The sequence below is a fragment of the Acidovorax sp. BoFeN1 genome (assembly GCF_003345135.1).
GTDB lineage: Bacteria > Pseudomonadota > Gammaproteobacteria > Burkholderiales > Burkholderiaceae_C > Acidovorax > Acidovorax defluvii.
On record NZ_QOZT01000012.1, the window covers coordinates 1 to 55,130 of the forward strand.

The following is a 55,130-nucleotide window of genomic DNA, read 5'->3' on the forward strand; positions in this document are numbered from 1 at the left end:
CGCCCATTGCCGGTGAATACATCCACCGCACGGCGTTTGACATTGGCGAGAAGTACGGCAAGGACACCTTCCTGCTCATCAACCACTTTGGCACGGCCCGCGTGCCTGCGGCCTTTGCACTCAAGAGCCGGTTCGATGGGTTCTTTGAACGCCTGGGGATGCGCGGCTTTGTGGACCACGCCATCCAGGCCGTAACGCGCCTGCTGCCCAGCCACCTGCCCCGGCGCGTGCGCCAGTGGCGCGACCTGTACGAGCACCACCTGCTGGTGCGCGTATCGAACGACCAGGTGGAAGCCACACGCACCTTTCTGGCCGAGCACTTTGCCCCGGCACACACCGCTGGCGGCTGGTTTGAGTGCGATGCCGACGAGGGTCGCAAGGCCTTCCTGCACCGATTTGCCATCGCCGGCGCGGCCATCCGCTACCGCGAGGTGCACCGCAGCGAGGTCGAAGACATCGTGGCCCTGGACATCGCCCTGCGCCGCAACGACCGCGAATGGGTGGAGCAACTGCCGCAGGACGTGGAGCGCGATGTGGTGCACAAGCTCTACTACGGCCACTTCTTCTGCCATGTGTTCCACCAGGACTACATCGTGAAGAAGGGCGTGGACCCGCTGGCCATGGAGCACCGCATGTGGGAGCTGCTGGACGCGCGCCGCGCCGAATACCCCGCCGAGCACAACGTGGGCCACTTGTACGTAGCCAAGCCTGCGCTGGCGGGCTTCTACCAGTCGCTGGACCCGACCAACACCTTCAACCCCGGCATCGGCCACACCCCGCGCGGGCGCAACTGGCAGGAGTGCAACCACGCCAGCGGCGGCTGGCCCAAGGGGTACTCCGAAAACGCCTGAGCGCACGCAGCCCGGCTATGGTCCATCGGCCGCAGCCGGGCCAGCGGGGGGTGCAGGGTGCTTGATGGCGTTCTTCACCAGCTTGCGCTCCACCGCGTCGCGCAAGTCCACGCCGGTGTGGTCGGCCAGCTGCAGCAGGTAGAGCAGCACATCGGCCATCTCTTCGCCCACGCGTTCCTTCTGCGCGGGGTCGGCGGTAAACTGTTGCGATTCCTCAGGCGTGAGCCACTGGAACAGCTCCTGCAGCTCGGCCGCCTCCACCATCAGCGCCATGGCCAGGTTCTTGGGCGTGTGGTACGGCTGCCATTGCCGGGCAGCGGCAAAGGCGCGCAGGCGCTGCTGCAGGTCGGCCAGGTCCAGCGTCATGCGCCGCTCCCGGGTTGGCCCGCACGCCGCACAACACAAACGCTATTGATTTCATAGCTGCTTGCGCTGATCGATAAAGCGCTAGAGGCCGATTTAATGCTCATAGCGGCGTCACCGGTGCTTCGCCCGCCAGGTGGCGACGGGCGTTTTCCATGAAGCGGTCTACCGAGTTCTGCACCGCTTCGGGCGACCAGCCCGCCACATGGGGGGTGAGCACCACGTTGTCCAGGTCCAGCAGCTCGGCCGGGGGCGCAGGTTCGCTCTCGTACACGTCCAGCCCCGCTGCGGCAAGGCGGCCTTCGCGCAGCGCGGCGGCCAGGGCGGCGGTGTCGATCACGCTGCCGCGTGCAATGTTGACCACCACGCCGCGTGGCCCCAGCGCGTTCAGCACGGCGGCGTTGACCAGATGCCAGGTAGCAGCACCACCGGGCGTGGCGATGACGAGAAAGTCCGCCCACTCGGCCAGCGCCGCCACATCGGCAAAGTAGCGGTAAGGCACATCGGTGCGGGCGCTGCGGTTGTGGTAGCCCACCTCGATCTCAAAGCCCAGCGCGCGCTGCGCAATCTTCTTGCCGATGGTGCCCAGGCCAATGATGCCCAGGCGTTTGTGCGACACGTTGGGGGGCAGCGGCAGCGCCGTGCGCCACACACCGGCCCGCGTGGCCTTGTCCAGCGGCAGGATGCGGCGCTGCGCCGCAATCAGCAGGCCCCAGGTGTGGTCGGCCACACAGTCGTCGTTGGTGCCCGCACCGGTGGCCACCACGATGCCACGCGCCTTGGCGTGGTCCACCGCCACGTTTTCATAACCAGCACCCAGTACGCAGATCAGCGTGAGCGCCGGCAGCGCGTCGATCTGCGCGGGCGACAAGCCAATGGCGCCGATGGTGAGCACCAACCGCAAGCGCGGGCCATGCTGGGCAATCGCGGTCGCAGCCTGCGCCGTATCGGGCGCGTAGACAACTTCAAACACCTCGGCCATCTGGGCGCGGTGTTCTTCAGACAGGAAAGTGAGGGCAAGCAGGACAGGCTTCATACATCAAAACAGTTCATCAAAAACCAGCGCTGATGGCTGGATGAGGTTACGAGCTTGCGCCCAATTGTCTAGGGCAAAGCGCATGAAACCGGCGCACGCGAGGCGAGAGACGCCGAGCAAGGGCCGCCCCGCAGCGAGGGCGTCGTCCCCCTCAGGGGGAAGGCGCCGCAGGCGACTCAGGGGGGGCTTTCCTTTTGCAAGGCCCACATGCTGGCGTAGCGGCCGCCTTGGGCCAGCAGCTGCGCGTGCGTGCCGCGCTCAATGATGCGGCCCGCATCCATCACCAGAATCTCGTGCGCGTCCACCACCGTGGAGAGGCGGTGGGCAATCAGCAGCGTGGTGCGGTTGCGGGCAGCGCTTTGCAGCTCGGCCTGGATGGCGCGCTCGTTGGCCGAATCGAGTGCCGATGTGGCCTCGTCAAAAATCAGCACCGGCGGGTTTTTCAGCAGGGTGCGCGCAATGGCCACGCGCTGCTTTTCGCCCCCCGACAGCTTGAGGCCACGCTCGCCGACCATGGTGGCGTAACCCTTGGGCGTGGAGGCAATGAAATCGTGGATGCGCGCTGCGCGGGCCGCGTCCTCCACCTCGGCCTGGGTGGCGCCAGGGCGGCCGTAGGCGATGTTGTAGGCCACGGTGTCGTTGAACAACACGGTGTCCTGCGGCACGATGCCGACGCACGAGCGCAGGCTGGCCTGCGTCACGCTGCGGATTTCCTGCCCCGCCATGGTGATGCGGCCTTGCTGAATGTCGTAAAAGCGAAACAGCAGCCGCGCCAGCGTGGACTTGCCCGAGCCCGAGGGGCCGACCACCGCCACGGTTTTGCCCGCCGGAATCTCGAAGCTGATGCCCTTGAGGATGGGCCGCGCCGGGTCGTAGGCAAATTGCACGTCTTCAAAGCGCACCGTGGGCTGGGCCAGCCCCACCAGCGGCTGCGCGCCGGGGGCATCGGCCACCTCGCGCTCGCGGTCCATGAGGGTGAACATCTTGTCCAGGTCGGTCAGGCTCTGCTTGATCTCGCGGTAAATCACACCCAGAAAGCTCAGCGGAATGTAGAGCTGGATCATGAAGGCGTTGACCATGACCAGATCGCCCAGCGTCATGCGGCCATCGACAACGCCCTGCGTGGCGCGCCAGAGCATGGCCACCAGGCCCGTGGCAATGATGAGCTGCTGGCCCGTGTTGAGCAGCGAGAGCGAGCTTTGCGCCTTCAGGCGTGCGGCGCGCAGGCGCTGCAGGCTTTCGTCGTAGCGGCGGGCCTCGAAGCCTTCGTTGTTGAAATACTTGACGGTTTCGTAATTGAGCAGCGAATCCACCGCCTTGCTGTGCGCAGCCGAATCAAACTCGTTGGCCTCCCGACGAAACTTGGTGCGCCACTCGGTCAGCAGCACCGTGAAGGTGATGTAGCAGGCCAGCGCGGCCAGCGTGATCCAGGCAAACCAGGCGTCAAACTTGACCGCCAGCACCGTCAGCACCATGGCCACTTCGATCAGGGTGGCGCCAATGTTGAACAGTGTGAACGAGATCAGCGACTCGATGCCGCGCACGCCGCGCTCGATGTCGCGCGTCATGCCGCCGGTCTGGCGCTCCAGGTGAAAGCGCAGGCTTAAAGCGTGCAGGTGTTCAAAAGTTTGCAGCGCAATCGAGCGCGCCGCGCCCTGCGTGGCCTTGGAAAACACCAGTTCGCGCAGCTCGGTGAACAGCGAGGTGGACAGGCGCAAAAGCCCGTAGGCCAGCAGCAGCCCCGCCGGCACCACCAGCACGGCAACGGGGTCGCCGGGCTTGATCGTCATGGCATCGACCAGGTTTTTGAGCAGCACCGGCACGCCCACGTTGGCAACCTTGGCGCCCACCATGAACACGATGGCCAGCACAACGCGCCACTTGTATTGCCACAAATAGGGCAGAAGGCGGGAAAGCGTGGCCCAGTCAGAGCGCTTTTGCGCGGGATTGGTGGCAGAGGGGGGAGGAGAAGGCTCGCCGTGGTGGCGCATGAAGGACAATTCCGATAGTTGTTTTACCGAGATTGTGCCTATGACCGACCTGCCCATCCTTGCCGCGCCCGCGTTGCCCTCCAGCCATGAACTTGTTCTGAAGGTCATACCTATGCCTGCCGACAGCAACGCCAACGGCGACATCTTCGGCGGCTGGGTGATGGCGCAGGTCGATCTGGCCGGTTCGGTGCTGCCCGCGCGCTACATCAAGGGCCGCATGGCCACCGTGGCCGTGAACGAATTCATCTTCAAGCAACCGGTGCGGGTGGGAGACATCCTGTCGTTCTTCGCCGCCGTCACGCGCATTGGCCGCACATCCATCACGGTGGAAGTCGAGGTGTATGCCGAGCGGTTCTCGGACCAGGGCAAATACCTGAAAGTGACCGAAGCGCGCCTGACCTATGTGGCCATCGACGCCGATGGCCGGCCGCGCCCGGTGCCGGTGCATTCCTGAGCGCGTTGCGCCCAGGCCATGGGCGCAGGCTCAGCCCCGATCGGGCGCTTCGCTTCAGGCCAGCGCCACCGCAGGCACCGGCACCTCAACGGACCGCGCTGCGGCCGCCGGGCGGGCACTGGCGCTGGTGCCCACACCCACCGCGATTTCGCCCGACAACTGGCCGCCCTCTTCCACCACCAGCTTGCCATAGCGGATTTTCCCGCTGACCCGGCCGGTGCCAAAGATCACCAGCTTGTCGCGCACGGTGAGCGTGCCATTGAATTCACCACGGATTTCGGCGATGTCGATGTCGGCCGAACCACGAAACGCGCCCTGCTCGGCAATCTGGATGACCCGCGAGTCCATGGTGGCTTCCACCGTGCCTTCCACCACCAGGGTGTCGCAATCGGTGATCTCGACCCCCTTGAGCTTGATGTTGGGGCCCACAGTGAGCTTGCTGCCACTGTTTTCTGCTGGTGCCTTGGCCGCTGCTGCGGTCGCAGTGGCGGCGCTGGTGCTGGCGCTAGTGGGGGCCACACTGTTCACACTGCTGCTGGGGGTGACCGTTGTGTGGCGGGGCTGAAAAGTTTCGGGTTCGCGTTTGCCAAAAAAAGGGTTCTGCACGGCCATCGGATCTCCTTGAAAAGAAGGGATCGTAGGAGCGCGGGGGCATTTCAACCTGCCGTCTCACGCAAGTTCGGTAACCAAATCGTTCGATGGTTGCATGCACTTGCACCACTTGCATGGGCACACCCGCTGCGGCCGGTTCAGGACACGATGTAGGCTGCGGCGCCCGCCGACATGAGCACGCCGTCGGGCCCGAAAAACTCCATGCGCGTGGTGGCCACGCGCGAGCCCAGGCGCAGCACCTCGGCGCGCAGCTCGAAATGGCTGCCAATGCCAGGCCGCAGATAGTCCACGCGCAAGTCGATGGTGCCCAGCCGGGCAAAGCGGTGCAGGCGCTGCTCGGGCGTCTCGTCCATGTGGCGCGCGCCAATGGCAGCCATCACGGCCAGACCGCCCATGGCATCGAGCCCCGCGCTGATCACACCACCATGAATGCGGTTGTAGGCATAGTGCCCCACCAGCTCGGGCTTCATGTCGATGCGGGCCACCACACGCTCGGGCGCCAGGCTCACCACCTTCAGGCCCAGCACATGGTTGAAGACAATCTTTTCCTCAAAGATGGTTTTCACGCCGGCAATGAACTCCGGCTCAAACTCGACGGGGGGTATCACGGTTTTTGTCATGGGGTCCTTGGGGCAGCAGGTGCGCGGGGCTTGGCGCCCTCATGCACAATGCTACTTTATTAATAGCTATAAACCAATGCGCAATAAGCGCTTGACGCTATTTTCATTCACATCAACGCCCACGATCAGGCACCAGTGCACACGGCCTGAGGCAGCCCTCAGACCGCGCGGACTTCAGCAATTGCTGAAGTCAGGCTTGCGTTTCGCCATGAACGCGCCAAAGGCTTCGCGGGCTGCGGGCTCGCGCAGCATGCGACCAAAGCTGGCCCCTTCTTCGGCCATCACGGCTTGCACCTGCGGGGCCTGGCCCTTTTTCATGAGGCGTTTGGTTTCGATCAGTGCCGACAGCGGCTTGGCGGCCAGCTTGCGCGCCTGCGTCTGGGCCACGCCATTGCATTCGGTGGGCGGCACCACGCGGTTGACCAGGCCCACTTCCAAAGCGGCCTCGGCCATGAAGGGCTCGCCCAGCAGCAGGGCTTCGGCAGCGCGGTGGTAGCCCATCATTTGCGGCACCAGCAGGCTCGATGCGGCTTCGGGGCACAGGCCCAGGTTGACGAAGGGCATGGAGAACGCTGCGTTGTCGCCCGCATAGACCAGATCACAGTGGAACAGCATGGTGGTGCCAATGCCCACCGCCGGGCCGCACACCGCCGCAATCACCGGCTTGGGAAAAGCCGCCAGGCCGCGCAAGAAGCGGAACACGGGCGAATCCTGGGTAGCGGGCGGCTGCTGCAGAAAGTCGCCAATGTCGTTGCCGGCGCTGAAAACCGCCACATCGCCCTGGAACACCACCGCGCGCACGCTGGCGTCGGCTTCGGCGGCGGCCAGCGCATCGGCCATGGCGGCATACATGCGGGTCGTGATGGAGTTTTTCTTGTCCACGCGGTTGAAGGTGATGGTGGTCACGCCCGCTTCGGTGTGCACGAGGATGTCTTGGGTGGCTTCGGTCATGGTGGTCATTTTGTGAGGTCTGAGGGGGACGTGATGACAGGCAGGGCCTTGTTGCGGCAAGGTGGCCCGCCCTTCATTCCTTGTAATAAACGATCTGGTGGCTGGTGGCCAGCATGGTGCCCGCCTCGTTCCACAGCTGCACGGTCTGGTCAAAAAACCCGTTGCGAAACTCTTGCCCGCGCGCCTGCCCCAGCAGGTAGCCCATGCCGGTCTCCTGCAACTGTGCCGCACTCGCATGGAAATACACCGTGATCGACACGGTGCCCGCCGGCACCCGGTGCGCGCGGCGCAACCAGACGCGGGGAAAGAACACGTCGGCCAGCGCCGCCAGCGCGCAAAAATCGAGCGGGCGCGGGGGCGCATCGCGCATCCACAGCTGGGTCAGGCTGTGGTCGCCGCTGCCGTCCCAGGCGCGCGGCAGCGTCCCGGTGACGGGCCGCATCTCGTAGCGGCTGAGCCACTCCGAGCCAAACCCCGGGGGAATGGCGGGCAGATCGGCCGGCTGCGGCACGCCGGGCATGGGCACGTCGCCCGCGCTCCAGGTATCGCGGCGCACGGCCGTCACTGCGGTGGCCGTGGTGGTGACCACCTGGGCGCCCTCGGCGTCGGCCTGCAGGATCGACAGCGTCCAGTGTTGGGTAGAACGGTTGGTGCGCACCGGCGTTGCCTGCACCGTGAAAGGCCCGGCCACCAGGGCGCCCGCATAGTTGACGGTGAGCGACAGCGGATCACCCAGGCGCTGGGGGTGCTGCATCACGGCCTGCAGCAGCGTGGCCGCCGTCACCCCGCCAAAGGGGCCCACCATGTTCCAGTAACCGGGATGGGTCTGGCCCGTGTACTGGCCGGGCGACGAAGACGTCAGCGCAAGCGCCTCGTCCAATGGATGGATGGATGAAGTCATGCCGCAAGTGTGCCGTGAAATGGGGCGCTAAAGCGTCGTACCGGCGACTGGTGTGCCCACCACCGCACCGCCACCCAGCTGGGCCAGCGCCGCCACCGCGCGCGGCCACAGGCTCTGGCGGAACTGGTCGCGAAAAAACCCGAAATGCCCGATGTGCCGCACTTTGAGCTCTGCCGGGGAGATGCTCTCCACCCGGCGCTCGGTGTTGGCATACAGGTTGACGAGGTTGTGCGTGCCGCGCAGCGTCATCAGCTCATCGTCGGCCATCGACAAGGCCAGCACCGGAAACCGCACCGCGCCATAGCTCTGTGCCACGGCAGCCCCCTCGGCCCCCACGCTATAGGCCGGGTGCAGGCACCAGCGGCGCCACTGCAGGATCACCCCGGACGGCAGGTCGCCCACCTTCTTGAGCGCGCGCCCCGGAAAGTACCCGCACAGCCGCGTAGCCAGCGGCACCAGCACCCACCAGAAATACGGAACGACGCGCCGGAGCTTCGGCGCGTTGTCGCGCCAGTAGCCACTGCCTGCCGCCACGCTGAGCAGGCCATCGACCTGCCCGGGCTTCCTGAGCAGGCCCGGCAGTTGCGCGCCCAGGCTATGGCCCAGCAGGTACAAGGGCTGCATGGGCAGCGCGGCCTTGGCCGCAGAGATCACCGCCTCATAGTCCTGCGCCCAGTCAAACAGATCGGCCTTCACATCGCGCATGGCCCCGTGCAGCGAATCGCCATGGCCCCGGTAGTCAAACGTGGTGACCCGAAACCCCTGCTGCGCCATCCAGCGCGCAAAGGCCTCGTAAAACGACTGCCGCACGCCCATGGCCCCGCCAATGACGACACTGGCACGCGCAGCGCCCGCGGGCTCGTACACGCGCAGTGCCAGGACTACGGCGCCGTTCACCTGCAAGGTTTGCTTGTTCATGTCTGTCTCCTGGCTCAACACCGATCTGTGCCGGTTTGAAATGAAAACGCCTGCCACGCCCCGAAACAGGGCTTCGACAGGCTCAGTCGGAACGGTGGCGGAGGCAGCGCCCTGGCGTCGACAAGCTCAGCCCGAACAGTCGGGGGCGCACTGAGCTGCCAAACCCGACCTGCCTATCCCTGCTCATGCCCCCAAACCCCGCCCTCAAGGGCGTAGCGAGCGGGATGAGCTGCTAGGCGGAGGGAGCGGAGCCACCGGAACGTACTTGCGGTACGTGAGGATGGCGAGCACCGCCCAACGACGCAGATCGCCCGCTCGGTAGCCAGTCAACTCAAACAGATTCGAAGATGCCGGCGGCGCCTTGTCCCATCCCTACGCACATCGTCACCATGCCGTACTTGAGCTTGTTGCGCTTCAATGCATGCACCACCGTCGCCGACCGGATGGCACCGGTAGCCCCCAACGGATGCCCCAGCGCAATCGCGCCGCCCATCGGGTTGACCTTGGACGCATCCAGCCCCAGCGTGTTCATCACCGCCAGCGACTGCGCGGCAAACGCTTCGTTCAGCTCGAACCAGTCGATGTCCTGGTGCTTGAGGCCGGCATAGCGCAGCGCCGCAGGGATCGCCTCGATGGGGCCAATGCCCATGATGTGCGGTGGCACGCCCTTGGCGGCGTAGCTCACAAAACGCGCCAGCGGCGTGAGGCCAAAGCGCTTCACCGCCGATTCGCTGGCCAGGATCAGAGCCCCTGCGCCATCGCTGGTCTGCGAGCTGTTGCCCGCCGTGACAGAGCCGCGTGCCGCAAACACCGTGCGCAGCTTGGCCAGGCCTTCCAGCGACGTGTCGGCGCGCGCGCCTTCGTCCAGGCTCACGGTGCGGGTGCGGGCGATGGATTCGCCGGTTTCCAGGTTGGCCGTGCGGTCGGTCACTTCGATGGGCGTGATCTCGTCGGCAAAGTAACCGGCCTTTTGCGCGGCCAGGGCTTTCAGGTGCGACTGCAGCGCAAATTCGTCCTGCGCTTCGCGGCTGACCTTCCACTGCTGGGCCACCTTCTCGGCCGTGAGGCCCATGCCGTAGGCAATACCCACGTCGCCTTCGCGCTCAAAAATGGTGGGCGACAGGCTGGGCGAGTTGCCCATCATGGGCACCATGCTCATGCTTTCCACACCGGCGGCGATCATGACTTCGGCCTCGCCCACGCGGATGCGGTCGGCCGCCATCTGCACGGCCGACAGGCCCGATGCGCAAAAGCGGTTCACGGTGATGCCGCCCACGCTGGTGGGCAGGCCCGCCAGCACGGCGCCAATGCGCGCCACGTTCAGACCCTGCTGCGCCTCGGGGATGGCGCAGCCGCAAATGATGTCTTCAATCGCTGCGGGGTCGAGACCGGGCGCGGCTGCCAGCGCTGCCTTGAGCGTGGTGGCCAGCAGGTCATCGGGGCGCATGTTGCGAAAGAAGCCGCGGTGCGAGCGCCCGATGGGCGTGCGCGTAGCCGCGACGATGTAGGCTTCCTGGACTTGTTTGGCCATGGTGAAACTCCTTCAATTCTTGGCGGGGCGGCTGGATGGAACCCAGGCCCACGTAAATGCACATTCGACCGGCTCCACGCCGGTTTCGTCGGTCACGGTGACCTTGACTTGAACCTCGCCCTTGTCGCTGGCCTGCATGGCCGCACGCTGCTCTGCCGTGAGCGTGGCCACGGCCTTGAGCGCACCGGTGGCGCGCTTTTTGAACGCCATGCTCAACTCTTTGGCCAGCGGCAGACAGTCGTCGCGCACGTTCATGCCCACCGCCATGCCCGTGGCCGTTTCGGCCAGCAGGTTCATGGCCGAGGCATGCACGCTGCCGATGTGGTTGCGCACACGGTGCTCGTTGGCCAGGCGCACTTCCACCCGCTCGGGCGTCAGCGACACAAACTGCACCCCGGCCGTGCCGGTAAACGGCACGGCGCGGCGCAAGATGATGTTCTGCACAAAGCCCCGCATGAAAGCGGGGGCCTCGTCCAGGCGCATCAGCGAGCGCTGCAGTTTGTTGGGGGCGTGTTCGCTCATGCGGGCGGTCAGTTGCGTACGGGCTTGCCGGTGGACAACATGCCCAGGATGCGCTCTTGCGTCTTGGGGTGCTCGATGAGCGCGCAGAACGCCTTGCGCTCCAGTGCCATCAGGTATTCCTCGCTCACCAGCGTGCCCGCGTCCACGTCGCCGCCACACACCACGTTGGCAATCAGGCTGGCGATATGGAAGTCGTGCGCGCTGATGAAGCCGCCGTCGCGCATGTTGACCAGCGAGCCCTTGATGGTGGCAATGCCACTGCGGCCCGCCACCGGGAACAGGCGCTTGTGCGGGGCACGCCAGCCACCGTTGGCCATGGCCTTGGCTTCGTTGATGGCCACATACAGCAGCTCGTCCTTGTGCGGCACGATCACGTCGCTGTGCAGCACATAGCCCAGCTTGCGCGATTCCAGCGCGCTGGTGCCCACCTTGGCCATGGCGGCGGCGGTGAAGCCTTCGGTCAGGAAGGGCATCAGGTCTTTGCCTGTGGACGTCTCGGCATTCTCGGCCGCACGGCGCGCGATGTAGGTCAGGCCGCCAGCGCCGGGCACCAGGCCCACGCCAACCTCGACGAGGCCGATGTAGCTTTCCATGTGCACCACGCGGCGTGCCGAATGCACGGCCAGCTCGCACCCGCCGCCCAGCGCCATGCCACGGATGGCAGACACCACGGGCACATTGGCGTAGCGCAGGCGCAGCATGGTCTGCTGCATTTCTTGCTCTGCGCCCTCGACCGCGCTGACACCAGCAACCATGAAGGCGGGCAGCATGGCCTGCAGGTCGGCACCCACGCTGAAAGGCTCGTCACCCGACCAGATCACCACACCCTGGAAGTCCTTCTCGGCCATTTCCACGGCAAGGTTCAGGCCCTCGCACACGTCGGGGCTGATGGCGTGCATCTTGGTCTTGATGCTGGCAATCAGCACCTCGTCGTCCAGCGTCCACAGGCGGATGGCGTCGTCTTCGTGCAGCGTCTTGCCAGCGGTCTTGAAGTCGGGCAGCGACTCGCCCAGCAGTTTTTCAGGGAAATGCTGCCTGGTGTAGACGGGCAAAGCGCGACGCGCTATGAATTTGTTAGCAGAAGCGCTCCACGAACCCTGCGCGGTGTGCACGCCACCGGCCTCGGCCACGGGGCCCTTGAACACCCACTCGGGCAGCGGCGCGCGGCTCAATGCTTTGCCGGCGTCGATGTCTTCCTGGATCATCTTGGCGACGTCGAGCCAGCCGGCCTCCTGCCACAGCTCGAAGGGGCCCTGCTTCATGCCAAAGCCCCAGCGCAGGCACAAGTCCACGTCGCGCGCGTTGTCGGCAATGGTGCCCAGGTGCACAGCAGCATAGTGGAAGCTGTTGCGCAAAATGGCCCACAGGAACTGGCCTTGTGCGCCCTCGGCATTGCGCAAGAGCTTCAGGCGCTGGGCCGCGGGCTTCTTGAGCATGCGGCCGTACACCTCGTCGGCCTTCTGGCCGCCGGGCACGTATTCCTCAGCTTCAAGGTCAAAACGCAGCACGTCGCGGCCGACCTTTTTGTAGAAACCGGCCTTGGTCTTCTGACCCAGGTTGCCCAGCTCCAGCAGCTTTTTCAGCACGGCGGGCGTTTCAAAGCTGCCGTAGAACGGATCGCTTTGTTCGTTGAGGTTGTCCTGCAGCGTCTTGATGACGTGGGCCATGGTGTCCAGACCCACCACGTCGGCGGTGCGGAAGGTGCCGCTGCTGGCACGGCCGAGTTTCTTGCCCGTGAGGTCGTCCACCACGTCAAAGGTCAGGCCGAAATTCTCGACCTCCTTCATCGTGGCCAGCATGCCGGCAATGCCGACGCGGTTGGCGATGAAGTTGGGCGTGTCGTGCGCGCGCACCACACCCTTGCCCAGGCCGCTGGTCACAAAGGCTTCGAGCTGGTCGAGCACTTCGGGGGCGGTGGTGGGGGTGTTGATCAGCTCCACCAGCGTCATGTAACGGGGTGGGTTGAAGAAGTGGATGCCACAAAAGCGCGGCTTGATGCTCTCGGGCAGCGCCTCGGAGAGCTTGGTGATCGACAGGCCCGAGGTGTTGGACGCCACGATGGCGTGCGGTGCAACAAAGGGGGCGATCTTGGTGTACAGATCGAGCTTCCAGTCCATGCGCTCGGCGATGGCCTCGATGATGAGGTCACAGTCGCGCAGCTGCTCCAGATGCTCTTCGTAGTTGGCCTGCTGGATCAGCGCGGCGTCGTCGGCCACGCCCAGCGGCGCGGGCTTGAGCTTCTTGAGGTTGTCGATGGCGCGCGTGACGATGCCGTTCTTGGCACCTTCCTTGGCGGGCAGGTCGAACAGCACCACGGGCACCTTGACGTTGACCAGGTGCGCAGCAATCTGCGCGCCCATCACGCCTGCGCCGAGGACGGCGACTTTCTTCACTTGAAAACGAGCCGTAGCGCGAGTTTCGATAAATCGGGACATGTCTTTTGTTCCTTGTTGTGGCGTTGCCGCGCCGTGCGCGGGCAACGCAGTGGCCGTTACTGGACCCGGACCCAGGTCTGCGTGCGGCCGAATGGCCCGATGGAGCCGCGCACTTCGAGCTTTTTGCCACCCTCGACGGGTGTCATGCGCAGCGTGTAGTTGCGGCCGTTCTCGGGGTCGAGAATCTTGCCGCCCTCCCACACATCCTTGCCTTCGGCCTTTTTGGCGCCCCGGATGATTTCCATGCCCACGAGCGGCTTGTCCTTGCGGTCGTCGCTGCATTCCTTGCACAGGTCGTCGGGCTTGGCGTCTTTGGCCAGGCGCTTTTCGAGCACACCGGTCAGCGCACCTGCGTTATCGCGGATGCGGATTTCGGCCTTGGCCTCACCGGTCTTGTCGTCGATGTTGCGCCACAGACCCTCGGGTGTCATCTGGGCCCATGCAGGCACCGAAAACGCTACAATAACAATAGCTGCTACCGCTTTATACATAAGGGCTCCAGTACTAAAAGGCTTGAAATTCGTGCTGACGGGGATTCATCCGGCTTTGCATTCAACCGGATAACCAGCCGGGGCGCCGAAGGCCATGCGCTAGCACGGCGCGGCGCCCCAACGGCGTTACCCGTTTGACGGCAACACCGTATCAGGCCAGGGCCAGGTCGGTGTCCATGAGCACCTTGCTGCCGGCACGCGCCGTGCGCATGAGCGTAGCGGTCTCGGGGAACAGCTTGGCAAAGTAGAAACGTGCCGTCTGCAGCTTGGCGCCGTAGAACGGGTCGGTATTGCCGGCGGCGATTTCGCGCAGCGCGACCTGGGCCATGCGGGCAAACAAGTAGCCAAACACCAGGTGGCCTGCCACGCGCAGGTAGTCCACGGCAGCAGCGCCCACTTCGTCGGGGTTTTGCAGGCCCTTGAAACCGATTTCGGTGGTGAACTTGGTCATCTGGTCGCCCAGGTAGGCCACGGGGTTGATGAACTCGGCCATCTTTTCGTTCACGCCTTCTTCTTCCACCAGCTTGCCAATCAGCTTGCCCAGCTTTTTGAGCGTGGCGCCGTTGTTGCCCAGGATCTTGCGGCCCAGCAGATCGAGCGACTGCACGGTGTTCGTGCCTTCGTAGATCATGTTGATGCGGTTGTCGCGCACGTACTGCTCCATGCCCCATTCCTTGATGAAGCCATGGCCGCCGTAGACCTGCATGCAGGCGTTGGTGGCGGTGTGCCCGTTGTCGGTGATGAAGGCCTTGACGATGGGCGTGAGCAGCGCCACGAGTTCTTCGGATTCGGCGCGCACCTTTTCATCGGGGTGGCTGTGCACCTTGTCCAGCAGCAAAGTGCAGTAGATCTGCAGGGCGCGGGCGCCTTCGGCGTAGGCCTTGGCGGTGAGCAGCATCTTGCGCACGTCGGGGTGCACGATGATCGGGTCGGCGTCCTTGTCCTTGGCCTTGGTGCCCGACAGGCTGCGCATCTGGATGCGGTCCTTGGCGTAGACCAGCGCGTTCTGGTAGGCCACTTCGGTCAGTCCCAGCGACTGGTTGCCCACGCCCAGACGGGCGGCGTTCATCATCACGAACATGGCGGCCAGGCCCTTGTGCGGCTTGCCCACCAGGGTGCCGATGGCGCCGTCGATGGCGATCTGCGCCGTGGCGTTGCCGTGGATGCCCATCTTGTGCTCCAGGCCCGAGCAGTAGATGGGGTTGCGGTCACCCAAAGAGCCGTCGGCCTTGACATTGAACTTGGGCACGACGAACAGGCTGATGCCCTTGCTGCCCTTGGGCGCATCGGGCAGGCGGGCCAGCACCAGGTGCACGATGTTGGCGGCCATGGCGTGCTCGCCTGCAGAGATGAAGATCTTGTTGCCGGTGATCTTGTAGGTGCCATCGGCCAGGGGTTCGGCCTTGGTGCGCAACATGCCCAGATCGGTGCCGCAATGGGGTTCGGTCAGGCACATGGTGCCGGTCCACTCACCGCTGGTCAGCTTGGGCAGGTACAGGGCCTTTTGCTCGTCGGTGCCGTGCGCGTGCAGGGCTTCGTAGGCACCGTGGCTCAGGCCGGGGTACATGGTCCAGGCCTGGTTGGCCGAGTTCATCATTTCGTACAGGCACTGGTTCAGCACAAAGGGCAGGCCCTGGCCACCGTAGGCGGCGTCGCAGGAGAGCGCCGCCCAGCCACCTTCGACGAACTTGTCGTAGGCTTCCTTGAAACCCGTGGGGGTCTTGACCTCGTGGGTGACTTTGTCCAGCGTGCAGCCTTCTGTGTCGCCGCTGATGTTCAGCGGAAAGATCACTTCAGAGGCGAACTTGCCTGCCTCTTCGATCACGGCGTTGATCGTGTCCACATCCACCTCGGCATGCTGGGGCATGGCCTTGAACTCGTCGGTGACCTTGAAGACTTCGTGCATGACGAATTGCATGTCGCGCAGGGGCGGCGTGTAGGTAGGCATGGGGTTACTCCTTGTTGGTTTGGGTGGAAAGGGTGAGGGCCTTTGCCGCAGCCGGTTGGCTGCAGCGGGCCAGAATGTTGTTGAACCCCGTGATGGCCCGATCGATGGACCCGGGGGTTTGCAGAAAACGCGCTTCGTAGTGCAGTGCCAGGATGAGACCGTGGATTTCAAAAAGCATCTGCTCGGGGCTGACCTCGTCGCGCAGCTGGCCCAGTTCTTTGCAATGCTCGATGGCGCGCTTCATGGCGGCGTGCCAGGTCATGACCGAGCTGACCAGCGCATCGCGCACCAGGCCGGTGCGGTCGCCAAACTCGATGGCGCCGCTGATGTAGATGCAGCCCGAGTCGATTTCGATCGAGGTGCGCTTCATCCAGTTGTCAAACATGGCCCGCAAACGGGCGACGCCGCGCGGTGAGCTCATGGCCGGATAGAACACTTCCTGCTCGAACCGGTTGTGGTACTCACGGATGACCGAGATCTGCAGCTCTTCGCGCGAGCCAAAGTGGGCAAACACGCCCGACTTGCTCATCCCCGTGACATCGGCCAGCGCGCCAATCGACAGCCCTTCCAGCCCAATGTGCGTTGCCAGGCCCAGGGCGGCATCCACAATGACGGCCTTGGTTTGCGGGCCTTTTTGCAACGCGCGGCCCGTGCCGCTGGTAGCGCGCGGGATACGGGTGACTTGGCGAGATGGGGTAGGTGAAGGCATGCGCAAAAATAAAACGAACGTTCGTGCTATTTTGCAGTATTTTTGAACCGGTGCCCAAAGTCCCCCAAACAATTTGGGTCTTATCGCACCGGGCGTTGTTCGCACGCCACCGCCATGCTGCGGGCGGCCGGGCTGCTGGCGGCAGCGCCTTCAGTGCATCAGGGCTCTGGCGCCCTGATACCTCAGTTCAGCCTGACCGCCGTTTACCGCTCAGGCAAACCCGGCGCAAACAGTTCAAGCCGCATCGGGCCGGATCAACAACGCAAGACTAGCGTCCAGATATTCGGTTGGCAATCGCCGAAAACCCGAACGTGCGTAGCGCTGCAACCGGCCCTGCACAAAGGCCGTGAGCACACTGGCGGCCACCTGGGCATCCACCGTGGGCGTGGAGGAGCTTGCCGCGCCTGCTGCTGCGCGCAGGCACTGGCGCAGCGAGGATTCGATGCGCTCGAAAAACTGGTTCATGCGCTGCTGAAGGCGTTCGTGCTCCAGCACCAGCGCATCGCCCACCATCACGCGCACCAGGCCCGGATTGCGCTCACCAAACTGCAGCAGCAGCGCCACCACGCGCGCCGCCTGGTGGGCGCCGCCCTCGGCAGGTAGCGCTGCATCGACCGGGTCGCGCCCGACAATCTGCGTCACCCGCGTGAACACGGCCTGCTCGATGAAATCGATCAACCCCTCGAACATCTGGGCCTTGCTGGCGAAGTGGCGGTACAGGGCTGCCTCGCTTACCGACAGGCGCGCGGCCAGCGCCGCCGTGGTGATGCGCTCGGCCCCGGGCTGCTCCAGCATCTCGGCCAGTGTCTGCAGGATCTGCATGCGCCGCTCGCCGGGCTTGGGCCGCTTGCGCGCCACTGGGCTGTCGCCCACATCGGCAGTGGTGACTGGCTCGGGGATGGGCAAAAGTTCAGACATGCTGGAGGGGAGGAATGGAAACACTGATCCCAAGAAAACCGCACGGCCAAGGCTTGCTGGACGGGCAGTGAGCGCTTTTGGCGATCTTGGGCAGGGCGTAAATCATGTATGGAAATGATTCTCGCACAGCCCTTCGGCACCCCCGGCACGCGTCTGGCGCGCGTCTGACCCGGTGGCTCTGGTTCTGGCTCAGGCAACCGGCGGCTCGGGCGGGAACACCACCGCCACCACCAGCCCGCGACCCTGGCTGCCAGTTCCCAGCGTGAGTGCGGCGTGGTGCACGCGGGCAATTTCGTCGGCAATGGCCAGCCCCAGGCCAGTGCCCTCGCCCACCGTGCCGGGAACCCGATAAAAGCGCTGCGTCACGCGCCCGCGCTCAGCATCAGGGACACCGGGGCCATCGTCTTCGACCTGCAAAAAAACCCGGGGAGGGTTCATGGCGTTGCGCCGCACACCGCAGCGAATGGTGATCACCCCGCCAGCGGGCGTGTACTTGATGGCGTTGTCCACCAAATTGGAAAGCAGTTCACGCAGCAGCCAGCCATGACCGGTGACCCGCACCGACTGCACATCAAGCCCCAGGTCGAGCCCCTTGCCCGTGGCGGCATCCAGAAAGGTTTCGAGCAGGGATTCGCACAAATCCTTCAAATCCACACGCTGGGAAGGCTGGGCATCCAGGCTGCGCGCGTCGGCGCGCGACAGCGCCAGCAACTGGTGCGCCAGCTGCGAGGTGCGCCGGGTGGCGTTGCGCAGCTTTTCGATTTCATCGACTCCTAAAACAATAGCACCTTGCGCTTTCTGCTGTTGGGCTAGAGGGTGTTTTTTATCAAAATTCAGCGACAACGGCGCAGGCACCGAGGCGCGCGCCATCAGGGCCCATGCCTCCACCTGGGCCTGCAGGCCGGCCAGCGGCGTGCGCAACTGGTGGGCCGCATCGGCCACAAAGCGGCGCTGCCCCTCTGCCTGCGCGTTCACCAGGGCAAACAGGCGATTGAGCGAGTGCACCAAAGGGCGCACCTCGGAGGGCGATGCGGCTTCGTCAATCGGGCTCAGATCGCGGGGGGAGCGGCGCTCCACGGCATCCGCCAGGTCCACCAGCGGCTTGAAGGCCCGGCGCACCGCCCAGTGAATGGCCAGCCCCGCCGCCGTCACCAGCACCAGGTTGGGCAACAGCACCCGCATCAGCAACTGCTGCGCCCATTGCTGGCGGGGATCCGACCCATCGGCCAGCGCCACCACCAGCTCGCCGGCGCCCGTGCGCCCGCGCTGCACCGCCACCCGGTAGGTGACGCCGCCATACTCCATGCTGTGAAACTCAGGCGCCTGCGTGGTGGGCACGCCGCCATGCACCCAGCCTTCTCCCAGCAGCAGCCGGCCCGTGGTGTCGCGCACGCTGTAAGCCGCATAGCCCGCGTTCTGGCGCAGGAAATCTTCTACCGGCGGGGCCAGCAGCAGCAAGGGCGGTTCGCGGTCGAGGAAGGGCGGGGCCAGCACGGAATCGGCCAGGGCCGGCAGCAGGCGCAGCAGGCGCAGATCGTGCCGCCCTGCGGCTTCGTCCGCCGAGCGGTAGTCGAGCCAGACGCCGACCGTGGCCAGCGCCATCAGGGGTAGCACGAGCAGCATCAGCAGGCGGTTGCGCAGATCGGAGGTCATCGCGCGAAGTCGGGGCCGCTGCATGGTGGTGCCCGGGTTTACTGCGCTTGCAATTCCAGCCGGTAGCCAAAGCCGCGAATCGACCGCAGGGCCACGCCATGGGGCTCCAGCTTGCCGCGCAGCCGCGACACATACACCTCGACAGCGTTGGGCGTGATTTCCTTGTCCCAGCCGGTCAGCGCCTGCAGCAGTTTGTCTTTGCTGGCCGGTTTGGGGGCGTGGATCAGCAGGTATTCCAGCACCGTCCATTCGCGCGGGCCGAGATCAATCACCTGCTCGGTGTCGTTCGACCGGATGCTCGCGCGGCGCCCCGCCGTGTCGAGCTCGAGCGGGCCAAAACTCAGCACCGCCGTGGTGGCCGCCTGCGAGCGCCGCAACAACGCGCGCAACCGCGCCAACAACTCGGGCAACTCGAAGGGCTTGACCATGTAATCGTCAGCGCCCAGGTCCAGCCCCTGCACCCGGTCGTGCAAGGCATCGCGGGCTGTGAGAATCAGCACCGGCATGGCGGGACTGGCCATGCCGGGACGACGCAGACGGCGGGTGAGCTCGAGCCCATCCATGGCGGGCAGGCCGATGTCGATGATGGCTGCATCAAACGACTCGGTGCGCAGCACTTCTTCAGCGCGCTCGCCACTGCCCACCCAATCGACGGCATAACCCGCGTCGGTAAGCCCCAGCTTGATGCCGCTGGCCACCATAACGTCGTCTTCGACCAGCAACAAGCGCATGTCAGTGCCACCCTGCGCCAGGGGTGGCTCGCAGTTGCTGGTACGAACGAGCGTCCCCCACCTGGCCGTGGCCCGTGACACTGGCGCGGCCGAGGCCAGCAGCCGACGCGCAAGGGCCGCCCCGCCGCGCTGGCGGCGTCCCCCTTGGGGGGGATGGCGCGAAGGGACTCAGGGGGGGCATATCAGTGGCTGCGAATCATGGTGCCGTAGGCCTGATCGGTCAGGATTTCCAGCAGCATGGCGTGCGGCACGCGGCCGTCGATGATGTGCACGGCATTCACACCGGCCCGGGCCGCATCCAGTGCACCCGCAATTTTGGGCAGCATGCCACCCGAAATGGTGCCATCGGCAAACAGCGCGTCAATCTCGCGCGCCGTGAGGTCGGTGAGCAGCTTGCCCGCCTTGTCCAGCACGCCGGGGGTGTTCGTCAGCAGCATCAGTTTTTCGGCCTGCAGCACCGTGGCCAGCTTACTGGCCACCACGTCGGCGTTGATGTTGTAGCTTTCGTTGTTTTCACCAAAACCAATGGGGCTGATGACCGGAATGAAGGCATCGTCTTGCAGCGCCTTGACCACGCTGGGGTCGATGGACACGATGTCGCCCACCTGGCCCACGTCATGCTCAATGCTCGGGTCCTTGTTGTCCACCATCTTGAGCTTTTGCGCGCGGATCATGCCGCCGTCGCGCCCCGTCAGGCCCACGGCCTTGCCGCCGGCCTGGTTGATCAGGCCCACAATGTCCTGCTGCACCTCGCCGGCCAGCACCCACTCCACCACTTCCATGGTTTCGGCGTCGGTCACGCGCATGCCCTGGATGAAATGGCCCTTCTTGCCAAGCCGGTTGAGCGCCGTCTCGATCTGCGGACCGCCCCCGTGCACCACCACCGGGTTCATGCCCACCAGCTTGAGCAGCACCACGTCCTCGGCAAAGTCGGCCTGCAGGTCGGGGTCGGTCATGGCGTTGCCGCCATATTTGATGACCATGGTCTTGCCATGGAACTTGCGGATATAGGGCAGCGCCTGGGCCAGAATTTCAGCCTTGTCGCGGGGTGCTATCGAAAGAAGGTCGGTCATGGAGGCGTGCCATCCGGTGAAAACAATGAGGCGCAAATTGTGCCGCATTCGGGCGCACTGCAGGCAAGGGGCGCTAGCCCATGCTCAGCGCCTCAACCACTCAGGCACTTTGAACCGCACGATGGCCATGTAGGCCATCACATAGCTGATCACGAACAGCCCACAAAACGCCATGAGCAAGGGGGTGTTGTTCCAGAACAGCACGGCTGGCACCACGGTCAGCAAAGTAAAGCCCCACAGGTAGGGCGACGTGCGGTTGTTGCGCATCAGCACTCTGCGCGATTCATCGTCGTGGAACACGCTGCGCACAATGCGCCGATAGATCAACTGGTGGAAATGCAGTGCATCGGCAACACCCGGCGACACCCCGCGAACCGTCTTGCGATAGATGGAAAACAAAGTCTCCCACACCGGGTAGATCAGCAGCAGCAAAGGGAACCAGGGCGAGACATCCGCGTTGCGCTGCACCAAGGAAATGCTGGCCATGGCAATCACCACACCCCAGATGTAGGCGCCACCATCTCCCGCGAACAACATGCCTCGGGGGTAATTCCACACCAGAAACCCACCGGTTGCAGCCGCAGTGCATACCAGCAGCGCCGCCAGTCCCCGGTCGCCCACCTGCAGCGCCACATGGGCCAGCGCAAGACAGACGATGATGGCCACCATGCCCGCCAGACCGTTGTAACCGTCAATGATGTTGAAGGCGTGGGGCAGCCCCGTCACGGCCAGCAGCGCAATGCCCAGACCCAGCCAGGGCGCAGCCAACAACAAGGTGTCCAGCCATGGCATGCCCAAGCGGGGCACCGCCATGTCCAACAAGCCGATGGCCAGCAAACCCGACATTCCGGTGAAGGCAAGTCGATAGCGCACGGTTAACCGTTGGGTCAGATCTTCGGCAATGCCACTCACAGCCGCCGGCAACACCACCAACAACCACAGCCCCACCCAGCCGCCCAACCGAAGAGAACCAGAGTCCCCCCACCATTGCGATTGCGCCACCCCCAGCACCCAGCTGCAACACATTCCCAACAGCACCGCAGCGCCACCTACGCGGGGCACATCTCCCAGATGAAAGCGCTGGGGCATGCCATTGCCATAAACGGACGCGTGTCCGCTCATCCAGCGGACGATAAGCCCCGCCACCAATGCTGCCACCATAAAAGCCACCAAAGACAACCAGATCATGAGCGGCCGATGGTACCTGCGCCATTGGCTTGCGCACGTAACAATTGGCACGCCTGCCTGTACACCGAGGAGCGCCATAGGTGAAGCAAACTTTGCACATGCCATCGCAGATGCTCCCAGCGCCTTTGACTGGCACGCTGCCCAGCATGAACCACTTGGACGGGCGCACGAACCAAATCGAGACCAACAAGGCGAAGACGCAAGCACAAATCCACGTCTTCACAATACATAAAGTATGCCTCGTCAAATCCACCCAGCGTCTGCCACACCGGCTGTGGCAGCACCAGACAAGCTGCATTAACCCAATCCGCTTTAGTTTCGCGCCGCCCCGTAACATGGCGCCGCAACAGCACCCAGGGTGTGGGTAATTCACGCTCACTGTCTTGGAAGCGGCCCTGCGCATCTAGCTGCCCAGGGTAGGCGCACCCCGTACCGGGCATAGAAGCCGAACGCACGAGCGCAACAAAAGGATCGCCCCCGGCCAACTCCACGTCAGGGTTGAGCACACACACAAACGGCTCTCTCGCCCCCGCAAGCGCCCGGTTGTGATTCGTGCCAAAGCCCGCGGGCTGCGCATTGATGATGACTTGTAACGCAAACGGCCAACCTTCCGCGGGCCGCGCAGGCTCGGCTTCAGGCAGGTTTAGCGTCAGCACTACGCGTGCAATCACTCCAGAGTTAAGCCGTGCCAACGTCCAAATCAACTTTTGCACCATGGCTCCATGCCCATGGCTCACAATGGAAACAACCAAAGCACCAACATGGCATGGGGGAGTAACCGGCATGCCCGGAGACTGGAATGAGGATTTCATGAAGGGTCCATTGTCCTCTGACTGCCTCCTCCATCCGGCTTGGACCGCTTTGTCTTTCAGACTGTCACCTGCCTGGCATCCCTGAAGCTCACAGGATCGACGATGCAGGGTCAAACGCATTCGACGGTTAACAATCGGAGGCGATAATGGAAACATGTATTCTGTACGCCGATACTTTGGGCTGATCGCTCGAGCAGCAACTTTTGTAGCAGCCATCGGCTGCCCAGCGCTTCCGCAGGCGCAAACTACGCACCAATCCGCGAAGGTCGGTTTGGCCCTCCCCGCAGGAGCCTCATCAAAAAAAGCGGATGAGTTCCTCGCAACGCTTCGTCCTCCCACATCCATCCAGGCTCTGGAAAGCGGAAACGATTTACTCCTTGATTTTCCGGCCATTGCACCTGCAGGCCCCATCCGCTTCAAGGCTGTCAGTGCCATGCCTCGCACAGACGGCATATGGCTTTTAAGTCTGAGCCCTCAGCCGGAGAGTGGTATCGCACTTTTCGCAACTGTCATGCTGGAACCCTCCGCACTGCCCGAAGCCACATTGCTATTGAACCTGGCCAAAACCCAGCCTATCTTGTTGGTTGTCCGCGCTGGCGGAAAGTACTACGGGTTGCAACGGGAAATCAAGATTGGGGTTCCTATGCCCACCCCCACTGCAAAGTAGTCATGTCCAAGGCACAAACACTCTCGTTCATAGAGCATCTACAACACTGTGAGCTTCTTGACGAAAAGGGAGCCCAACAGCTTCGAAGCCTGACGCAAAAGAAATCAGATTCAGCGCTAGTGTCGTGAGTTAGAAGTTCATTGAACTAGTGATCGCATGTCGAGTCAATCGTGTACCGTGTGCACACGAGGAGGCTGCAATGCGTGGACGACCCAAGACGCAACTGGTACTGACGCCAGTCGAGCTTGAGCAGCTCACAGCGCTGACGCTGCGGCGCAAGACCGCGCAGGCGTTGGCGCTGCGGGCGCGCATCGTCCTGGCCTGTGCTCAGGGCACCGACAACAAAGTGGTTGCGAGCCGCCAACGCGTGACGCCCCAAACCGTCTCAAAGTGGCGCGCCCGATTCGTGCAGGATCGGCTAGACGGACTTCTTGATGCCCCTCGCTCTGGTGCGCCGCGCACCCTCGATGACGCTCGTGTGGATGCTGTGATCGCCAAGACGCTGGAGAGCGTGCCCCAAGCAGCCACGCACTGGAGCACCCGCACCATGGCACGCGAAGCTGGCTTGTCGCAGACGGCGGTATCGCGCATCTGGCGCGCATTCGGACTGCAGCCCCATCGACAGGAGACCTTCAAGCTCTCCAGCGATCCGCTGTTCGTTGAGAAGGTACGCGACATCGTGGGGCTGTACATGGATCCGCCACTGAAGGCCATGGTGTTGTGCGTGGATGAGAAGAGCCAGATCCAGGCGCTGGATCGCACGCAGCCGCTGCTGCCCTTGGCTCCGGGCATCGCCGAGCGGCGCACACATGACTACGAGCGCCATGGCACGACGACACTTTTTGCAGCGTTGGACATCGCCACTGGAGCCGTCATCGGGGATCTTCATCGACGCCACCGCAGCAGCGAGTTCCTGCAGTTTCTGCGCACCATCGAGAGCAATGTGCCGCAGGCTCTGGAGATCCACCTGGTAATGGACAACTACGGCACACACAAGACGCCCGCCATCAAGAACTGGCTTACTCGGCACCCTCGTTTTCACGCGCACTTCACGCCGACCTCTGCGTCCTGGCTGAACCAGGTCGAGCGCTGGTTCGCCACTCTGACGCTGAAGTACATTCGCCGCAGCACCCACCGATCAACCCGTCAACTCGAGCAGGCAATCAGGCACTACATCAAGGTCAACAACGACGACCCCAAACCATTCGTCTGGTCAAAGACTGCCGATGACATCCTCGCGAGTGTCGAAAGATTTTGTCTGCGAACTTCTAACTCACGACACTAGCCACACTTGGCACGCAGCCCAAGCAGGCAGCGAGGGGCGCGCGAGCGCAACCCATGCTGCCATGGCGCGCGGGCCAGCTGCATAGCGCAAAATATCAGGGCAAGATGGCAGACCGTAGGCTTACGATGCCTTCAGCGCACCGAAACCCAAACGCCGGCACCGATGAGCGCAGCTCCCAGCAGCGACTGCAGACGAAGCGGCTCAGCCAACAGATAGTGCCCCAGCACGGGCACAAAAATAAAAGCCAGCGCCACGAACGGGTACGCCAGGTTCAGCGGCACCTTGCGCAGCACCAACAGCCACAGCACCGTGGCCACAAAGTACACCGCCAAGGCCACGATCAGCCACTTGTTAAGCAGCACAGCGCCCACAAAGCCTTTTTGGGCAATGTCGATGCCATTGGCGGCAAATTTGAACAACACCTGACCTACCGCCAGCATGAAAACGGTGCCAATGATGGCGGCCAGGCTAACGGGCGTCATGGGGCACCTTTTCTTTGCGGCCGAGCCGCACACTTTGGGTCAAATGCAATGGCCGGGTGGGCAAGGCCGCCATGTCGGCGGCCAGGAAGGCGAGCACAAATTGCAGCCCCGCCAAAAGCAGCACGGCCGACAGCACGACCGTGCCTGCCGGGGTGGTCACACCGGCAGCGGCAGACTGTATCCAGTGGTAGCCCCCATAGGTCACAGCGGCGAGCAACAGGAGCACCCCCAGCGGAAGCTCCAGCGATGCAATGGACACGTTGCGCAGATAGTGGTTGTAAAAAACACGCTTGGCACTGTTGCGCAGGTGCTTCACCAGAAATTCACCCACGATTTTGCGTATATGAAGGCCGCTAACTGAGCTGCCCGCTGTTTTTCGTCTTCCAAGGTTCGATGATTAATATTGAGACTTGAAGGACGAGAAGTGAAGAAGATACCGAAACGAGAGTACACGGCTGAGTTCAAGGAGCAGGGCGTCAAGCACGCTCAGGCGATGGGCATCGTGGTGGCTGCCAAAGAGCTGGGCCTGGTCGAGCAGACGCTGCGCAACTGGGTGAAAGCGTCGGCAGCCGGCAAGCTAACGGCACCCGGTACCAAGCCGGTGACGCCCGAACAGATGGAGCTGTCCAGGCTGCGCGCGGAGAACGCGCAGCTGAAGATGCACGTCGACATCTTAAAAAAAGCGACGGCGTACTTTGCAAAGGATGCGCTGTGAAGTACGCCTGGATCGACGCGCAGCGCCGCGAATTTCCCCTGCCAGACATGTGCGATGTGCTGACCGTGAGCATCAGCGGTTACCGTGCCTGGCGCCGTGGCGGCACGCCCGACCGTACGCGCTTGACGGACCCGCTGGCCGTGGCCTTGATCAAGAGCATCCATGCCGAAGTGAAGGCCTCCTACGGCTCGAGGCGCATGCACCGGGAACTGCAGGGCCGAGGCCAGCGCATTGGCCTGCGCCGCGTAGAGCGGCTGATGCGCGAGCACGGTATCCGGGCACGCCACAAGCGGCGCTTCAAGGCCACGACGGACTCCAAACATTCAATGCCGGTGGCACCCAACCTGCTGGCGCGCAACTTCACGCCGGAGGCACCGAACCGGGTGTGGACGGGCGACATCACCTACATTCAGACGGGCGAAGGCTGGCTGTACTTGGCCGTCGTGCTTGATCTGTTTAACCGCGAGGTCGTCGGCTGGTCGATCAAGCCGCGCATGACAGCCGATATCGTCACCGACGCGCTGACAATGGCCTGGTTCCGGCGCAAGCCCGAAGCTGGGGTGATGTTTCACAGTGACCGCGGTAGCCAGTACGCCAGCCAGGCCATGAGCGCCAAGCTCACCGCATACGACATGACGGCGTCGATGAGCCGCAAGGGCAACTGCTGGGACAATGCGCCTACCGAAAGTTTCTTCAACAGTTTGAAGAACGAGCGGGTGCACGGTACGACCTATGCAACGCGGGCCGACGCGCAGGCCGATTTGTTCGAGTACATCGAGGTGTTCTATAACCGGAGGCGCCGCCACTCCACGCTAGGCTACAGCTCGCCAGTTCAGTTCTTCGAGAGCTGGATCAGCAAGCATGCTGCTCAGCAATCCCTGGCGGCATAAGTGCGACCCGCTGGAAGACGAAATTCGATGGGCACCTCAGATGCGCACCGGTGGCATGGTTCGCACTCCTTCCAGATCGAAAAAGCGGTTGCCCTTGGTGTAGTCGGCCTCGCCGTGGACGATGGGGGCGATGAAGTCGTCCAGGAGGGCCGGGTCCATCTGCCCATCGCCGTCGATCTTGACCAGGATGTCCATGCCATCCGCGATGGCTTGCTGGTACCCCGCCATGACAGCGCCACCGACGCCCTGGTTTTCGGCGTTGAAGCACACGCGCACGCGCGGGTCCTGGCAGTGCGTCTGGATGTAGCGGCCAGACCCGTCGGGGCAACAATCATCCACGGCATAGATGGCATGCACCTGTGGCCCGATTGATTCAATCACCCCCAGCACATGCCTGACAACCTTGTAGCAAGGAATGATGACCGCAACTTTGGCAACGCCCTGGGCGTCAGTTTGAAGATGGTTTTTTTGCATAGAGATAGCCGGGCCCTGCATTCAGCAGCAAATCGAAATGTTCACCATAGTCTGCCGCGTCGAAAGCGAAGGAGCCACTGTGAATGAGCAATAGATTGACGTCATTTTTCTGCATGCGCGCCAGCACCTCTGGGGCTGGCCGCATGTGCCAGCTGCCATCCTGAAAAATCGCGTAATCAGGAAAACGGTCTTTGCCAAACCAGTCGCCCAGGAGCTGGCCGTTGTAGAAGTAATGGGCGTTTTCATAGCCCACATTCATCATCTGCCAGCCATACTGCGCAGCGACTTCATTGGCCTTTCTGGACAGCAGGTAGGCCGGCTGGGCATTGAGCTGGGCCCGTACCGCGGGTTGCTTGTGCCATTCCCGGGCCAGCGGTGCGGTGAGATAAATCACCCCCAGCCACACCGCCATGGTGACCAACAACGCCCGCTGGCGGGGGATTCGGCGTGTCAACAGCGCTGGCCATCCCGTGGCGCGGCAAAGCTCTTGCGCAACAGCCACAGCCAAAAAGCACGCCAGGGGCAATACCGGCATCAGGTATCGATTGACCTGAGACACATTGAACCAAAAGAGGCAGAACATCACCAGCACAGCCCAAAGCAGCACCACTTGCCTGGGCAGACGCGGAGCCAACACGACGGCGACAAGCGCGACCCAGATGACCTGAAGGTGCGCATGTGAAAAAGCTGCAAAGAAGTTGTACCAGTGCTTTGGCACCCCATGACGCGCCTGCTCATTCTGCTGCGACACCAGGTCCTCCAGACTCCACAGATAAAAACCAAACACTGGTCCGCCTACCGGGTGCACAGGGTCACCGGACAGCAGATAACTGCGCACATACCAACCTCCTGCTGCAGCCGCACATACCAGCCCGAATACCCACGGCGCCCGCCACTTGCGGCTGATGACCCAGATGGCAAGACCCAAAACCGCGGCAAACACCAGGCCCAACAATTTGATGCCCCCTGCGACTCCTGCGGCCAGCCCGGCAAAAATCAGCCAGCGGTTGCCCTGCATGCCATGGCGCTGCCACACGGCCACGCCAAGAAGGGCCGCTGTGCAAAAAAGCGCTACCCCGTAGTCCACGTAGGCGAACCCCAGTGTCTCTCGCACTGGAAGCAAGTTGAGATAGAGGGCACCAGCGATATAACCCCACGCACTGGAGCCCAGCAGCCATTGTGAAAACCCAACCAGGCCGACCAAGGTAACGAAGACGGGCAGAGTTGCAAGCATTTGGGCCAACAAATTGCCCGACAACAACAGTCCGGCGCCAAACAGCAGCTGCATATTGGCCGGGAAATAGGGGAAACGCAGGTATTCGCTGACGGCCAGGCCGTGATGCTCCACAAAGAGGCGCGCGAGAGGAAGGTGGTAAGACACGTCATCCCAATGCCCCGGGGCTTGAAAAGCCCTGAGCATGAGCAAAATAAAAATACCTATCAGAAAAATGGCATCCGACGCCGAGCGCAGGCTCGGTGGATAAAACCGAGGCGTATTGCCTTTCATCCAGCGCCAACACGCAGCTGCCGCCCCCAGCCCGGAAGTTCCAAACAGCAGCCACAGGATCTCCCCGGTCATTGCATGCACTAATGCCAACAGGGCGAGAACACCGATGAATGCGGTAAGTCCCAAGGTTTGCTGAAAGAAGATGCGCAGCAAGACTGGCAGTTCCTGATGAGCCTTGGGCGCTGTTGAAATGAGTGCCCCATACAGGCCCATACCCGTGGCCTGCACCCACGCAAGGGTCACCAGGCACCATGCCAAAGCAGTCAAAAAGTCAGTAGACATAGCGCATGGATTATTGTTTTATTTCAAGCATCAAGTTTCACTTTTAATCAGCACTTTTGATGACTCAAAAGCCGTTCAGGCGGCGCTGGTTAAACCCTTGGAAAAGCTCAGGGCGAACAGCCTCCCGCACTTCATCTAACCGTATCCGCTGTGCCGAGAGACGGTTACGCCCCCACATGGCACAGTGCATTTTGCTCAAACGCCTGCACCTTGGCCTCCAGCGCGGCCTGGGCGGTGGCAATGATTTCAGCGTAGTGGCTGTTCTGTATGCCCCATAGCGAAGAATGCAGTTCTTCGTGGTGGCCCACCAGAAACGGCAGGGTGGTAACGACTCGCAGTTGCTGTCGTGTCTGCAGGTAGCGGTCGATGGTGTTGGTTTCGGGGTCGGTGTTGGTTTCATCCCACTGCGCTAGCAGGCGCAATGCCGTGGGGGCGTAGGTGTTGTGTACCATGCTCATCATGCGGTCGATGGTTACAAACACCAATCCGCCCTGCCGCTCCACACCCAGCACGCGGGTGTCGGGGTGCATGATGGCCACCAGGCCCACAAACACATCCCACTGTCCGCTGTGCTGGGCCAAGTAGGCATCCACTACCGCCTTGTGCTCGGCGTAGTCGGGCAGAAAGAGCACATCGTCCTCCATGACTTCCAACTGCGGCCATTGGGCGGTCAGGGCTTGCTGGGCCAAATATTTGTAGCTGAGAGCGCAACCGGTCCAGCCGGGGCTGTAGCGAAGGCCATCAAACACCTGCACACCGGGCGCCTGGTGGCTGATGAACATGGCGCGGCGATGGGTGGTTTCGGGCAAGCTCAGCGCCAGGCACGTGCCGGGCAGTGGGGTCGTGCCCGTGAGTGCCTGAAACTGCGGGTAATCAAGCCAGCGCCGCGCCAGTAGCATGCGGTAGAGCATGAATTCAAAGTGTGCCTGTGAGGCAGCAACGGCCTCCTCACGCGCAGCCTGAGCGGCGGCACTTTGTTGCGGGCTGGCGCCAAGCACGTCACCAATGGCCTGCAGCAATGCGGGCACATCGCCTACCGGAACAAAGCGCACGGCACCTTCCAACGCGGAATGCTCTGACTGGTCGGCGCTGGTTTCGGAGACCACCGGCACGCCCAGCGACAGGCATTCATGGATGCGCGTGGTTTCGAGCAGTGCACCCTCGTAGTAATGCAAATTGACAACTACGCGTGCGCTGGCCATGGCGCGGTGCAGTTCTGGGCCAAACAGGTTGCCCACAATGCGCAGCTGATAACGCTCGCCAATGGCAGCGAGCAACTGCTGGCGGCGCGGGGCGTTGACGTCGCCGTAAAAAAGAACATCGCAGGGCACATCCAACCCCTGGGCATGCAGACTGTTGTGCCGCAGGTATTCGCCATAGCCCGCGAACCCACCCACCGGCACCAGAAAGGTGTGGGGATAGGCAATGCCACGCCCCTCCAGGAACTGCAGATTGGTTTGCGCATAATCGATGACTGCCAGGGAGTTTTCAAGGGTACTCAGGTAATCGGGCGTAAACCAGCGCGAGCTAACCGATTGCTCCATCTGGACCGCAATGCGCTTTTCGCCGGGTGGCAGGCGCTTGAACATTTGTGGGCAAACGACGAAGTAAGCATCATGAACAAAGCCCCCCTTGGGCGGCTCTGTCATCACGTCAACCGCAAACCCTGCTTTTTGCAAGCCATGTGCCAACAAATGCGCAACAAACAAGGTGTGGCGTGTGGCCATAACACCCACATGCCGCGTGCTGCCGGGAGCGATGTTCAACTGCTGTGCCATGGCGGCTTCACGGCGCACTGCAGTAACGCGACCAGCTAACGCCCGCCACTCACCCCGCAGCGCATAGCCTGCAGCTTTGCGCGCACGACGCAGCAGGATGCCTACCTGCCAGTGGCGGGCCAGTTGTCCAGCGGCACGCAGCCCGGCCGTAATGCGCCAGCTGCGTGAGGCGTAGATTTCCTGAACCACTGCCTTTTCTGCAGCAAGCTGCCGATTTGCATCAGACAACTGCTGGTTTGCAGAGGTAAGTTGCTGACTCAAATGGCGCGCTTCGACGTCGCGCATTTCAAGCAGCTGGTTGACTTGGCCAACGGTTTGCTCGGCTTGCGCATTGCGCCTCTGCAGCGCGAGTATTTGTTGGTTCACTTGGCCAACGGTTTGCTCGGCTTGCGCATTGCGCCTCTGCAGCGCGAGTATTTGTTGGTCCAGGTTTTCGATCCACAGATGCCGCTGCTGGCCCGACTTCTCCAGCAGGGCCTCACGCTCACTGGCGTCATGCAACTGGTTTTGCAGCATGAGCACTTCGGCTCGCTGCTCCAGGCGAGCACCCAGTACGGAAAAAACCCTGCGCGCTTCACCTTGATTCAATGCAATGTCCGGGTTGGCCGCCTGACTGCACAACTGCAGCAGTTCAACAGGCTGCCGACACCCCACCAGCAGAACACCCAAGCCATTGCTATGGGCGAAGTCGACCGAGGGATATTGTCCTGACAACTCTGCCCACAATCGGTGAACGCCGAAGTCATCGCGAAAAACATTGGTGTCGTGAAAGAGGACGACGCCGCGCGGCGACAGCTTCGGGAGCCAAGTTTCAAAATCATGGCGTACTGCTTCATAGGTGTGCAAGCCATCGATATGCAGCAGATCAACGCTGCCATCGGCAAATTGCGGCAGAGCCTCATCAAAGGTCATGCGCAGCAGGGTTGAAAACGCCGCATAGCGCGGGTCGTGTACCCGCTGGAGCGTCTGGTAGATAGTTTCGCCGTAGGCGCCAGCATGAGCGTCGCCCTGCCAAGTGTCCACGGCATACGCCTTGGTGGGCAGCCCCTGCTCTTGAATGGCTTGGCAAAATGCGAGATAAGAAATGCCCGAGTACGCACCCAGCTCCACCAGTATTTCAGGCTTTTGCGCCGCCACAAGCCAGGATCCAAACGGGATATGCCCCGCCCAAGGTGCGGGCACAGAAAAATGCTGGGGCTCCAGCAGAGCGGCTGATGTGATGTAGTTCATGAAAAAAACGAAAAGGCTCGGCGCAATCGAGTGTTGCTATCGTGCATCCATGGAAATTCGGGCCATGGGAATGCCCACCAGCCCGGCGGCGGTGCTGGTGGATTCGGAGCGGAAAGTGATCGCATCAAAAATCCACTGGTGCTGCACGTGCTCTTGCTGGGTGCCGTCGGCGATGGCAATGGTGATGCTGTAGTCGCCCACCGGCATGCGGGGCATCTGAAACTGGAACCTGGCACTCAGGGTCTGCCCCGTCTTACACTCGCAAGGCTGGTGTTCGTAGGTGACGAAAGTGTTGTCACCAAACAAGGTTTGACCCAGTCGATCTTTGACGACGAACCCAACAATCGGACGGCGCAGATGCTGCAGGGCCACAGCCTCCACCGCAAGTTCCACGTTTTCTCCGCCCACTGCCCACGCCAGAGCCCGCCCTTGGTCGTCGCGCAAGTCCACACGCACCACACGGCTTCCGCCCATTCCAAACGACGGAGCATCGGGATCGAACTCAAAAAGGCGCAAATCGTTGCGAAGGTTGCTGGCATTCAGGTAAGGCAGCCGCTGGTCGGCACGGGCTTCATCCGCTTTCAAGGCCGGGCTTTCCGAGACGTCAATGGCCTTATCCTGTGAGGCAATGACAGAGGGCAAAGTGCCGTCTGCCGCCAGGTCGGCCTGCTGGGCTTCGTAGTAGGCCTGCAGATAGTGCTCGCAAACACTTTTGGGATCACCCTGCTCGCGCACCTGACCTTTGTCGAGCCAAATGGCGTGATTGCACAGGCCTTTCACAGCAGCGGTGTCGTGGCTGACAAAAAGCACGGTGCCATGCTGCATGAAACCCCGCAGAAATCTCATGCATTTCTGGGTAAAAAAAGCATCTCCCACCGCCAAGGCTTCATCTATGACCAGAATGTCGGCATCCACATGGGCAATCACGGCGAACGCCAAGCGCACGAGCATGCCGCTGGAGTAGGTTTTGACAGGCTGATCCATGAAGTCGCCAATATCGGCAAAGGCTTCGATGTCGGCGAATTTTTCGCGGGTGCGATCTTCGCTTTGGCCCAACACTCCTGCGTTAAAAAACACATTTTCACGGCCTGTGAATTCAGGATTGAACCCAGAACCCAGCTCAAGCAGCGCCGCAACCCGGCCCTGCACCTCAATGGTCCCTTGTGTGGGGTGCAAGGTGCCACAAATCATCTGCAATAGAGTAGATTTTCCAGAGCCATTGCGTCCAATGACACCGATTGTTTGGCCCTTTTTTATTTCAAACGAAACATCACGCAACGCCCAAAATTCACGGTAGTAATGAATGGGCTTCAATCCCAACCAGCGCCGAAAACGTGGCAGAACAAACTGCCGCAATCGTTGCCCGGGCGTCGCGTAGATTTGAAAGCACTTGTGTAACGCGTTGACACGAATAGCCACAGGCGCAGTGCTCTGCGTATCAAAGGACATCGGCAAAACCCTTGCGTGTTTTTTGGAACCATGCAAAACCCAACCATGCAACGGCCACCGCAATAATCGCATAAAGCAACAGCCCAGACCAATGCGGCTCATGCCCCCACACCAGCACCGCACGCACTTGCTCAATAATAAAAGTCAAAGGATTCAGACGCATCCATGGCTGCAATGATGCAGGCAAAGACTCAACGGGAAAAAACACCGGAGACATAAAAAGCATGACGGATGTGATCAGACCAATCGTTTGCCCCACATCACGCGCAAAAACGCCCAAGGATGCCAGCGCCCAAGACAGCCCCAAAATTAATATCAGCAAAGGCAGGATAACCAGCGGGAAAAACAATGCAGTCATGGGCACCGAACCCATGAAAAAAAACTTTGCCACAAGCAATACCGCAACACTCACCAGCCCATGAAAAACTGCAGCGACCAGCTGTACTACCGGCAATATCTCCAGAGGGAATACCACTTTTTTTACGTAATTAACATTACCCAGTACCAATTGGGGAGCACGGTTGATTACTTCAGCAAACAGGGCATGAACAATAAGGCCCGCAAAGAGGACTATCGCGAATTGCGTGCGCGACTCTTCCCCAGCACCCCAACGGGCCTTAAACACCACCGAGAACACGAAGGTGTAAATAGCCAGCATAAACAACGGGGTTAGAAATGACCACACCAGTCCCAAGGCAGAGCCCCGATATCGGCCAATCACTTCGCGCTGGCTCATTCTGGCAATTAATTGCCGATGCACCCACAAAGTGCGAAACATTCCCTGCAGCGAGGCAGGTGGCTCAGCGTGAGGATTCATTAATTAAAACAGTCCGCATTAGCCAACGAGCACCCTGCGCTGTCCTTGGCAGACAACACTGGCGCCATTCCAATGTCCGGCCAATCAATTGTGAGATCAGGGGCATTCCACGCGATACACCGCTCGTATTCTGGCGCGTAATAGTCGGTAGTCTTGTACAAAAATTCCGCGGTATCGCTGAGCACCATGAAGCCGTGCGCAAAGCCTGGCGGCACCCACAGCTGGCGGTGGTTGTCTGCGCTCAACTCTGCGCCCACCCATTGGCCGAAGGTGGGTGAGCTTTTGCGGATGTCCACCGCCACGTCGAACACGGCGCCCTGCACCACGCGCACGAGCTTGCCTTGGGGCTGGTGAATCTGGTAGTGCAGGCCGCGCAGCACACCTTTGCTGCTGCGGCTGTGGTTGTCCTGCACGAACTGGTAGTCGGTGCCGGTGGCCTGGCTGAAGGCGCGCTGGTTGAAGCTTTCGTAAAAGAACCCGCGTGCGTCGCCGAACACCTTGGGTTCGATCAGCACAACGTCGGGGATGGCGAGTCGGGTGGCTTGCATGCAGGTCTCAGTAGATGGTTTCTTGGGCAATGCGCAGCAGGTATTGTCCGTAGCCGTTCTTGGCTAAAGGCTTGGCCAGTTTCTCCAACTGCACCCCGTCAATCCAGCGCTGGCGCCAGGCGATCTCTTCGGGGCAGGCGATCTTCAGGCCCTGGCGGCGCTCGAGCGTGGCGATGAACTGGCCGGCTTCAAGGAGGCTGTCGTGTGTGCCGGTGTCGAGCCAGGCGTAGCCCCGTCCCATGATTTCGACGTTGAGCCTGCCTTGCTCCAGGTACAGACGGTTGAGGTCGGTGATTTCCAGCTCGCCGCGCGGCGAGGGTGCCAGGGCCTTGGCCAGATCGACCACCTGGTTGTCATAGAAGTACAGCCCCGTGACGGCGTAGCTGGACTTGGGTGCCACGGGCTTTTCTTCGAGCGAGAGCACTTTGCCGGCGGCGTCGAACTCGGCCACGCCATAGCGCTCGGGGTCTTGCACATGGTAGGCAAACACGCTGGCGCCCTGCTGGCGTTGCATGGCGTTGCCCAGCAGCAGGTGCATGTCGTGGCCATAGAACAGGTTGTCGCCCAGCACCAGCGCACTGGGGTGGTTGCCGATGAAGTCTTCGCCAATGATGAATGCCTGCGCCAGGCCGTCGGGGCTGGGCTGCACGGCGTATTGCAGGTGGATGCCCCACTGGCTGCCGTCGCCCAGCAGTTGCTCGAAGCGAGGCGTGTCTTGCGGCGTGCTGATGATGAGGATGTCGCGAATGCCGGCCAGCATGAGGGTGCTGAGCGGGTAATAGATCATTGGTTTGTCGTACACCGGCAGCAGTTGCTTGCTGATGGCCAGCGTGGCCGGGTGCAGGCGGGTGCCGGAGCCGCCGGCAAGGATGATGCCTTTGCGGGTGGTGGCTGGGGTGGTTTGGAAAGTATTCATGGCGGGGACTGATGACCTTGATTCAGTGTTTTTTTTCGGTATGCGCCAAGCCCAATTCTGCGGCGATGGCGTGCAGCCTCTTGTCCCGCGTCCAGAGCAAATGCGCACCCAGCCGGGTGGCTGCCAGCAGGTGCATATCCACATAGCCTATGCCGCGCCCCATCAGCGCGTGCGCGTCCATAAAAAACAGCACTTCCTTGTCGGTGGCCACCTGGAGTTGGGGCAGCGCCTGCAGCAGGCCCAGCACCTCAGCGCGTGCTTGCAAGTTTCCACAGGCCAACTCTCCCACCACAAATGGATGCATATCCACCTGCCCGACCTGAAGTGCTGCCGTCAGCTCAGCTTCACCATGGCGCAAATGGTCAATCCACACGGATGTGTCCACCAACATCACGCTTGAGGCTCTCGGCGGCGGGGAATGGGCTGCAATTGGGGTTCGGTCCCGCCGAGCCGGGCCAGACGGCGCGCGCTCTCGCGCTGCACCAGCGCCCGGAGTGCTTCGCGGATCAACTGGGTGCGTTCAGTCAAACCACTGATCTGCTGCGCCTGCGCGAGCAATTCATCGTCAAGAGTGAGTGTGGTACGCATGAGTTCCTCCAATGGACATCACACAATGCATCGAATATCGCATCAAGTGATGGCCGATTTTATGCCAATGCCTCTTGCAGCATACGTGCCACGCCCTGCTGCCAGTGGGGCAGCGTGAGGCCGAAGGTGGCTTGCAGTTTTTGGGTATTCAGGCGCGAGTTGTGCGGGCGCCGGGCGGGCGTGGGGAAGGCGCTGGTGGGCACGGGCGCCACCTCACTTGCTCTTATTTTGATAGCTTTTTGCGCTTCCTGTGCCTGGGCTAGAACGTATTTTGCGTACAAATGCCAGTTGGTCTCGCCACCGGCCACCAAGTGGTACAGGCCGGCATCCTGCGGGCGGGCCTGCAGGTGGCGGATGGCGTGCGCGGTGACGTCGGCCAGCAGGTCGGCACCGGTGGGCGCGCCCCATTGGTCGTCGATGACGGTCAGGCGCTCGCGCTCTTGTGCCAGGCGCAGCATGGTCTTGGCGAAGTTGCCGCCGCGCGCGGCGTAGACCCAGCTGGTGCGCAGGATCAGGTGCTTGCAATCCGACTGCTGGATGCGTTGCTCGCCTTCCAGCTTGGTGCGGCCGTAGACGCTCAGCGGTGCCGGGGCATCGGTTTCCACCCAGGGGCGGGTGCCGCTGCCGTCGAACACGTAGTCGGTGCTGTAGTGCACCAGCCAGGCGCCTAGGCGGGCAGCCTCCTGGGCCAGCACGCCGGGCGCGGTGGCGTTGAGGGTGCGGGCAAAGTCGGGTTCGCTCTCGGCCTTGTCCACCGCGGTGTGGGCGGCGGCGTTGACGATGATGTCGGGGCGCAGCGCGCGCACGGTGTCGGCAAGGCCTGCGGAGTTGCTGAAGTCGCCGCAGTGCTCGGTGCTGTCAAAGTCGAGTGCGGTGACTTGGCCCAGCACCGAGAGGCTGCGCTGCAGCTCCCAGCCGACCTGGCCACCTTTGCCCAAGAGGAGGATGTTCATGCGCTGGCGGGGGCGGTGGCGGTGGCCGAGGAAGCAGCTGGGGCTTCCTGGTACTGGGTCTGCACCCATTCGCGGTAGGCGCCGGTCTGCACGTTGGCCACCCAGTCGGCGTTGTCGAGGTACCACTGAACGGTTTTGCGGATGCCGGTGTCAAACGTCTCGGTGGGCTTCCAGCCCAGTTCGCGTTCAATCTTGCGGGCGTCGATGGCGTAGCGGCGGTCGTGGCCGGGGCGGTCTTTGACGTAGGTGATCTGGCTGCGGTAGCTTTGCCCGTCGGTGCGGGGGCGCAGCTCGTCGAGTAAAGCGCACACGGTGTTGACGATGTCGATGTTGGGTTTTTCGTTCCAGCCGCCCACGTTGTAGGTTTCACCCAGCTTGCCCGCTTCGAGCACGCGGCGGATGGCGCTGCAGTGGTCGCGCACATAGAGCCAGTCGCGCACCTGCATGCCGTCGCCGTACACGGGCAGGTTTTTACCGGCCAGGGCGTTGACGATCATGAGGGGGATGAGTTTTTCTGGAAAGTGCAGCGGGCCGTAGTTGTTGCTGCAGTTGGTGGTGAGCACGGGCAGGCCGTAGGTGTGGTGCCAGGCGCGTACGAGGTGGTCGCTGGCGGCCTTGCTGGCCGAGTACGGGCTGTTGGGCTCGTAGGTGTGCTCTTCGGTAAACGCGGGCGCATTGGCCGACAGGGTGCCGTAGACCTCGTCGGTACTCACATGCAGGAACTTGAATGCTTCTTTTTTGATAGCTGGTAGCGCTTGCCAGTAGTGCCGCACGGCCTCCAAAAGCCTGAAAGTGCCCAGCACGTTGGTCTGGATGAAGTCTTCGGGGCCGTGGATGGAGCGGTCTACGTGCGATTCGGCCGCAAAGTTGATCACGGCGCGCGGCTGGTGCTCGGCCAGCAGGCGGGCCACCAGGGCGGTGTCGCCAATGTCGCCTTGCACGAAGACGTGGCGCGCATCGCCTTGCAGGCTGGCCAGGTTGTGCAGGTTGCCGGCGTAGGTGAGTTTGTCGAGGTTGAGCACCGGCTCGTCGCAGGTGGCAAGCCAGTCAAGAACAAAGTTGGCGCCAATGAAGCCGGCGCCGCCGGTGACAAGAATCATGATGTGAACCGAGGAAGCAGCCTGTCGGCAAAGTCGCGAATTATCCCACCCGCTCGCGGCACGCACGTAACCAAGCGCAGCGCTTGCCCGGCACGACCGGCGCCAGCCGCGTCCACTGCACTTTTAGGAGCACACCCCTACACCGGCAGCCCCACGCGGCGTAAAGTGCATTTTTGTGCCAGCGGCAAGGGGCCCTGGCAACCCACCCTTACCCATTCCGGAGTCCCCATGGCCAAGAAAATGCAAAAGACCAGCAACGACAAAAAGCAGAGCAATGCCCAACTGTCCAGCACCGTCAAGGATTCGGCGCAGCAAATCTGGCTGGCGGGCCTGGGGGCCTTCTCGAAGGCGCAGGAAGAAGGCGGCAAGGTGTTTGAAGCCCTGGTCAAGGAAGGCATGACCATTCAGCGCAAGACGCAGGCCGTGGCCGAAGAGAAGATTACTGAAGCCACCAACCGCATGACGCACATGGCCAGCGACATCGGCTCCAAGGCCCAGGGGCAGTGGGACAAGCTGGAGAACATTTTTGAAGAGCGTGTGGCCAAGGCCCTCGGCAAGCTGGGTGTGCCCTCGGCCCGCGACATCGAGGCGCTGCATGCACGCATCGAGGCGCTGACCAAGGCTGTGGGCAAATCCGCAAGCGCAAAGACCACGGCGAAGCCGGCAGCCAAGACCGCAACGAAAGCCCAACCTGCCGCACCGGTGGCACCCAAGGCCGCCCCGCGCAAGGCAGCCGCCAAGCCCGCCGTGAAAGCGGCTGCCGCCAAAAAGGCCGCTGCAAAGCCGCGCACGCCTGCGGCCCCCAAGGCCGTTACCGAGCCAGATACGCTCTCGGCGAACTGAGCACTACCGGCCCATGCCGGGTTCCGGCCTCTGGGGTCAAAGCGACTGACACGCCCGTGCGTGCAGTCGCTTTTTTCTTGCCTCTCAACGCTCCACCGCAGCGCGGCAACCAGGCCGATGCGCCCACAAGCCGCGCCAGCGCTGCGCCTCGATGCTGCATTGCAGCAAATGCGGCTCGGTTAGAGTAGCCACAAGAGAGCAAGAAACAACGACATCAAAGGGCATGCATCCATGGTGAAGAAAGCGCCGCGCCGCACTGCCGAACGCATCCTGGAAGCATCGCTGGACCTGTTCAACCGGTTTGGCGAACCCAACGTTTCCACCACGCTCATCTCGGCCGAGCTGCGCATCAGCCCCGGCAATCTTTACTACCACTACCCGGCCAAGGACGAGCTCATCAATGCGCTCTTTGACCGGTATGAACACGCGCTGAACGAATTGCTGGGTGCCGGCGACAGCGTGCGCAATGTGGAGGACGCCTGGTTTTTCATGCACACGCTGTTTGAAATCATCTGGCAATACCGCTTTTTGTACCGCGATCTCAATGACTTGCTGTCCAAGAACCGCCGGCTGGAAACACATTTCCAGACCATCCTGAAAAGCAAGACCCGCGCGGTGCGAGCCATGCTTGACGGCATGGGCCGTGCAGGCGCCTTGCGCATCGAAGCGAGCGACCAGAAGGCCACGGCCACCAGCATGGTGGTGGTGCTGACCTATTGGCTCAGCTTCGAATATGTGCAGGACCCACGCCACGCACTCGAGCCCGAGAGCGCCCAGGCCGCAATGCAGCGGGGAGCGCACCATGCGCTGACCCTGCTCATGCCGTATCTGGAAGACGGACAACGGGCGCATCTGCAGCACATCGTGGCCGCCTACGCGCCGGCAAATGGCTAAACGCCAAGCGCAACAACCCCTACCGAGGAGACACACCATGGCCCGATGGACCCCTTTCCCCCATGCTGGTGACTACCGGTTTGATGTGGCCAGCGTGAAGAATCTGTGGAGCCAGCTGCACTGCGGCGATGCCGAGCCCTGCCCCCACGATGCCGCCGTGCTGCAGGCCTGGGCCCTGTACCACAACGGCGAATTTGAGCAAGCGGCGGCAGCGGGCCTGGGCGCAGGCGGGCCGGGCATCACGGTGGCCAACAAGGCCACCGCAATTTACGCCAACTACCTTGAGCCCAAGGAAAAAACCCGCCTTGATCTGTTCATGCAGGTGGCCGAGCGCGCCCAAGCCCAGGCGGCCCAGGAGCCAGCCAACGCCAACGCCTGGTACTGGCATGCCTACGCACTGGGCCGCTACAGCCAGGGCATCAGCGTGGGCAAGGCGCTGGCACAAGGGCTGGGCGGCAAGGTCAAGAATGCGCTGGAGACAGCCATTGCCCTGTCGCCCCGACATGCCGATGCCCGGATTGCACTGGGCACCTTCCATGCCGAGGTGATCGACAAGGTGGGCGCGCTGATTGGCGGTATGACCTATGGTGCCAAGAAAGACACAAGCCTTCAGTTGTTTCAGGAAGCGCTGCGGATCCACCCGGGCTCAGCCATTGGCATGATCGAATATGCCAACGCGCTGGTGATGCTGGAAGGCGAGCCAAAAATGCAGCAGGCCACGCAGCTATATGAGCAGGCTGCTGCCTGTGAGCCCCGGGACGCGCGAGAGCGCCTCGACGTGGAAATGGCGCGCGTCGAACTGGAAGCAGACTGAAAGCATGGGCCAGCGCACCCGGTGCGGTGCAGTGGCAGGGCCCGGAGTGACTGGCTCAGCCGAAACGCCGTGCGGCGATCTCCAGCAGGCCGTCAAAAATCAGGTTGTCCACCAGCTCAAATGGGCGCGTCATGCTGGGCGCCATTTTCCAGCCGGCACCACCGGTCATGACGCACGCCGGCTCGGCGCCGCAGTGGGCAATGACATGCTGCACCATGCGCTCGACCGCCCCGGCAATGGCATAGGTGCCGCCGCTGGTCAAAGCATCGCTGGTGTTGGTGGGAAAAAGGCGCACCTCGCCCGTTGGCACATGCAGGCCGGCCGTGCCGGCCTCCAGGGCGCGCAGCATGATGCCGTGGCCGGGCAGGATCAGGCCGCCCAGAAAGCGCCCTTCTGTGTCGATGCATTCCACGGTGACCGCCGTGCCCACCATCACCACCACGATGGGGCGCGCGGGGCCCTTTGCCAGCACATGGTGGCGCGCACCGATCATGGCCACCCAGCGGTCCGAGCCCAGACGTGAAGGGTAGTCGTACCCGTTGGTGACACCGGCCTCGTGCGCAGACGACACCACCCATTGCGCCGGCACATCCCACAGTTCCATCTGGTCTTGCACGCGGCGTTTGACGGCATCGCCCGCCACCACGCACCCCAGCATGCGGCTGGGCGCCGACAGTTGCGCCCACGAGCCTTCGGCCAGGCGGTCGATGTGATCCAGGAACTCGGCGCCGTGCGCCAGCAACGCAGCGCCCGGGCGGTGAGCGTCGTACAACGCCCATTTGAGACGCGTGTTGCCGACGTCGATGGCCAAAAATGTCATGCGGCGCATTATCCAGAGTTTTTATTCCCCCCATTTGCACTTTTCGCAGGCAAGGTTGGCGCCCCAACCCAGCCACCCGCACTGGGTGCGTGGCGACCAGCAGCAAGACCGGTACGACGGGTGCGCACGAGATCAGGCACTTGTCTGACATGGCGCGCAGCACCTGTTGGACTACAGTGACTGTTCAATAATTTGCAACCACAGGAGAATTGACATGGGTCTATTCAGTTTCATCAAAGAAGCCGGCGAAAAACTTTTTGGCGGCAAGGACGCAGAGGCGGCAACGCTGAACAACCCCGCGGCCACCGAAGAACTCAACGCCAAGGCGGCCAAGGCCATCGAGACCTACATCGCATCGCAGAACCTGGGCGCCAGCAACGTGCAGGTGGCGTTTGACGGCGCGCAGGGCAAGGTCACCGTAAAAGGCACGGCACCCACGCAATCGGCCAAGGAAAAAATCACCCTGTGCTGCGGCAACGTGGCCCATGTGACCAGTGTGGACAACCAGATGGATGTGACCAACCCCGAGCCCGAAGCCCAGTACCACGACGTGGTGCGCGGCGATACGCTCTCGGCCATTGCCAAGAAGTTCTATGGCGATGCCAACAAGTACCCGCAGATCTTCGAGGCCAACAAGCCCATGCTGACGCACCCCGACAAGATTTACCCCGGTCAGAAACTGCGCATTCCGCCCGTTTAAGGGCCCTGGGGCGCTTCAGCCCCCCAAGATAAAAGCGGGCCCCTCCAACCGGAAGGGCCCGCTTTTTCATAGAGCAGCGCCGTTCAGCCTTGGCGCCAGGGCAGCCCTTGCCTGCGCCAGCCGCCCTTTTTGCCGCGCTGCGCATGGCTGTCGGGGTCGCCCTCAAAGCCTTCGAGAATGTTGTAGGCGGTGATGCCCAGGTCGGTGGCGCGGCGCGCGGCGGCAACCGAGCGCACGCCGCTGCGGCACAGCAGCACGGCGCGGCCGCCTTCGGGCACGGCGGCGCGCAGTTGGGCGTCGAAATCGGCATTCATCACCATGCCGGGCCATTGCTTCCAGGCCACGGCAATGGCGCCGGGCACCTGCCCCACCCATTCGCGCTCGGCATCGCTGCGCACATCGATCAGCACGGCCTGCCCGTCCTGCACCCATTGCCACGCCAGGTGCGCCGACACATCGCCCGCATAACCCTCGGCTGCGCGCGGCGCCTGCAGGCTGGCGCCATCGGCATCGTGCCGCAGGCCCGAGTGTTGGTTGGCGGGCACCGCCTCGTCGATGCGGCGCGGGCGCGGCAGGTGCAGCGACTCCATCAGCGCCACAAACTCGGCCTGGCTGCGCCCGGCCACGCGGGCGTTGTTGGCCTTTTCGGCGCCGATGGTGGAGTGGCTGCGCCCGTTGTAATCGTGGCCGGGCCAGACGGTGGTGCCCTCCGGCAAGGCAAACAGCACGCCGGTGATGCTGCGGTAAAGGTCGGCCGCGCTGCCCGACTGGAAATCGGTGCGGCCGCAGCCGTTGATGAGCAATGCGTCACCCGTAAAGACATGGTCGCGCCACAGGTACGACATGCTGCCCGCCGTGTGGCCGGGGGTGTGCAGGGCGCGCAGGGTTTCGCTGCCAAAGGTCAGCATCTCGCCGTCGAGCAATTGCACCGCCGCCGTGCCAATGCCGCAGCCCGCAGGCACCGCCGTGCGCGCACCGGTGTGTTCGGCCAGGCGGCCCGCGCTGGTGATGTGGTCGGCATGGGCGTGGGTCTCCAGGGCCCAGCGCAGCGTGAGGTGGTGCGACTGCAGCACCGCCAGATCGCGGTCGAGCTGCTCGTCCACCGGGTCGATGATCAACGCATCGCGCGTGACGGCGTCGTGCAGGATGTAGGTGTAGGTGCTGGAAGCGGGGTCGAACAGCTGCAGGGGAATCATGGTGGGCATCCAGGCAATGAGATTCAGGCAGAACGGATCGTCATTTTGCCGCGCACTGCCCTGGCCTTCAAACGCTTGCCGCGCATCCGTGCGCGCTTATTCCCACAGCGGTGCCGGTTGTTCGCGCAGCGCGTGGCGCAGCACCGGGTAGTCGGGCACCACCGTGGCCACGGTGTTCCAGAAGCGCGGGCTGTGGTCCATCACGCGCAGGTGGGCCAGTTCGTGCGCCACCACGTAGTCGATGATGGCCGGGCGGTAGTGCAGCAGGCGCCAGTTCAGGCGGATGGAGCCGTCGGCCTTGGCACTGCCCCAGCGGGTCTGGGCGCTGGACAGGCGCAGGCTGGTCCAGCGCACATCAAGCAGTGGCGCGAAATGGTCGAGCCGGGCGGTGAAATGGCGGCGCGCATCGCGCATCAGCCAGGCCTGCACGGCATCGCGGATCTGCGCCGGGCTGGCGCTGTGGGGCAGGCCGATGCGCAGGCTCGGCCCACCAGCGTCTTCACTGCCAGAGTGCAAGGCGCCGCCCTTGCCAGTAAAGCCGTGGGTGGGGTCCAGCACCACGGTCAGCGCCTCGCCCAGGTAGGGCAACTGCGCGCCATGGCCCCAGGCAATGCGACCGCCTTCGATGCGCTGCTGGCGTTCGCGCGACTCGTTCAGTTTGCGCAGGATCCAACCCGATTTCTCGCGCAGCGCCGCATCCACGGCCGAGAGCGTGACCCACGTGGGCGCCCGCACGGCCAGACCATCGGCCCCAACCGTGAAGCCAATGCTGCGCCGGCGCACGCGCTGCAGCGCATAGGCCACCACGGCATCGCCCAGCAGCACCTCGCGGTTGGCCTGGGGATGGCGAAACTCCGCCGGGGACAGCAGCGATGCCAAGGCGGGCGCCGGTGCAGCGGCGGGAGGCGCGGCGCTTGCTCCTGTTTCAGGAGCTTCTTGCGCTTTATCGATAAGGGCTACAGGCCGTTCTGGCTTGATTTTCTCTGTCGGCAAGCCCGCCACCGAGGGCGAAGCACCGGCAGCGCGCTCCTGCGGCCCGGGCGGGTCGAACAGGTCGAGCGCCAGTTGCACCAGCCGCTGCATCATGGCGCGCTCAGGGTTTGGCGGGATATGCCTCGGGGTCGAGGCGGCGCATTTCGGCTTCAATCCAGTCTTCGACCTCCCGCATCAGCTCGTCGGGCTTGCGGCCCACGCTGGGGATGGGCTGGCCGATTGACACATCCACCACCCCGGGGCGCTTGATGAAGGCCTTGCGCGGCCACACCCGTGCCGAGGTGACGGCCACGGGCACCACGGGCACCCCGGCGTCAATGGCCAGCCGCGTGCCGCCACTCTTGTATTGGCCCACCTGGCCGCGCTCTATGCGCGTGCCCTCGGGGAACATGATGACCCAGGTGCCCCGGGCCAGCAGCGCCCGGCCCTGTTGCACCACCTTGACAAAAGCCCGCACGCCCTGGCCCCGGTCGATGTGGATCATGTCCAGGCTGCCAATCGACCAGCCAAAAAACGGCACGCGCAGCAGCTCTTTCTTGAACACATAGGCCAGCGGGCGCGGCATGATCGCCGGCATGAGGAAGGTTTCGTAGGTGGACTGGTGCTTGACCAGCAGCACCACGCCCTGGTTTTCCTGCGTGGGCAAATGCTCCATGCCGGTGATGCGCGGGCGGATGCCCATGATGACGCCGGCCGCATCCACGCTGAGCTTGAGCCAGGCCCTCGCAATGCGGTAGCGCGTGCGGCTGCTGGCGCCAAAAAGCCGCACCAGCAGGATGGCCAGCGTGTAGGGCACCACGGTGATGCCCATCCAGAGCATGTGGAGGATGGAACGGATCAAGGCCATGTTTCTTAGGTGTTTTTGGGCTCTAGCGCTTGTCAATCAAGCGTCAGCAGCTATTAAATATATAGCAATCAGTACGCCAGGGGTGGCGTGCCTGACAGGGTGGCGGTCGCCGGCGCCGGCGCCGGCGTGGGCTGCGGTGCGGGCGTCGGGGGCAGCAAATGCTCGACAAACGTCGCCAGACTGGCATGCACCCGCGTGGTGGCGGGAAATTCGATGGGCAATACCTGCCCCGGCTGCAGATGCGCCGACCGCCCCGTGCACACCAGGTGCACCTGCGCGCCCAGCGCCGCGCCAGCCTGCAGATGCTCGGCGCAACTGCCCACCACCCGCGCATCGAAAGGCTCCACGCCATAGCGGTCGCAGATCTGTTCCAGCAGGCCGGGCGCAGGCGTGCGGCAATGGCAGGCCTCGTCGGGCGCGTGCGGGCAATAGAAAACGGCGTCGATGCGCCCCCCCACCGCCGCCACCTGCCGCAGCATCTTGGCGTGGATGGCGTTGAGCGACACCACGTCGAACAGGCCCCGCCCCAGCCCCGGCTGGTTGGTGGCAACCACCACACGCCAGCCGGCATGGTTGAGCCGGGCCACGGCCTCCAGCGCGCCAGGCTGGGCGCTCCACTCCTCGGGCGAGGTGATGAAGTCATCTCCCAGCGGGTTGAGGGTGCCGTCACGGTCGAGGATGGCGAGTTTCATGGGTACCCTTGCCAAGTTGAAGCAGCCAGCCTAGCAGACGGCTCAGGAAGCCAGGCGCGAGAGATCGGCCACGCGGTTCATTGCCTCGTGCAGGGTCTTGAGCAGGCCCTGGCGGTTCAGTTGCAGGTCGAGCTGCTCGGCGTTGACCATCACGTCGTCAAAGAACGCATCCACCGGTGCGCGCAGCACGGCCAGGGTTTGCAGGCTGGCGGTGTAGTCGCCCGCATCAAACTGGTCATTGGCCTCGGGCACGAAGCGCTGCAGGGCGGTATAGAGGTCTTTTTCGGCCTGTTCCTGCAGCAAGGCGGGATTGACGTGGGCGTCCACCGGGCCTTCGAGCTCGGCCTTCTTGAGGATGTTGCCCACGCGCTTGTTGGCCGCAGCCAGGGCCGGGCTTTCGGGCAGTGCGGCAAAGGCGCGCACCGCCGCGAGGAACTGGGGCACCTGCGCCAGCCGCTGCGGGCGCAGGGCCAGCACGGCATCAACCTCTTGCGCGCTGTAGCCCTGATCGCGCAGGCCGCCAGCGAAGCGGTCGTAGATGAAAGTTACCAAGAGAGACTTCACTTCGGGATCGAAAACACGCTTTGCGAACTCCGCTCCGTGCATCACGAACCCTCCGCGTGACTCCTTCTTCTTTCTTTCAAGTTCAGCCTCTTGTTCTTTAGTCCACCAAGCGTGCTGAAGCGCCTCGTCGTCGAGAACGCTATAGGCAATCTCGACCAAATCGGTAGTGCTAAGTGCCAAATCTCTTTCAACCAGCATGCGGATCACGCCCAACGCATGGCGGCGCAGCGCAAACGGATCGCGGTCGCCCGTGGGCAGGTTGCTGATGCCGAACATGCCGACCAGGGTTTCGAGCTTGTCGGCCAGGGCCACCACCACGCCGGCGGTGTTGCGCGGCAGCGCGTCGCCAGCAAAACGGGGCTTGTAGTGGTCTTCGATGGCATCGGCGACCACCTCGCCCAGGCCGTCATTGATCGCGTAGTAACGGCCCATGGTGCCCTGCAGCTCGGGGAATTCGCCCACCATGTCGGTCACGAGGTCCGTCTTGGCCAGCAGCGCGGCCTGGTCAGCATCGGCCACCAGAGCGGCGTCGCCCAACTGCGTTGCGATGGCCTTGGCAATCGCGCGCACGCGCTCCACGCGCTCGCCCTGCGTGCCCAGCTTGTTGTGATAGACCACTTTGGAGAGGCCCTCGACGCGCGAGGCCAGGGTCTTCTTGCGGTCCTGGTCGAAGAAGAACTTGGCGTCGGCCAGGCGCGGGCGCACCACGCGCTCGTTGCCGCCGGTCACAAAGCTCGTGTCCTCGGGGCTGATGTTGCTCACCACCAGGAACTTGTTGGTCAGCTTGCCTGCGGCGTCGAGCAGCGGGAAGTATTTCTGGTTGGCCTTCATCGTGAGGATGAGGCATTCCTGCGGCACATCGAGAAACTGTTCTTCAAACTGGCAGATCAGCACATTGGGGCGCTCGACCAGCGCGGTCACTTCATCGAGCAGCGCGTCGTCTTCAATGGGGCGCGCGCCGTTGCCTGCCTGGGCGGCGGCAGCGGCCAGCTGGCGCGCGATTTCGTCGCGGCGGGCGGCAAAGCTGGCAATCACGGCGCCGTCGCTCTGCAGCACTTCGGCGTATTGGTCGGCGTGCGGCACCACCACCGGGCTCACCAGGGCCTCAAAACGGTGGCCTTGCGTGGTGCAACCGGCGGTGAGGCCCAGCGCCTTGACGGGCACCACGGTCGTGCCGTGCAGCGCGACCAGGCCGTGCGCGGGGCGCACAAAGTGAACGCTGCTCCAGCCGGGCAATTCGCAGTCGGTCTCCAGCTGGTAGCTCATCACCTTGGGGATGGGCAGCTTGGCAATGGCCTCGTCCAGGGCCTTTTGCAGGCCGGTGTCCAGCGTGGCGCCGGTGACCAGGCTGTCGTAGAACAGCGCCTCGGCCTTGCCATCGGGTGCACGCTTGAGCGCGGCCACAGCGGCAGCGGGGTCTGACAGGTCAGCGCCCAAGGCTTGCAGTTTTTTCAGCAGGGCGGGCGTTGCCTGGCCCTCGGCATTCAAGCCCACGCTCACGGGCATGAGTTTTTGCTGAACCGCCTTGTCCTCGGCCTTGATCGCCACATGGCTCACATGGGCCGCCAGCCGGCGCGGCGAGGCGTAGGCGGTAACGGCAGTGTCGGCAGAGGTCAGGCCTTGCGCCCTGAGCTGGTCAGCCAGCACCGTGGCGAAGGCATCGCCCAGCTTTTGGAGCGCCTTGGGGGGCAACTCTTCCACAAACAGTTCGACGAGAAGATTTTGGGTGGTCATGGGATCGATCAGCTCAAAGACGGCGTAACCGCGCTGTAGTGCAGCACGGTGGGAAAGGGGTCATAGAAATGGTGCAGCAGCGCACGCCATTCCTGGTATTGCACAGAGCCACGGAAGCCCTCGGTGTGGTCCTGCAGCCTGGCCCAGCGCACCAGCAGCACGTACTGGTGGTCGTCCTCCAGACAATGCTGCAACTCATGCCCTTCGTACCCGGGCATGGAAGCAATGATGCGCTGCGCCTGGGCAAAAGCCTGCTCAAACGCGGCCGTCTGGCCGGGCTTGATCTGCAGGGTGGCAATCTCCAGAACCATCAGGCGGCCTTCTTGGCCGTGGGTGCCATTTGTGCCACCCATTCGCGCGGCGCCATGGGAAAGCCCAGGCGCTCGCGGCTTTCGTAGTAGCTTTGCGCCACGGCGCGCGCCAGGTTGCGGATGCGGCCGATGTAGGCGGCGCGCTCGGTCACGCTGATGGCGCCGCGGGCATCCAGCAAGTTGAAGCTGTGCGCGGCCTTGAGCACCTGCTCGTATGCAGGCAGCGCGAGCTGCTGCTCCATGAGGTGCTTGGCCTGCTTTTCGTGCGCATTGAAGGCGGTGAACAAAAAGTCGGCGTCGCTGTGCTCGAAGTTGTAGGTGGACTGCTCCACCTCGTTTTGCTTGTACACATCGCCGTAGGTCAGCTTGGAGCCGTCGGCGCCTTCGGTCCAGGTCAGGTTGTAGACGTTGTCCACGCCCTGCAGGTACATGGCCAGGCGCTCCAGGCCGTAGGTGATCTCACCCGTGGCGGGCTTGCAGTCGATGCCGCCCACCTGCTGAAAATAGGTGAACTGCGTGACTTCCATGCCGTTGAGCCAGACCTCCCAGCCCAGACCCCAGGCGCCGAGCGTGGGGTTTTCCCAGTCGTCCTCGACAAAGCGGATGTCGTTCTTTTTCAGATCGAACCCCAGCGCTTCGAGCGAGCCCAGGTACAGCTCCAGAATGTTGGCCGGTGCGGGCTTCAGAACCACCTGGAACTGGTAGTAGTGCTGCAGGCGGTTGGGGTTCTCGCCGTAGCGGCCGTCCTTGGGGCGGCGGCTGGGCTGCACGTAGGCGGCCTTCCAGGGCTCGGGGCCGATGGCGCGCAGAAAGGTGGCGGTGTGGCTGGTGCCAGCGCCCACTTCCATGTCGTAGGGCTGGAGCAGTGCGCAGCCCTGGGCGTCCCAGTACGACTGCAGCTTGAGAATGATTTGCTGGAAGGTCAACATGCGTTTGTCTGGCATGGCAGCAAGGCCATGCGCGGTTGGTGTGTGTGGGTGCGCCTGGTGCTGCGCAAGATCCCCTGATTTTACGAGCCGTGGCCGCAAACAGGGCTTATAAGCAAAAAGAGCCGCAAGCGCCCGTCCATCAAGCGCAAGCAGCTCTCACTTTAATAGCAACCAGTGCGCGCGACTCAAGGCTCCCAGCGGCGCAGCACCAGGCTGGCGTTGGTTCCGCCAAAGCCGAAGCTGTTGGACAGCGCGGTGCGAATGGGCGCGTCAACCGTCTTGCGCACCAGGGGCATGCCTTCTGCGGCGGGCTCGAGCGTTTCGATGTTGGCCGAGCCGGCAATGAAGCCCTGGCGCAGCATGAGCAGGCAATAGATGGCCTCTTGCACGCCCGTGGCGCCCAGCGAGTGGCCGGTGAGTGACTTGGTGGACGAGAACGGCGGAATGGTGTCGCCAAACACTTCGCGAATGGCGCGCAGCTCGGGCACGTCGCCCACGGGGGTGGAGGTGCCGTGGGTGTTGATGTAGTCGATGGGCTCGCTCACGGTGGAGATCGCCTGGCGCATGCAGGCAATGGCGCCGTCGCCCGAAGGGGCCACCATGTCGGCGCCATCGGACGTGGCACCAAAACCGACAACCTCGCCCAGAATGGTGGCGCCGCGCGCCAGGGCGTGATCAAGGCTTTCGAGCACCACGGCACCGCCGCCGCCCGACAGCACGAAGCCGTCGCGGTTGGCGTCGTAGGCGCGCGAGGCTTTCTCGGGCGTGTCGTTGTAGGCGCTGGACATGGCGCCCATGGCGTCAAACAGCAGGCCCATGCCCCAGGTGACCTCTTCGCCGCCGCCGGCAAACATCACGTCCTGCATGCCCCAGGCGATCTGCTGGGCTGCGGCACCGATGCAGTGCGCCGAGGTGCTGCAGGCCGAGGTGATGGAGTAGTTGATGCCCTTGATGCCGAAGTTGGTGGACAGGCACGCAGACACGGTGGAACTCATGCAGCGCGTGACCTGGTATGGCCCCACGCGGCGGATGCCCTTGCTGCGCAGAATGTCTGCCGCCTCGATCTGGTTGGCGGGCGAGCCGCCGCCCGAGCCCATGATGAGCCCGGTGCGCGGGTGCGACACCTGCTCGGGCGTGAGGCCCGACTCGGCAATGGCGTTGGCCAACGAAATGTGCGCATAGGCCGCCGCATCGCCCATGAAGCGCAGCTGCTTGCGGTCGATCAGCGCTTCCAGATCGATCTGGGGCACACCTGCCACGCGGCTGCGCATGCCCAGCTCGGCAAACTGCGGCATGGCACGGATGCCCGAGCGGCTTTCGCGCAGCGAGGCCTCCACCGTAGCCATGTCGTTGCCGATGCACGAGACAATGCCCGTGCCCGTGATCACCACGCGCTTCATGCTGCCTCTCCTTGCGGCGCTCCGTCTTTGGCCGCGTCTTCCTCACGCTTGAACAAGCCCACGCGCAGGTCGTTGGCCACGTAAATCTCTTTCCCATCGGCCAGCAGGCGGGCGTCGCCAATGGCCATGACAAGCTTGCGCTTGATGACGCGCTTGATGTCGATTTCGTAGGTGACGCGTTTCACGTCGGGCCCCACTTCACCGGTGAACTTGACTTCGCCCGCACCCAGGGCACGGCCACGGCCGGGCAATTGCAGCCAGGTCAGGTAAAAACCGATGAGCTGCCACATGGCATCGAGCCCCAGGCAACCGGGCATGACCGGGTCGCCCTGGAAATGGCAGGCAAAAAACCACAGGTCAGGTTTGACGTCGAGCTCGGCCCGGATTTTCCCCAGACCGTGCGCGCCGCCATTGCTGTCAATGTGCGTGATGCGATCAAACATCAGCATGGGTGGCAGCGGCAGACGCCCGCTGTCGGCGCCGAACAGCCGGCCCTCGCCCGAGGCAATCAGTTGTTCGTAGGAAAAGGAATCTGCCATATTCAGTCGTACTCCAGAACAGCGGCCGTGCCGCTTCAAATATTCACCGTTCGCAACCCCTGCTACCGGTTGCAGGGCTCCATTATCAAGGCACATCAGGGCATACGGCCCGCACACCCGCTGATTCGCTTTCAGGTCCATCATGACAGCCTGAAACTGCATGACACAAATCAACGCCTGCCACCCGTTATCGCCGCGCGCCGCCGTCAGGCCCAGTGCCGCAAGCGCCGGCGCCGCACGAACGCCGCCCCGGCGACCACGCAGACACCCACCGCCCACAGGGGCGCCAGGCCCCAGCGCGACACCCACCACGCATACGGCGTGATGGCCCAGCCCTCTTCTGCGCTGAGCCCGCGCCCTTGCACCTGGCCGGTCAGCACCCCGCGGGTGTGACGCTCCAGTGCATGGGTGACCACGCCCCGGTGGTCGATGATCGCGGTGGCCCCGGTGTTGGTGGCGCGCACCATGGGGCGCTCGAACTCCAGCGCACGCATGCGGCTGATCTGCAGGTGCTGGTCGATGGCCACTGTGTTGCCGAACCAGCCAATGTTGCTGAAATTGACAAACAGCGTGGGCGCATTGGCCGGGTCGGCAAAGCCCGCGCCCAGCTCTTCGCCAAACAAGTCTTCGTAGCAGATGTTGGGTGCAATGCGCTGCCCGGCCCAGGCAAAAGACGACTGCCCGATGGCGCCCCGATTGAAATCACCCAGGGGAATATTCATCATGGCCGTGAACCACCGGAAAAACGGCGGAATGAACTCGCCGAAAGGCACCAGGTGGCGCTTGTCATACTGGTAGGGTGCTGGCTGGCCGGGCTTCATGCCCAGCACCGAATTGGTATAGCCCCGCCGCTCGTCGCCCAGCGGGATGCCCAGCAGCGCCGCCTGCGTGCCCTGGCCAAATCGTGCCGTGAGCCCCTCCAGATACCCCGGCATGAGCTGCTGCGGCAAAAGCGGAATGGCGGTTTCCGGCGCCACCACGAGGGATGCCTTGGCGGTGACCAGCACATCGGCATACCACTGCAGGGCCATCGGCACGCCGCTGCCAGCCTCGAATTTTTCGTTTTGCGGAATGTTGCCCTGCAACAGCGCCAGGCTGATCGGGGCCGACGGCTGCCGTGCCGGTGTGTGGCACGACTCAATGGCGCATTGGCGCTGCAGCCCCGCGCCCACCAGCACCAGCGCGCCCCCCGCCACCAGTGCCCAGGCGCGCAGGCTGCGCAGATCGCGGGTGCGGGCCTGCGCCAGCAGCATGGCCAACACCGCTGCCACGAAACCGACGCCATACACCCCCACGGTGCGCGCCAGCGCACTCAAAGGCCCTTGCACATGGGCATAGCCACCGGCGCCCCAGGGAAAGCCCGTCCACAGCGTGCCACGCGCCAACTCGGCCAGCAGCCACAGCGCTGCAAAAACAATAGCTGCCAGCGCCCGATGGGTGGGCGCCAGGCGCGCAAAAAGCCCCAAAGCAACAGCGTAATAGGTGCCCAGAAAGGCCGCCAGCCCCAGCACGGCGGCCGAAGCCAGAGGCGCCGCGAGTCCGCCATAGGTGTGCATGGAGATGAAAAGCCACCAGAAGGTAGCTGCCAGCCAGGCCGTGGCAAACGCCCAGCCCAGCCACACAGCCCGGCGCCAGGGCGTTGGGGCGCGCACCAGCCAGGCCAGCACCGCCAGCGACACAATCTGCAACCACCATTGCGGCGCGCCGTTCCAGGGCCACGCGAGGGACAGCGCCTGCGCCACGCCCGCCACCACAGCCATGCTGGAATGCGCAGCGAACGCGGCCCCGGGCAGCCGTTGCAGCCGGGCCATCAGGCGGCTGCGCTGTTTTCGTCGACGCGCGACACCTTGAACCAGCGCACGGCGCCACCCTTGGTGTGCAGCACCACAAAGTGCAGTCCGCACAGCTGCAGGTGCTCGCCGCGCTTGGGCACATGGCCCATTTCATGGGCGATCAGACCGCCGATGGTGTCGAAGGTTTCGTCGGGATCGCTGCCTTGCACGGTCACACCAAAGGCCTCGGCCACACGCTCGATGGGGGTGTCGCCGCTCACGCGGTAGGTGCGGTCTGCCAGACCAAAGATGTCGCCTTCGTCCTCGGGGATGTCGAACTCGTCCTCGATCTCGCCCACGATCTGTTCCAGCACATCCTCGATGGTGATGAGACCTGCCACACGGCCGAATTCGTCGATCACGATGGCCAGGTGGTTGCGGTTGCCGCGAAACTCGCGCAGCAGGTCGTTGAGCCCCTTGGTTTCCGGCACAAAGGCGGCCGGGCGCAGCAAGGCGCGGATGTTCAGCTCGGGTGCCCGCTGCAGCTTGAGCAGGTCTTTGGCCATGAGGATGCCGATGATGTTTTCGCGCTCCCCCTGGTACACCGGAAAGCGCGAATGCGCGGTGTTGATCACCAGGCGCAGCAGCTCGTCGAAGGGCGCCTCGATGTTGACGAGGTCCATGCGTGGTGCGGCCACCATCACATCGCCGGCCGTCATGTCGGCCATGCGGATGACGCGCTCAAGCATCACGCGGGAGTCGGCGCCAATGATTTCGTTGTCCTCGGCCTCGGCCAGGGTTTCAATGAGCTCTTCAGTGGAGTCCGGTCCGGGATGAATGAACTCGGCCACTTTTTGCAGAAAAGTGCGCTTGTCTTCCTTGTCGGGCAAGCGCTGGGGGTGCGGGTCGGACACTGTCTTGGAGTGCAGGACGTGCGGTAGTGAAACAGGCCGCTAGGATACCGGATTGTTGTGACACCGCCCCTGCCGCGGGCCGGCCAGTGGCTATTCGGCCGATTGGTGGCGGGCTTTGCGCACGCCTTGGCGTACTTCCTGCACACCCGCCAGAAAGTCCCAGAACTGCTTTGCCTGGCGCTTGAGGCGGTAGTCCAGCTCGGCGTATTGCTGCTCGACAATCTCGGCCATGCGCGTGTCCAGGCTGGGCGGAGAAATCTGCAGATAGGCCTCGGATTCAGATCCGTCGCGCTGCACCGTGGCACCCGCGTTGCGCGCAATCTTGAGCATGGCGGTGTTTTCCGTCAGTGCATGGATGAACACCATGTTCACCCCTTCATTGCGGGCGTGCATGACGGCGCGTTCAAACAGCCGCGCACCAAATCCCCGGCCACGCGCCTTCTTGAGCACCGACACGCCAAACTCGGCACATTGCTTGTGATCGGCGTTCTCGGCAAACGCCAGATGGGCCATGGCGATGAGCTCCAGACGGCGGTTGTAGATGCCGAAGATTTCGTCGCGATCAAAATCGAGCTGCTCGGTGTAGCGGCGAATCTGCTCGTCGGTGGCGGCGTAGCCAAAGCGCAGGTAGCGGTCTGGCGGCTCCAGCTGCAACAGATGCTGCGTGATGCGCTCGCGGTAAGACGGGCCCAGCGCTCGGATGGGCACCATCACGGGAGTGGGCGCGTGGGCCTCACCCGACGAACGGCCAGAGAGGGGCGTCAGCATGTCCTTGCCAG

At 63.2% G+C, this 55,130-nt stretch carries 55 protein-coding genes and 3 pseudogenes (1 of these 58 running past the window's edge); 10 read left to right on the forward strand and 48 right to left on the reverse strand.

Annotated features, from left to right (window positions below; all coding sequences use genetic code 11):
* Positions 1-851 (forward strand): D-lactate dehydrogenase (gene dld / locus DTW89_RS04735; protein ID WP_114655096.1); only part of this gene is annotated, 851 nt, incomplete at its 5' end.
* 15 nt (positions 852-866) lie between these two features.
* Here the strand turns inward: dld and DTW89_RS04740 are convergent.
* The 3 genes from DTW89_RS04740 to DTW89_RS04755 form a co-directional block, all read right to left on the reverse strand.
* Positions 867-1,211 carry a nucleotide pyrophosphohydrolase gene (locus tag DTW89_RS04740; RefSeq protein WP_114655147.1) on the reverse strand — a complete coding sequence of 115 codons (345 nt, stop codon included), beginning with the start codon at positions 1,209-1,211 and terminating at the stop codon, positions 867-869.
* A 106-nt stretch (positions 1,212-1,317) separates the two neighbouring features.
* The gene (locus DTW89_RS04745; RefSeq protein ID WP_114655097.1) at positions 1,318-2,250 is read right to left on the reverse strand and encodes a 2-hydroxyacid dehydrogenase; all 933 of its coding nucleotides are present in this window, start codon (positions 2,248-2,250) and stop codon (positions 1,318-1,320) included.
* Between the two features lie 176 nt (positions 2,251-2,426).
* On the reverse strand, positions 2,427-4,241 hold the full coding sequence (locus DTW89_RS04755; protein ID WP_114655099.1) for an ABCB family ABC transporter ATP-binding protein/permease: 1,815 nt from the start codon (positions 4,239-4,241) through the stop codon (positions 2,427-2,429).
* A 40-nt stretch (positions 4,242-4,281) separates the two neighbouring features.
* Between DTW89_RS04755 and DTW89_RS04760 the strand changes: the two genes are divergently transcribed.
* Positions 4,282-4,695, forward strand: a complete 414-nt coding sequence (locus tag DTW89_RS04760; RefSeq protein ID WP_114655100.1) for an acyl-CoA thioesterase — start codon at positions 4,282-4,284, stop codon at positions 4,693-4,695.
* 54 nt (positions 4,696-4,749) lie between these two features.
* Here DTW89_RS04760 and DTW89_RS04765 read toward each other — a convergent pair whose 3' ends face one another.
* The 17 genes from DTW89_RS04765 to DTW89_RS04845 form a co-directional block, all read right to left on the reverse strand.
* Entirely contained in the window at positions 4,750-5,307 is a 558-nt protein-coding gene (locus tag DTW89_RS04765) for a bactofilin family protein (RefSeq protein WP_024812998.1), read from the reverse strand.
* Positions 5,308-5,444: 137 nt separating this feature from the next.
* A complete protein-coding gene (locus DTW89_RS04770) occupies positions 5,445-5,927 on the reverse strand; it encodes a thioesterase family protein (RefSeq protein ID WP_024812999.1) in 483 nt (160 codons plus the stop codon).
* A 174-nt stretch (positions 5,928-6,101) separates the two neighbouring features.
* Positions 6,102-6,878: an enoyl-CoA hydratase gene (locus DTW89_RS04775; protein WP_024813000.1), complete on the reverse strand. Its 777-nt coding sequence runs from the start codon at positions 6,876-6,878 to the stop codon at positions 6,102-6,104.
* A 73-nt stretch (positions 6,879-6,951) separates the two neighbouring features.
* On the reverse strand, positions 6,952-7,779 hold the full coding sequence (locus DTW89_RS04780; protein ID WP_024813001.1) for an acyl-CoA thioesterase: 828 nt from the start codon (positions 7,777-7,779) through the stop codon (positions 6,952-6,954).
* A gap of 27 nt (positions 7,780-7,806) precedes the next feature.
* On the reverse strand, positions 7,807-8,697 hold the full coding sequence (locus DTW89_RS04785; RefSeq protein ID WP_114655148.1) for an alpha/beta hydrolase family protein: 891 nt from the start codon (positions 8,695-8,697) through the stop codon (positions 7,807-7,809).
* A 331-nt stretch (positions 8,698-9,028) separates the two neighbouring features.
* Positions 9,029-10,228, reverse strand: coding sequence for an acetyl-CoA C-acyltransferase (locus tag DTW89_RS04790; RefSeq protein WP_024813003.1), 1,200 nt, complete (start codon positions 10,226-10,228; stop codon positions 9,029-9,031).
* A gap of 12 nt (positions 10,229-10,240) precedes the next feature.
* On the reverse strand, positions 10,241-10,750 hold the full coding sequence (locus DTW89_RS04795) for a DUF4442 domain-containing protein (protein WP_024813004.1): 510 nt from the start codon (positions 10,748-10,750) through the stop codon (positions 10,241-10,243).
* An 8-nt stretch (positions 10,751-10,758) separates the two neighbouring features.
* Positions 10,759-13,185, reverse strand: coding sequence for a 3-hydroxyacyl-CoA dehydrogenase/enoyl-CoA hydratase family protein (locus tag DTW89_RS04800; RefSeq protein ID WP_114655101.1), 2,427 nt, complete (start codon positions 13,183-13,185; stop codon positions 10,759-10,761).
* 56 nt (positions 13,186-13,241) lie between these two features.
* Entirely contained in the window at positions 13,242-13,676 is a 435-nt protein-coding gene (locus DTW89_RS04805) for a DUF2147 domain-containing protein (RefSeq protein ID WP_114655102.1), read from the reverse strand.
* 151 nt (positions 13,677-13,827) lie between these two features.
* Positions 13,828-15,624, reverse strand: a complete 1,797-nt coding sequence (locus DTW89_RS04810) for an acyl-CoA dehydrogenase C-terminal domain-containing protein (protein ID WP_024813007.1) — start codon at positions 15,622-15,624, stop codon at positions 13,828-13,830.
* A gap of 4 nt (positions 15,625-15,628) precedes the next feature.
* Positions 15,629-16,333: a TetR/AcrR family transcriptional regulator gene (locus DTW89_RS04815; protein WP_114655103.1), complete on the reverse strand. Its 705-nt coding sequence runs from the start codon at positions 16,331-16,333 to the stop codon at positions 15,629-15,631.
* A gap of 234 nt (positions 16,334-16,567) precedes the next feature.
* Entirely contained in the window at positions 16,568-17,251 is a 684-nt protein-coding gene (gene slmA / locus DTW89_RS04820) for a nucleoid occlusion factor SlmA (RefSeq protein ID WP_114655104.1), read from the reverse strand.
* Between the two features lie 189 nt (positions 17,252-17,440).
* Positions 17,441-18,904 carry a sensor histidine kinase gene (locus DTW89_RS04825; RefSeq protein ID WP_114655105.1) on the reverse strand — a complete coding sequence of 488 codons (1,464 nt, stop codon included), beginning with the start codon at positions 18,902-18,904 and terminating at the stop codon, positions 17,441-17,443.
* A 38-nt stretch (positions 18,905-18,942) separates the two neighbouring features.
* Positions 18,943-19,635 carry a response regulator transcription factor gene (locus DTW89_RS04830; protein WP_024813011.1) on the reverse strand — a complete coding sequence of 231 codons (693 nt, stop codon included), beginning with the start codon at positions 19,633-19,635 and terminating at the stop codon, positions 18,943-18,945.
* Between the two features lie 182 nt (positions 19,636-19,817).
* Complete coding sequence (gene argB, locus DTW89_RS04835; protein ID WP_024813012.1) at positions 19,818-20,708, reverse strand: acetylglutamate kinase; 891 nt, start codon at positions 20,706-20,708, stop codon at positions 19,818-19,820.
* 84 nt (positions 20,709-20,792) lie between these two features.
* The gene (locus tag DTW89_RS04840; RefSeq protein ID WP_114655106.1) at positions 20,793-21,896 is read right to left on the reverse strand and encodes an MraY family glycosyltransferase; all 1,104 of its coding nucleotides are present in this window, start codon (positions 21,894-21,896) and stop codon (positions 20,793-20,795) included.
* Complete coding sequence (locus tag DTW89_RS04845; RefSeq protein WP_236637030.1) at positions 21,893-22,708, reverse strand: glycosyltransferase family 2 protein; 816 nt, start codon at positions 22,706-22,708, stop codon at positions 21,893-21,895. Before DTW89_RS04845 ends, DTW89_RS04840 begins: the two co-directional genes overlap by 4 nt.
* 154 nt (positions 22,709-22,862) lie before the next feature.
* On the opposite strand from DTW89_RS04845, the gene DTW89_RS19280 reads away from it, so the two are divergent.
* The gene (locus DTW89_RS19280) at positions 22,863-23,375 is read left to right on the forward strand and encodes a hypothetical protein (protein WP_147277630.1); all 513 of its coding nucleotides are present in this window, start codon (positions 22,863-22,865) and stop codon (positions 23,373-23,375) included.
* Positions 23,376-23,574: 199 nt separating this feature from the next.
* Positions 23,575-24,660: an IS630 family transposase gene (locus DTW89_RS04850; RefSeq protein WP_114655107.1), complete on the forward strand. Its 1,086-nt coding sequence runs from the start codon at positions 23,575-23,577 to the stop codon at positions 24,658-24,660.
* A 131-nt stretch (positions 24,661-24,791) separates the two neighbouring features.
* Here DTW89_RS04850 and DTW89_RS04855 read toward each other — a convergent pair whose 3' ends face one another.
* Together DTW89_RS04855 and DTW89_RS04860 are read right to left on the reverse strand one after the other, a co-directional pair.
* A complete protein-coding gene (locus tag DTW89_RS04855; protein WP_236637031.1) occupies positions 24,792-25,142 on the reverse strand; it encodes a hypothetical protein in 351 nt (116 codons plus the stop codon).
* On the reverse strand, positions 25,129-25,473 hold the full coding sequence (locus DTW89_RS04860; protein ID WP_114655108.1) for a hypothetical protein: 345 nt from the start codon (positions 25,471-25,473) through the stop codon (positions 25,129-25,131). The genes DTW89_RS04855 and DTW89_RS04860 overlap by 14 nt, the downstream gene beginning before the upstream one ends.
* A gap of 93 nt (positions 25,474-25,566) precedes the next feature.
* Between DTW89_RS04860 and DTW89_RS04865 the strand changes: the two genes are divergently transcribed.
* Positions 25,567-26,747, forward strand: a protein-coding gene (locus DTW89_RS04865) for an IS3 family transposase (RefSeq protein WP_114655109.1) whose coding sequence is annotated in 2 segments (ribosomal slippage) — positions 25,567-25,813 and positions 25,813-26,747 — 1,182 coding nt in all. Because the reading frame shifts where the segments join, the coding sequence is not laid out codon by codon here.
* Between the two features lie 39 nt (positions 26,748-26,786).
* Here the strand turns inward: DTW89_RS04865 and DTW89_RS04870 are convergent.
* From DTW89_RS04870 to DTW89_RS19630, 3 genes and pseudogenes are all read right to left on the reverse strand, one after another.
* Positions 26,787-27,221, reverse strand: a pseudogene (locus tag DTW89_RS04870) (glycosyltransferase family 2 protein); the annotation flags it as partial.
* A complete protein-coding gene (locus DTW89_RS04875; protein ID WP_147277631.1) occupies positions 27,196-29,010 on the reverse strand; it encodes a hypothetical protein in 1,815 nt (604 codons plus the stop codon). The pseudogene DTW89_RS04870 and the gene DTW89_RS04875, both read right to left, overlap by 26 nt.
* Before the next feature lie 164 nt (positions 29,011-29,174).
* Positions 29,175-31,016, reverse strand: a complete 1,842-nt coding sequence (locus DTW89_RS19630) for a hypothetical protein (RefSeq protein ID WP_236637032.1) — start codon at positions 31,014-31,016, stop codon at positions 29,175-29,177.
* Positions 31,017-31,049: 33 nt separating this feature from the next.
* Between DTW89_RS19630 and DTW89_RS19635 the strand changes: the two genes are divergently transcribed.
* Positions 31,050-31,499, forward strand: coding sequence for a hypothetical protein (locus tag DTW89_RS19635; protein ID WP_236637033.1), 450 nt, complete (start codon positions 31,050-31,052; stop codon positions 31,497-31,499).
* Between the two features lie 108 nt (positions 31,500-31,607).
* Here DTW89_RS19635 and DTW89_RS20040 read toward each other — a convergent pair.
* The 9 genes and pseudogenes from DTW89_RS20040 to rfbB form a co-directional block, all read right to left on the reverse strand.
* Positions 31,608-32,018 (reverse strand): annotated as a pseudogene (locus DTW89_RS20040) (class I SAM-dependent methyltransferase); the annotation flags it as partial.
* Positions 32,019-32,054: 36 nt separating this feature from the next.
* The gene (locus DTW89_RS04885; RefSeq protein WP_114655113.1) at positions 32,055-33,467 is read right to left on the reverse strand and encodes an ABC transporter ATP-binding protein; all 1,413 of its coding nucleotides are present in this window, start codon (positions 33,465-33,467) and stop codon (positions 32,055-32,057) included.
* The gene (locus DTW89_RS04890) at positions 33,457-34,284 is read right to left on the reverse strand and encodes an ABC transporter permease (RefSeq protein ID WP_114655114.1); all 828 of its coding nucleotides are present in this window, start codon (positions 34,282-34,284) and stop codon (positions 33,457-33,459) included. The genes DTW89_RS04885 and DTW89_RS04890 overlap by 11 nt, the downstream gene beginning before the upstream one ends.
* Positions 34,284-34,832 carry a dTDP-4-dehydrorhamnose 3,5-epimerase gene (gene rfbC, locus DTW89_RS04895; RefSeq protein WP_114655115.1) on the reverse strand — a complete coding sequence of 183 codons (549 nt, stop codon included), beginning with the start codon at positions 34,830-34,832 and terminating at the stop codon, positions 34,284-34,286. The genes DTW89_RS04890 and rfbC overlap by 1 nt, the downstream gene beginning before the upstream one ends.
* Before the next feature lie 7 nt (positions 34,833-34,839).
* Complete coding sequence (gene rfbA / locus DTW89_RS04900) at positions 34,840-35,748, reverse strand: glucose-1-phosphate thymidylyltransferase RfbA (RefSeq protein WP_114655116.1); 909 nt, start codon at positions 35,746-35,748, stop codon at positions 34,840-34,842.
* A 22-nt stretch (positions 35,749-35,770) separates the two neighbouring features.
* Positions 35,771-36,139, reverse strand: a complete 369-nt coding sequence (locus tag DTW89_RS04905) for a type II toxin-antitoxin system VapC family toxin (RefSeq protein WP_330862436.1) — start codon at positions 36,137-36,139, stop codon at positions 35,771-35,773.
* The gene (locus DTW89_RS04910) at positions 36,139-36,336 is read right to left on the reverse strand and encodes a type II toxin-antitoxin system VapB family antitoxin (protein WP_111866461.1); all 198 of its coding nucleotides are present in this window, start codon (positions 36,334-36,336) and stop codon (positions 36,139-36,141) included. The genes DTW89_RS04905 and DTW89_RS04910 overlap by 1 nt, the downstream gene beginning before the upstream one ends.
* 59 nt (positions 36,337-36,395) lie before the next feature.
* On the reverse strand, positions 36,396-37,289 hold the full coding sequence (rfbD, locus tag DTW89_RS04915) for a dTDP-4-dehydrorhamnose reductase (RefSeq protein WP_114655117.1): 894 nt from the start codon (positions 37,287-37,289) through the stop codon (positions 36,396-36,398).
* A complete protein-coding gene (gene rfbB / locus DTW89_RS04920; RefSeq protein ID WP_114655118.1) occupies positions 37,286-38,389 on the reverse strand; it encodes a dTDP-glucose 4,6-dehydratase in 1,104 nt (367 codons plus the stop codon). The genes rfbD and rfbB overlap by 4 nt, the downstream gene beginning before the upstream one ends.
* 228 nt (positions 38,390-38,617) lie before the next feature.
* On the opposite strand from rfbB, the gene DTW89_RS04925 reads away from it, so the two are divergent.
* The 3 genes from DTW89_RS04925 (at position 38,618) to DTW89_RS04935 (ending at position 40,940) form a co-directional block, all read left to right on the forward strand.
* Positions 38,618-39,232, forward strand: a complete 615-nt coding sequence (locus DTW89_RS04925; RefSeq protein ID WP_114655119.1) for a phasin family protein — start codon at positions 38,618-38,620, stop codon at positions 39,230-39,232.
* 231 nt (positions 39,233-39,463) lie between these two features.
* Complete coding sequence (locus DTW89_RS04930) at positions 39,464-40,126, forward strand: TetR/AcrR family transcriptional regulator (protein WP_114655120.1); 663 nt, start codon at positions 39,464-39,466, stop codon at positions 40,124-40,126.
* Positions 40,127-40,163: 37 nt separating this feature from the next.
* Positions 40,164-40,940, forward strand: a complete 777-nt coding sequence (locus DTW89_RS04935; RefSeq protein WP_114655121.1) for a hypothetical protein — start codon at positions 40,164-40,166, stop codon at positions 40,938-40,940.
* Between the two features lie 55 nt (positions 40,941-40,995).
* Here the strand turns inward: DTW89_RS04935 and DTW89_RS04940 are convergent, their stop codons facing one another.
* Complete coding sequence (locus DTW89_RS04940) at positions 40,996-41,760, reverse strand: type III pantothenate kinase (RefSeq protein ID WP_114655151.1); 765 nt, start codon at positions 41,758-41,760, stop codon at positions 40,996-40,998.
* A gap of 214 nt (positions 41,761-41,974) precedes the next feature.
* Between DTW89_RS04940 and lysM the strand changes: the two genes are divergently transcribed.
* A complete protein-coding gene (gene lysM / locus DTW89_RS04945) occupies positions 41,975-42,460 on the forward strand; it encodes a peptidoglycan-binding protein LysM (RefSeq protein ID WP_114655122.1) in 486 nt (161 codons plus the stop codon).
* A gap of 83 nt (positions 42,461-42,543) precedes the next feature.
* Here lysM and DTW89_RS19645 read toward each other — a convergent pair whose 3' ends face one another.
* From DTW89_RS19645 to DTW89_RS05005, 13 genes and pseudogenes are all read right to left on the reverse strand, one after another.
* Entirely contained in the window at positions 42,544-42,981 is a 438-nt protein-coding gene (locus DTW89_RS19645) for a rhodanese-like domain-containing protein (protein WP_236637037.1), read from the reverse strand.
* Positions 42,982-43,155: 174 nt separating this feature from the next.
* A pseudogene (locus tag DTW89_RS19650) lies at positions 43,156-43,665 on the reverse strand (MBL fold metallo-hydrolase); the annotation flags it as partial.
* Between the two features lie 87 nt (positions 43,666-43,752).
* Positions 43,753-44,739, reverse strand: a complete 987-nt coding sequence (locus tag DTW89_RS04955; RefSeq protein ID WP_114655153.1) for a M48 family metallopeptidase — start codon at positions 44,737-44,739, stop codon at positions 43,753-43,755.
* 10 nt (positions 44,740-44,749) lie between these two features.
* Positions 44,750-45,496: a lysophospholipid acyltransferase family protein gene (locus DTW89_RS04960; protein WP_114655123.1), complete on the reverse strand. Its 747-nt coding sequence runs from the start codon at positions 45,494-45,496 to the stop codon at positions 44,750-44,752.
* Between the two features lie 68 nt (positions 45,497-45,564).
* Entirely contained in the window at positions 45,565-46,188 is a 624-nt protein-coding gene (gmhB, locus tag DTW89_RS04965; protein ID WP_114655124.1) for a D-glycero-beta-D-manno-heptose 1,7-bisphosphate 7-phosphatase, read from the reverse strand.
* Positions 46,189-46,230: 42 nt separating this feature from the next.
* Complete coding sequence (gene glyS, locus DTW89_RS04970; protein ID WP_114655125.1) at positions 46,231-48,486, reverse strand: glycine--tRNA ligase subunit beta; 2,256 nt, start codon at positions 48,484-48,486, stop codon at positions 46,231-46,233.
* Between the two features lie 8 nt (positions 48,487-48,494).
* Entirely contained in the window at positions 48,495-48,797 is a 303-nt protein-coding gene (locus DTW89_RS04975) for an antibiotic biosynthesis monooxygenase family protein (RefSeq protein ID WP_111866568.1), read from the reverse strand.
* Positions 48,797-49,726 carry a glycine--tRNA ligase subunit alpha gene (gene glyQ / locus DTW89_RS04980; protein WP_111866570.1) on the reverse strand — a complete coding sequence of 310 codons (930 nt, stop codon included), beginning with the start codon at positions 49,724-49,726 and terminating at the stop codon, positions 48,797-48,799. The genes DTW89_RS04975 and glyQ overlap by 1 nt, the downstream gene beginning before the upstream one ends.
* A gap of 185 nt (positions 49,727-49,911) precedes the next feature.
* Entirely contained in the window at positions 49,912-51,126 is a 1,215-nt protein-coding gene (gene fabB, locus DTW89_RS04985) for a beta-ketoacyl-ACP synthase I (RefSeq protein WP_024813041.1), read from the reverse strand.
* The gene (gene fabA / locus DTW89_RS04990) at positions 51,123-51,665 is read right to left on the reverse strand and encodes a 3-hydroxyacyl-[acyl-carrier-protein] dehydratase FabA (RefSeq protein ID WP_114655126.1); all 543 of its coding nucleotides are present in this window, start codon (positions 51,663-51,665) and stop codon (positions 51,123-51,125) included. Before fabA ends, fabB begins: the two co-directional genes overlap by 4 nt.
* A 206-nt stretch (positions 51,666-51,871) precedes the next feature.
* Positions 51,872-53,476, reverse strand: coding sequence for an apolipoprotein N-acyltransferase (lnt, locus tag DTW89_RS04995; RefSeq protein WP_114655127.1), 1,605 nt, complete (start codon positions 53,474-53,476; stop codon positions 51,872-51,874).
* Entirely contained in the window at positions 53,476-54,351 is an 876-nt protein-coding gene (locus DTW89_RS05000; RefSeq protein ID WP_024813044.1) for an HlyC/CorC family transporter, read from the reverse strand. The genes lnt and DTW89_RS05000 overlap by 1 nt, the downstream gene beginning before the upstream one ends.
* A gap of 90 nt (positions 54,352-54,441) precedes the next feature.
* Positions 54,442-55,130 carry the 3' portion of a GNAT family N-acetyltransferase gene (locus DTW89_RS05005; protein WP_024813045.1) on the reverse strand. The gene runs 40 nt beyond the window's last position, so 689 of the gene's 729 nt are visible here — the last part of the coding sequence; its start codon lies beyond the right edge, outside the window; it ends in the stop codon at positions 54,442-54,444.

What these genes read in the sequence shown, in the direction of transcription:
- DTW89_RS04955 (WP_114655153.1), bottom strand. Translation starts at nt 44,739, where the DNA reads ATGCAGCGGCTGGTGCAACTGGCGCTCGACCTGTTCGACCCGCCCGGG.
- DTW89_RS04775 (WP_024813000.1), bottom strand. Translation starts at nt 6,878, where the DNA reads ATGACCGAAGCCACCCAAGACATCCTCGTGCACACCGAAGCGGGCGTG.
- DTW89_RS04890 (WP_114655114.1), bottom strand. Translation starts at nt 34,284, where the DNA reads ATGAATCCTCACGCTGAGCCACCTGCCTCGCTGCAGGGAATGTTTCGC.
- DTW89_RS04780 (WP_024813001.1), bottom strand. Translation starts at nt 7,779, where the DNA reads ATGACTTCATCCATCCATCCATTGGACGAGGCGCTTGCGCTGACGTCT.
- DTW89_RS04960 (WP_114655123.1), bottom strand. Translation starts at nt 45,496, where the DNA reads ATGGCCTTGATCCGTTCCATCCTCCACATGCTCTGGATGGGCATCACC.
- DTW89_RS04765 (WP_024812998.1), bottom strand. Translation starts at nt 5,307, where the DNA reads ATGGCCGTGCAGAACCCTTTTTTTGGCAAACGCGAACCCGAAACTTTT.
- rfbA (WP_114655116.1), bottom strand. Translation starts at nt 35,748, where the DNA reads ATGAATACTTTCCAAACCACCCCAGCCACCACCCGCAAAGGCATCATC.
- DTW89_RS04795 (WP_024813004.1), bottom strand. Translation starts at nt 10,750, where the DNA reads ATGAGCGAACACGCCCCCAACAAACTGCAGCGCTCGCTGATGCGCCTG.
- DTW89_RS04785 (WP_114655148.1), bottom strand. Translation starts at nt 8,697, where the DNA reads ATGAACAAGCAAACCTTGCAGGTGAACGGCGCCGTAGTCCTGGCACTG.
- DTW89_RS04770 (WP_024812999.1), bottom strand. Translation starts at nt 5,927, where the DNA reads ATGACAAAAACCGTGATACCCCCCGTCGAGTTTGAGCCGGAGTTCATT.
- DTW89_RS04925 (WP_114655119.1), top strand. Translation starts at nt 38,618, where the DNA reads ATGGCCAAGAAAATGCAAAAGACCAGCAACGACAAAAAGCAGAGCAAT.
- fabA (WP_114655126.1), bottom strand. Translation starts at nt 51,665, where the DNA reads ATGGCAGATTCCTTTTCCTACGAACAACTGATTGCCTCGGGCGAGGGC.
- DTW89_RS04885 (WP_114655113.1), bottom strand. Translation starts at nt 33,467, where the DNA reads ATGTCCTTTGATACGCAGAGCACTGCGCCTGTGGCTATTCGTGTCAAC.
- DTW89_RS04760 (WP_114655100.1), top strand. Translation starts at nt 4,282, where the DNA reads ATGACCGACCTGCCCATCCTTGCCGCGCCCGCGTTGCCCTCCAGCCAT.
- DTW89_RS04745 (WP_114655097.1), bottom strand. Translation starts at nt 2,250, where the DNA reads ATGAAGCCTGTCCTGCTTGCCCTCACTTTCCTGTCTGAAGAACACCGC.
- DTW89_RS04910 (WP_111866461.1), bottom strand. Translation starts at nt 36,336, where the DNA reads ATGCGTACCACACTCACTCTTGACGATGAATTGCTCGCGCAGGCGCAG.
- argB (WP_024813012.1), bottom strand. Translation starts at nt 20,708, where the DNA reads ATGACCGACCTTCTTTCGATAGCACCCCGCGACAAGGCTGAAATTCTG.
- DTW89_RS04755 (WP_114655099.1), bottom strand. Translation starts at nt 4,241, where the DNA reads ATGCGCCACCACGGCGAGCCTTCTCCTCCCCCCTCTGCCACCAATCCC.
- DTW89_RS04940 (WP_114655151.1), bottom strand. Translation starts at nt 41,760, where the DNA reads ATGACATTTTTGGCCATCGACGTCGGCAACACGCGTCTCAAATGGGCG.
- rfbB (WP_114655118.1), bottom strand. Translation starts at nt 38,389, where the DNA reads ATGATTCTTGTCACCGGCGGCGCCGGCTTCATTGGCGCCAACTTTGTT.
- fabB (WP_024813041.1), bottom strand. Translation starts at nt 51,126, where the DNA reads ATGAAGCGCGTGGTGATCACGGGCACGGGCATTGTCTCGTGCATCGGC.
- rfbD (WP_114655117.1), bottom strand. Translation starts at nt 37,289, where the DNA reads ATGAACATCCTCCTCTTGGGCAAAGGTGGCCAGGTCGGCTGGGAGCTG.
- DTW89_RS04790 (WP_024813003.1), bottom strand. Translation starts at nt 10,228, where the DNA reads ATGGCCAAACAAGTCCAGGAAGCCTACATCGTCGCGGCTACGCGCACG.
- DTW89_RS04850 (WP_114655107.1), top strand. Translation starts at nt 23,575, where the DNA reads ATGCGTGGACGACCCAAGACGCAACTGGTACTGACGCCAGTCGAGCTT.
- DTW89_RS04800 (WP_114655101.1), bottom strand. Translation starts at nt 13,185, where the DNA reads ATGTCCCGATTTATCGAAACTCGCGCTACGGCTCGTTTTCAAGTGAAG.
- DTW89_RS04815 (WP_114655103.1), bottom strand. Translation starts at nt 16,333, where the DNA reads ATGCCTTCACCTACCCCATCTCGCCAAGTCACCCGTATCCCGCGCGCT.
- glyQ (WP_111866570.1), bottom strand. Translation starts at nt 49,726, where the DNA reads ATGTTGACCTTCCAGCAAATCATTCTCAAGCTGCAGTCGTACTGGGAC.
- lnt (WP_114655127.1), bottom strand. Translation starts at nt 53,476, where the DNA reads ATGGCCCGGCTGCAACGGCTGCCCGGGGCCGCGTTCGCTGCGCATTCC.
- DTW89_RS19635 (WP_236637033.1), top strand. Translation starts at nt 31,050, where the DNA reads ATGGCGCGCTTCGACGTCGCGCATTTCAAGCAGCTGGTTGACTTGGCC.
- DTW89_RS04830 (WP_024813011.1), bottom strand. Translation starts at nt 19,635, where the DNA reads ATGCGCTTGTTGCTGGTCGAAGACGACGTTATGGTGGCCAGCGGCATC.
- DTW89_RS04825 (WP_114655105.1), bottom strand. Translation starts at nt 18,904, where the DNA reads ATGACCTCCGATCTGCGCAACCGCCTGCTGATGCTGCTCGTGCTACCC.
- DTW89_RS04930 (WP_114655120.1), top strand. Translation starts at nt 39,464, where the DNA reads ATGGTGAAGAAAGCGCCGCGCCGCACTGCCGAACGCATCCTGGAAGCA.
- DTW89_RS04935 (WP_114655121.1), top strand. Translation starts at nt 40,164, where the DNA reads ATGGCCCGATGGACCCCTTTCCCCCATGCTGGTGACTACCGGTTTGAT.
- lysM (WP_114655122.1), top strand. Translation starts at nt 41,975, where the DNA reads ATGGGTCTATTCAGTTTCATCAAAGAAGCCGGCGAAAAACTTTTTGGC.
- DTW89_RS19280 (WP_147277630.1), top strand. Translation starts at nt 22,863, where the DNA reads ATGTATTCTGTACGCCGATACTTTGGGCTGATCGCTCGAGCAGCAACT.
- slmA (WP_114655104.1), bottom strand. Translation starts at nt 17,251, where the DNA reads ATGTCTGAACTTTTGCCCATCCCCGAGCCAGTCACCACTGCCGATGTG.
- DTW89_RS04975 (WP_111866568.1), bottom strand. Translation starts at nt 48,797, where the DNA reads ATGGTTCTGGAGATTGCCACCCTGCAGATCAAGCCCGGCCAGACGGCC.
- rfbC (WP_114655115.1), bottom strand. Translation starts at nt 34,832, where the DNA reads ATGCAAGCCACCCGACTCGCCATCCCCGACGTTGTGCTGATCGAACCC.
- gmhB (WP_114655124.1), bottom strand. Translation starts at nt 46,188, where the DNA reads ATGAAACTCGCCATCCTCGACCGTGACGGCACCCTCAACCCGCTGGGA.
- glyS (WP_114655125.1), bottom strand. Translation starts at nt 48,486, where the DNA reads ATGACCACCCAAAATCTTCTCGTCGAACTGTTTGTGGAAGAGTTGCCC.
- DTW89_RS04875 (WP_147277631.1), bottom strand. Translation starts at nt 29,010, where the DNA reads ATGTCTACTGACTTTTTGACTGCTTTGGCATGGTGCCTGGTGACCCTT.
- DTW89_RS04845 (WP_236637030.1), bottom strand. Translation starts at nt 22,708, where the DNA reads ATGAAATCCTCATTCCAGTCTCCGGGCATGCCGGTTACTCCCCCATGC.
- DTW89_RS04855 (WP_236637031.1), bottom strand. Translation starts at nt 25,142, where the DNA reads ATGACGCCCGTTAGCCTGGCCGCCATCATTGGCACCGTTTTCATGCTG.
- DTW89_RS04810 (WP_024813007.1), bottom strand. Translation starts at nt 15,624, where the DNA reads ATGCCTACCTACACGCCGCCCCTGCGCGACATGCAATTCGTCATGCAC.
- DTW89_RS04805 (WP_114655102.1), bottom strand. Translation starts at nt 13,676, where the DNA reads ATGTATAAAGCGGTAGCAGCTATTGTTATTGTAGCGTTTTCGGTGCCT.
- DTW89_RS04905 (WP_330862436.1), bottom strand. Translation starts at nt 36,139, where the DNA reads ATGTTGGTGGACACATCCGTGTGGATTGACCATTTGCGCCATGGTGAA.
- DTW89_RS04840 (WP_114655106.1), bottom strand. Translation starts at nt 21,896, where the DNA reads ATGATCTGGTTGTCTTTGGTGGCTTTTATGGTGGCAGCATTGGTGGCG.